The sequence below is a fragment of the Streptomyces sp. F63 genome, from assembly GCF_018070345.1.
In the GTDB taxonomy this organism is placed as follows: Bacteria; Actinomycetota; Actinomycetes; order Streptomycetales; family Streptomycetaceae; genus Streptomyces.
This window is the reverse complement of sequence record NZ_JAGPXX010000013.1, coordinates 57,672-114,746: the sequence shown is the minus strand read 5'-3', so window position 1 is coordinate 114,746 and position 57,075 is coordinate 57,672. Positions and strand designations below refer to the sequence as shown.

Genomic DNA, 57,075 nt, shown 5'->3' with positions numbered 1-57,075 from the left:
TTCCGCGATGACGAGGGTGGCGCCGTCGAACGCGCAGGTGCCGCGCGGGAGTCCCCAGTCGACGAGCTGATGCCCGGCGAGCAGCCGGGCGAGCCGGGCGCCGCGCCGCGTGGACGAGAAGCGGTGCGCGAACGTACGTACGGTGATGGGGACTTCGGTCCGTGGTGCTGTCATGACGGCCAGCGTTTCGGCCCGTCAAGGGAGTTGACCAGGGACAACGCTGACCCGGATGTGTGCTGTATCAGGCGATCCGCCGTCCCGGCTCCGTTGCCCTGCGTGACTGCGGGAAACCAAGCCGTCGGCGGTCCCGGCCAGGCCGTCCAGGCTCAGCGGTGCCGCTGCGCCGGCAACCGGTCATCAGGGCCGCCGTCAGGACGACTGCGCTCGCCGGCCGGTGCTGCCCTCGAGCGGGAACATGACGTCACGCCACACCCGCGGCCGGCGAACCGGACCGTCTCCGATCGCGCGATATTTCCGAGTCAGGTCGAGCAGCCGAGCTTCTTCTTCAGCTTCGGCGCGAAGTCGAGTGTGAAGGCCTCGATGTTCTTGCGGCGTTCACCGACGTCGCCGCCGGCCTTGAGGCTGGTTGAGACATATATGATGAGATGGTCCGTCTTGGGCCCGGAACAGGCGGTACTGACCATGGAGTTGCGGTCGCCCAGCGCACCCAGGCCGCCGAACGGCAGATTCTCCATTCTCGCCCGGTTCTCGAACCGGAAACTCTCCGAGTTGTCCATCGGGTCGTAGACCTTGTCGACCTTGTCGACCTGGAGGCTGATCACAAGCCGGTCGTCGACCGTGATCTCGCATGTCGCATAGCTCCGCCCCTCGAAGTCGATCAGCGAATCGCCCACTGCCTTGAGGCTCTCCCCGTCGACCAGGAACGGCTCGAGTCTCTCCTCGCTCAGAGGAACTTCGCAGGCCTCCTTGGGCACGGTGTACTCGCGCCCTCCACCACACGCCGAGAGGGTCAGCGCGAGGCAGCTCATCAGCGCCGGAGCGACGGCGCGGCGTAGATCCCCTTTGTTCATCGGTCTCCTGCGACTCCTTCCGCCTTCTTGTTCCCGTCGTTGGCGGCGGCGCCGATGGTGGGGTACGTGACGGGTCAGCTCCTCGGTTGTCTCGTGCGGAGGGGACGGGCCCTGTCAGGAAGTCGCCGTGCAGGCGAACCGCTTGCCGACGACCTCGACGAAATTGTCGAGCAGGGCCCGTACGCGCGGGGTGCGGGGGTCTCCGATGGTGGAGGTGTAGCCGCGGTCGAACTCCAGGGAGAAGTACGTCGGGGTGCCCGCGCAGTCGGCGACCACGTGCGAGGAATCGAAGCCCGACACCTCCATACCGGCCACGCGCGGCTGCTCCGTGAAGCGGGGCGAGGAGCGGATGCCCTCCACGATGCGCGGCTCCCGCGTCACGGAATAGGTCGCGTAGCCGGTGACCTCGCATGCCCAGGTGCGGCCGCGGTGATCCTGAACCGTCTCCGTCACTTCGGCCGGCGCGTCCGGCCCGGGGAACCTCAGACCCGGGAGGCCGCATACCGCGCCGTCCCGGACCCGGCGCGGCTCCGGCGCCGCATCAAGGGTGCGGGGAGCGGTGAGGGGCCGCTCGGCCGCGCAATCCGCCCGCTCGGCCGCGCGGTTGGCCACCTCGGTCAGAAGCCGGGCGACTTCCACCGGGTCCGAGCCTTTCGGGGCGCGCCCCTCGACGACGGCGGGACCGTCCGCCGTGGTGCAGGCGCCGGGCAGCAGGACCCAGCCGTGGTGGTCTCCCACCCCGCCGGTGGCGCCGCCGGAGAAGAACGACATCGTGGCGGGGCTCGGCCAGCGGCCCTCTTCGGTGAAGAAGAAGTCGCCGCGCTCCCGGCTTCCCCAGAGGCTGATTCGCTCGATGTCCGATCCGGGGAGGAAGGACGAGCTCTCCACGGTGCAGCGGAAGTGAAGCCGGTCGGGCGGACGGTCGTCCAGCCCGTCCCGGTCGGAGACGCGGCCGGGCCGCGTGAAGACGGCCTCGGCCGAGTCGGTGGACACCAGCCCTCCGCACACGTCCTCGCGGCCGAACAGGTTGGTGTTCAGCCACAGATGGGCCCCCACGGCCAGGATGCCGACCGCCAGGACGGGGATGATGATCTTCTGCCCGAGGCCCGCCCGGCCGCTTCCGTCCGTCATCTCACTTCCTCTTCCTCAGGGCCGGACAGGCGTCTTCGCGCCCGGTGACGAAGCTCTGCTCGGTCACCCGTGGCAGGGGTGAAGAGGCCGCCGACCCCGTGGCGTGTGGAGTGCGTCCGGCCGTTGAGATCGCGGATCTCCCGGTCCTGGTCCCGGTCATCGAGGGTCAGGTCGGACCTGATGGCGGTCGTCGCGCACGTGACTCCCCGAACGCACCTGCGAGTTGACGCCACCCTATCGCCACCGGCCACCCGGTCCTGCCGCGGCCCAGAGATCCCCGGTCACCCCACTGACATCTTCCCTCCCGGTGCGGATGGGGCGGCCCACAAGCCATGCCACAGGAGCCCCTCTTCTCCCGGCGGTGGCGCCAACGACCGCTTCGGTCAAAAAATGGCCGAACGGGCGCGGAGCAAGCCACCGGCGGCGGGGGCGGCGGCTGTGCGAACGGCGAGCCCGAGGTATCCGACAGCCTCAAGACCTTCGGCGCGGTGCTGAAGGCCCTGCGGGAGGAAGCCCGGCTGACGCAGGAGGAGTTCGCGCCCCGGTCTCGGCCCACTGCTTGTTCTGCTCGTCTCTCTTCCAGGAGGCGTCAGTGGGATACCCGTCTTTCTCGTCGTTGGTCGCCTGATAGCAGGCCTCTTCCAGGGCTGACGCCTTGCGTGCTCACGATGTACACGTGCCGTGCACCGGGCGGCCGTACGTCCCCCTACACCGGCATCAACGCAGGTTCAAGGCCCGGCGGGCCGCGTTGATGCCGGTGTGGGCGTCAGCCCCGTACACGGCCGACTCGTTGAGGGTCTTCCAGACCTTCTTGTACAAGGTGATGTTGTCGGCGTCGTCCAGCCATAGTTCGGCGTGCCAGTCCTCGGCGACGACCAGCCGGTCATCGAGCACCCAGAAGCCGTTGGCAGGCACGATCTTGACGGAGGCCGTGAAGGGGATGACACCCAGCTCCACCGTGTCCATACCGATCATTCCGCTGAGGCGGTCGAGTTGGCCCGCCAGCACTGAGGGCGGACAGATCAGCGACCGCAAAGCGGCCTCCCAGATCAGCACGTGCAGCGTGCGGCCGGACCGGTACAGCCATTCCTGACGCTGCGCCCGGGAGCGGACGGCCGCCTCGATGTCGCCGGCTCCGCCCAGCAGGTCCGCGTACCGCTGGACGACGTGTCGGGCGTACTCCGGGGTTTGCAGCAGTCCGGCGATCACCGACTCCTCCCAGACCCACATCTCCGAGGTGCGGTCGATCTCGGCGCTCAGCCCCTCGTGAAGGTGCTGGAAACCGTTCGCCATGGCTCGTCGCCATGATCGGATGTGGGACTCGAACCCGGCCAGCCGGGCAGCAAGTTCGGGGTACGTCCCTGGCTGCCCGGTCGCGTCGGCCCACGCCCTCAGGTCCTCGGGGGTGGCCGTCTGCCGTCCGTTCTCCAGCTTGCTGACCTTGGAGCCCGGCCAGCCGAGCCGCTGGGCGAGCTGCCGGCCGGTGAGTCGGCCACCGGGGCACGTGAAACGGAGTTCGCGCAGCCGCGCCCCCAGCGCCACCCGTGCCTGCTGATAGTCCGTGCTCACCGTTCACGCGCTATTCGGCCGTGGCCACCTGCGCGGCGAACCGGTCGCGCGGGATCGCGTGGTGCATCGCCGCGTCGCGCACGATGGCGTAGCGCACGACCTCGGCCGGTTCGGTGATCAGCTCGACGTCGAGCAGGTTGTCCTCGTCGTCGAAGCGCAGCAGGGCGACCAGCCGTGAATCGAAGATCCAGAAGTCCTCGGCGGGCAGGCCGGCCCGCAGGGCGTCCTCGCGCCACAGGTACCGGATGTCCTCGCCGGCGGCGGCGTTGTGCCGGGCGTAGTCGAGCAGGAACAGCTGCTCCTCGGTGGGCGGGTCATCGGCGATGCGGACACGGCCGACCGCCTTACCGGCGGTCGTCTGAGCTTGATGTTGGCGAACCAGGGTTCGTCGGGGTCACAGGGTGACGAGCCGGTGGCCAGGAACGCCCGGAAGTCGAGGTCCTGCCGGTCCGACGCATAGCCGCGCCGTGACTCCAGCCGCCAGGCGGTGTGCTCGAAGGTCTCGAACAAGCGGCGGAAGGTGGTCCGGTCCACGCGTTGCGGCACCCGCTCCAGCTCCTTCGGTCCCCAGTTGACGAGCAGTTCGCGCGGCACGGCCACCGCTGCCTCGCCGGCTCCGAAGTGCCGAAGCTGTGCGAGGTCTTCGGAGTCGGTGACGGGTGTGCCCTGAACGATGATCTCGCCGGTGCCTTCGTCCGTGTGCAGGGCGGGGCAACCGTCGACCTTGCTGTCCGTGCCGGTGAAGCGCAGGCGTCGGACCATGGGCGCTCTCCTTTCCGCGGGTTGATCTCCCCTCAGCATGACCGGGCGTCCGGGCCCGGTGCAGGGCGCTGTGCGCACCATTGCCTTACGCAGGGGCAAGCGGACGGTCAAGGTACGGCAGGGTGGAGGGACGGGCCCGCGCCGTGCGGACGGGAAGCGGTGCGCGAACGTACGTACGGTGACGAGAACTTCGGTGCGGGGGACTGCCGCGATATGACCGGAGGCCCTACCGGTCGGGACAGTTGAGCAGGGACAGCGCTGATACAGATCGCGCTGTATCAGCCGACTCGCTGGACTGAGCGCGTGACCCTGGGTGAGCATGTGAACACCGAAGGTGGCACGGGTGTACGGCGGAAAGGCGGGCTGCGATGGCGGCGGGCAACGGGGGCGGCGGCAACCGCGGCGGAGTCGGGGACGGGGGTCGCACGGGCGGCGCCGGGAACAGGCGCGGAGGCACCGGCGGCGGGGGCGCGGGCGGCGGCTGCGCGAACGGCGAGCCCGAGGTGTCCGACAGCCTCAAGACCTTCGGCGCGGTTCTGAAGGCCCTGCGGGAGGAAGCACGGCTGACGCAGGAGGAGTTCGCACCCCGGGTGCAGTTCTCCCAGCCGTACATCGCCAAGATCGAGCAGGGCAAGCGGTTCCCGCCCCACAACCTCATCGACCGCTCGGAAGCCGTCCTGGGCCCGGCCGCCGCCCGCGTCCTGGACGCGGCCGCCCGCAGCCTCACCCGCAAGGCAGGGCTGGCCTCCTGGTTCCGGCAGTGGGCCGGGATCGAGGAGGAGGCGGTGTCGCTGTATGCGTATGAGTGCCGGGCGATTCCCGGGTTGCTGCAACCCGAGCCATACATCCGCGCCATCTTCGAGCGCAGACTGCCGCCGCTCTCCGAGGAACAGATCGAACAGCAGGTGGCCGCCCGGCTGGAACGGCAGCGGCTCATGGACGAACGGCCCAACACCGCCTTCAGTTTCGTCATCGAGCAGGCTCTCCTGGAACGATGCGTGGGAGGCCCTGAGGTCACCCGGCAACTCATGGATCACCTACTGCGCCAGGGCGAGCGTCGGAACGTGGAGATCCAGGTCATGCCACTACGGCAGGAGGACCACGCCGGTGTCGACGGCCTCATGTACCTGGCAGAGACGCCCCAGAACAGGTGGGTTGGGTACTCGGAGGGCCAGCAGTCGAGCATCCTGATCACCAGTCCGAAAGACGTCAGCGCAATGCTCCAGCGCTATGGCAAGCTTCGTTCACAGGCCCTCGGCCGCGAAGCCACAGTGCGCCTGTTGGAGCAGATGCGAGGAGCAGCATGAGCACCGATGACTTGGCCTGGTTCAAGAGCAGCTACAGCGGCAGCTCCGGCGACAACTGCGTCGAAGTCGCCATGCACCCTGAGGTCGTCCTAGTACGGGATTCCAAGGACACTCAGCGAAGCCCGCTGGCGACCTCCCCGGCCGCCTGGGCGGCCTTCACCGCGCACGCGGGGAACCTGCAAGCCTGAGCGCCATGGTCCGTTGGCGGGACCGCAGTGGTTGCCGTCCCGCCAACGGGTGGCCCTACTCCGCCGCCCACCCGGCCTGAGCTGCTGCCTTCTTGCGCGGCCCGGCGGCCTTCCGGCCCCGGGTCTTCTTCACGGGGCGCCAAGCCTTCAGCTCCTCCGCACTCACCTGGTGCTTGCGGAGCTGGTTCTCGAACTCGGCCTCCAGCTCGTCCGCCGGAACGTCGCCCCATTCGTCGTCGTACTCCCCGTGCCACTGCCGCACCCACGGCATGACCTCCTGCAGGCCGGCGAGCAGAGGGACGATCCGCTCGGTAGGCCAACCGTCCTGAGTGGTACGCGCTGCCAGCAGTTCGAAGAGCGCTTGGGCCTGGTCCTTGTGATCCCAGCCGGCCCAGCCGAGCATCAGCGCCGAGTCACTGTCGGGCCCGGCCTCGGGGTACGAGATGAACCGCTCCTTGGGCACATCGAGCTTGCCTCGGTTCGCCCAGTAGGAGAAGCGCAGAAAGTCTCCGGACTTGTACTTGGGCGGCACCGCGATGTCGAGCCGCTGCCCGGTACGGTCCTCCTCGCGCTGCTGCTCCCAGACTTGCTCCCACTGCGCGCGGGTCCGCAGACCCGAATCCTTGTAGCGCATCGCGGCGAGGTACGGAACATGCTCGTCGGCGATCACCTCGGACAGCACCTGCGCAAGCGGCAGGTCCGGCTTCCCCAGGTGATCGGCCGCGTAGAGCGCGGCTACGGAGACGAAATCCTCGTCCGAACTCATCCGGTCGGCAAGGTAGTTGACGGTCATCGGACGCGGTCGCCTGAGCCCGTCCCGTACCTCGAACCACAGGTCGCGGCTCTCACACCGATCGAGCAGCCAATTCCGCAGCGCGGCCCGTTCCTTCTTCTCCCACGGCTCAGCGGACCACCGCCGCTTGCACTCGGGCCGCTCAATGAGACCAACGCCCTTGGGCTGGCTGTTGATGATGTCGATGCGTGCCTGCACGATCTCCCGATACCAGTCCGGCCAACGGTCCGGGATCTCCGTGACGGGAGTCGAACGGTGACGCTCGAACCACGCCGTCTCCACCTCCCCCGCAGCCGCCTTGCGAGCCAGCACAATCTCAAATGCACGCTCGCCGAGCCGGACTCCGGGCACCGATGCGCGCTTCTCCGGAGGTACCGTTGTTCGCGCCACCTCCGCACCGGTGAGCAGCCGATAGAGGCCGTATACCTGCCAGTCCAACTCCTCCTGCGCAGCAATCATGGTCTGACGGATACATGTATGACGGGCCTGCGCCTCATCGAGCGTGGTTCGCAGCGGGATACTCGCCTCACATGCGGCGGACGGCTCACAGGCGGCTAGTTCCCCCGCGTAAGTATCGAGTTGCTGCCCACCCTCCAGTGGCAGATTTTCCGGAAGCGGGAAGTCTTGAAGCTTGGTACCGGTGAACTCGTAACGCTCCTCCCAGTCTTCATCCTGCAGTCCGCGACCAAGTCCGCTGCCGCCCTTTGCCTGACTCACCTGCTTCAGCCAGAAGCAGGCAGTCGACGAATTGAGCACCCCCAGCAACTCCAGATGCTCATCCTCATTAGCACCTTCGGGCAGCTTGACCACGGGAGCGTGCCGATTGAACACTTCCTCCCGACGTCCCAAAACGAAATGGTTGTGCGTCGCTACGCAAGCGAAGGCCAGAGTGAGCCCCCCGTATCGATGCGCAAAGAACATGGAATACTCAAACCATTCCAGCCCGCGCTCCAACTGGGTTTTTCCATAAGCAACCCGATCACGCAAGATCAGCCGATTCGGCCAAGTGAGCCGGTGCACGGCCTCATCACTTAGCGATCTGCCGGGATGATTCTGATCATACGGCCACAGGACTTCCGTAGGGTCGACAATTCGCCAATCCCTACTCGCCTCGCCATCAACCATGGGACGACGCAATGAGTCTCTGATGCGTGCCCGACGCAGCGCCCCTTTCCCCAGTGTGTACACATCGTCTGCGCGTGTCACAGCACCGAACCCGATCGATGACGTACGCGAGCCCACTGTTGACACTGATCGGTTTTGAATCTGCTTCTGAAGTTCCCCGGCGCCGCCACCACTGATCGCCCACGGATGGCCTGAGAAGAGCTCAGCCACAGAGTCCTCAACTGACACCCACTCAGACTCGCTGCCCGGCATGGAAACCTGGCGCACAATTGCCCGCCATACAGCCCCCTCTGCCGCATCCCTGGGCTGCGCAGGCTCGCCTCTGACGCCCAGCACAGCCCGCACCGTGCGATTGGGCTTGGGAATCCGATTCCGCCCAATCAAGATCGCAGTCGGCGTACCATGCCCCGGGATATACGCTCCCGACGTGTCGATCACATACGACAGCTCAACCCGATTCCGGAAAACAACCTCGATCAGCTTCTTGCCGAACTCCCGCTTCATGAACGAGTTCGCGGTGATCTGTCCGACGAAGCCGCCCCCGCCTTTCCGGCCGCCCGGGCCTTTCACTGCAAGCTCGAACAGCCTCTGCGCGAAGGGAACCGACAACGCATACGTCCCCGCACAAGCGTCATATGCCGCCCGGTAGTTCTCGTTCTCCTGCTTGTCCTTCACCGTGATGTACGGCGGGTTCCCCACCACCACGTGGTACGACCCGCGCCCCAGCAGGTCGGCCCGTTTCGCGTACTCCCACACGTCCTCCGTCGAGTACGCGAAGGCGCCGTCCTCCCGCCCGACCGACATCTCCGCGAACAGCGTGTCCAGGTCCGTCTGGATGCCCGCCGCGTCCCGGCCGTGCAGCAGGGAGTCCCCCACCGCCACGTTGATCGGGAACCCCGGGGCGTCCGCCAGCCTCTGCGAGCCCGCGGCCTTCATCGCCGCGACCAGCAGGCGGAACCGGGCGATGCTCACCGCGTACGGATTCTTGTCGCAGCCGTGCACGGACTCCAGGGAGCGGCGCACCAGCGTCCACACGTCCGTGCCGGGTTCGGCGACGCGCCACTTGTCCATGAGGCGGTGGAAGATGCCGAGCAGGAAGTGCCCGGAGCCGCAGGCCGGGTCGATGGTGCGCAGGCCGCGCCGTTCTTCGCCGTCCGTGCCGGTCCAGGCCGGGTTGAGGCCGAACTCCTCGTCCGAGACGGCCGGTTCCAGGGTCAGGTCGAGGATGAACTCCTCCACGAACTCCGGGGTCTGGAGGAGCGCGTACGTCTTGCGGGCGTGCTCGCTGAGGTCCTGGTAGAGGTCGCCGAGGAAGCGGGTGTCCCACTCGGGGTCGGTGAAGTCGTAGCGGATCTCGCCCTCCGCGCCCCAGCGGCGCCAGAAGGAGAGCAGTTCGCTGGCTGCCTCGTAGCCGGGGGTGATGTCCCACAGCGGGTTGTGGCGGCGGTCGAAGAGGCCGGCCGCCGTGTCGTTGGTCCGCGCCAGGTGGTCGAAGGCGGCGAACAGCCAGTCGCGGTTGTTGAGGTGCGGGTGCTCGCGGAAGAAGGCTTCGTGGCGGGCCTCGGCCTCGGCGAGCCGTTCCCCGGGGCCGGCGATGAACGGCTCGTCGATCAGCCCGTTGTCCTCACAGAACCGGACGAAGACGCAGGCCAGTACCCAGGCCGCGGCGGACTGGGTGATGCGCTCCTCGCGCCACGCGCCGTACGCGGCGGCCGTGCGCCGGGCGTCCCTGGCCTGCTGGTACTCGGCCTCCAGGCGGGTGCGGAACTCCTCGACGGTCTCGCTGCGCTCGCGGAGGTCGTCCTCCAGTGCCGCCACCTGCCGCTTGAGGTCCTTGAGCAGGGCGGCCCGGTCGACACCGGCCTTCACGTCCGTCACGTTTCGCTTCCCTCTCGCTGCACCGCGTCCTCCACCGCACGGCCTGCGGCTCGGATCGTCAATCCTGCCAGCCACGGGGTGCCGCCGGAGTCCCGTATCGGGGGAACACCCGGCTTTCTCCCGGCCCCGCCGTTGAAGGGCTCCCTGCTCATGCAGTTGACCCAGCACACCCCGTTCCGGGGCTGGGACGTGGCCGGGCGGTACTGCGACGGCACGTCCATCGCCCAGGAGGATCTGGACCGGCATCTGCAGGCCGCCCACGACCTCATCGCCGCGCACGAGCGGGCGCGCTTCCCGGGGACCGGATCTCTCGGATGACGCCCTCCCCGTCGCCGTCCCCGTCCGCGTCCCCTCCCCAGCGAGCTTCGCCGACACGGCCTGGCAGGCCGTGCTCGCGCAGGCCGCCGCGGCCGCCAGAGCCGGACGGGGCGTCGTCCTGGTTTTCCCGTGCGGTTTCGTGATCCATCCAGCAGGTTCGCCGGCGGATCGTCGTCGGTTGTGACTGCGGCGGGCTGTTGCCGGGTGGTGTCTGCGCCAGTGGGATCAGTGCAGCAGTCTGCCCGCGGTCACCCCGCTGACACCGGGGCCGCCCCGCCCGGAGGGTCCGGGCGGGGCGGTTCGGAAGCGGGCCCCCGGGGGCGGGGCCACCCGTCAGTAGACGAGATCGACCGGCGTGATCCCGGCCCGCTCACAGTGCGCGAGGTACTGGTCGAGGAAGAAGAACACGTCGTGCTCGGCGACCACCTGGTCATCGTCGTCCAGGAACCTCAGCGTCCCCTGGATGTCGAAGAGCGTCAGCATGCCGTCGCCGCTGTCGCACACCAGGGTGTGCACGTCTCCGGGGGCCTCGAAGACGAAGGTGCCGGGCGTCGCCCTCCAGGTGCGCTCGGGGTAGTGCCACTCCCCGCGAATCGTGTAGCCCTTGACCTGGCCGGTGTGCTGGTGGCGGTTGACCACTCCGGCAGTGTCGATCTTGAGCAGCAGGATGAACGAGGAGTTGACGACGTCGAAGCGGAAGGGCTTGTAATGCACCCCTTCCACGTACTCGACCCACGGGATGTCCTCCGCGTCGAGGGCGTGGTCGGGCACGGAGTAGCGCAGGATCGTGCGCTCCAGGCTGGAGGTCTCGGCGTCCGTTTCCGGCGAAGTCGTGAGATCGGTCGGGCTCATGTCGGTGCTGTCCCTCTCGGTACGGGGTCCGGGCGGCTGCCCGTGACGGGCGCCCCATGCTGGCCGGGCGACCCGGCGCTCAACACCCGCGATCAGGGGTAATCGGAACCGCCACGCGGTGCCGCTCTCACGTTGCAGCGACGTTGCAGGACATTCACGCGCGACGCCGCGCCGCCTAGACTTCGCGACAGCCGGACACGAAGCGGCAAAAGGCACATACCCTCTTCCTTCCGGGAACGGGGGCGGACAGCTCGGAACTCGCTCCGATCAGGGGAGGCAGCCATGGGACGGCCACGTACCGGCCTCGCGCCGGCCATGCCGGACGCCGCGCCCTCCGGAGCGCAGGCGACCGAGCTCGCCCGGGTGCACGAGGCGTACCTGAGCGGCTCGCGGACCCCCTCGTCACCCCGGTCGGTGATCTCCGCGTCCTGGCAGCGCGCCCGGGCCGCCGGCGTCGACCCCGACCGCCCCCATGTACCGATCGTGCTGGCCGCCGATGACATCGGCGAGGCCGGGAGCGCGCACCCGCTCACCCGCCTGACCGATCTGCTCCGGTCCGCCCTGGTCCCCGGCGCCTCCGACGCCGAACAGATCGTGACGGTGACGGACCGGGAAGGGACCGTGCTCTGGATCGAGGGGAACCGCCGGGTCCGGCTCCGGGCCGAGGAGAGCGGACTGTTCGCGGGCAGCGGATGGAGCGAGCAGACGGCCGGCACCAATGCGATGGGCACCGCTCTGGCGCTCGGCGACCCGGTCCTGGTCCGCTCGGCCGAGCACTTCGCCCGGGTCTTCCACCGCTGGACGTGCGCGGCGGTGCCGGTCCACGACCCCGCCACAGGCGCCGTGTTCGGCACCATCAACGTGTCGGGTCCGTGGAACGCCGTTCACCCCGGGACCGTGCATCTGCTGGCCGCGACGGCGCGCCTGGCGGAGGCCGAACTGCGGCGGCGCCACAAGGACCGGGAGGCCCGCAGACGGGCCGCGGCCCGGCGGAAGCGCACCCGGGCCGGGCACGCGGCGGACGGGCCGGTCCCCGCGGAGGGGACGGCGCGGGGGCCGGCCCGCCCCGGCATCCCGGCGCTCCCCCGGCTGGAGCTGCGCTTCCTCGGTGACCGGCGTCCGGAAGCCGTACTCGCCGGGACCACGGTCACGCCGACGCTCCGCCATGCCGAACTGCTGGCGCTCCTCGCCCTGCATCCCGAGGGACTCACGGGGGACCAGCTGACCGAGCTGCTGTACGGCCCGCGGGCCAACCCGGTGACGATCAGGGCCGAGGTCCACCGGCTGCGCCAGGAGCTCGGGTCGCTGCTGGCCGCGAAGCCCTACCGTCTGGTCGCCGAGGTGGACGCCGACTTCGTCACGGTGCGCCGCGCCCTGGAGGCGGGCGACGTGACCACTGCGGTACGGCTGTACCGGCGCCGGCTCCTCCCCGAGTCGTGCGCGCCCGGGGTGCGGGCCGAGCGGGCCCGGCTCGGCACCCTCTTGCTGAGGAGCGTGGCCGGGACCTCCGATCCGGCCGTGCTGCTGGACTGGCTGGCCACCGAGATGGGGCGGTCCGACCTGGCGGCCCACGAGCGTCTGCTGCGCCTGCTTCCGGCCGGTGATCCGAGGCGCGCCGGCGTTCTCGTCGGCCGGGGCAGGCTGGCCGGGCTCCGGATGTCCGGGCACGGGCATCCGTCCCCGTCCGCCGGCCCACGGCAAGGGCAGGCCGCCCACCCCTGAGCCGCGCCGGCACCCGGCCGGCCCACCCGCAACCGGCCCACCCGCAACCGGCGGACATCGCCGCCGGGAAGAGCCCGCCCGCCGCCCGGCGGAGCGCGGGCAGCCACGCCGAGGCGTGCTGCCCGTCGCCGGAATCATCGCTGGACCCATTGGACTCACCGGACAGGAGAGCGACTGCCATGAACGCGGACCACGCCGTCCTGTCCCCGTCCGCAACCGCACCCGCGCCCGCACCCGCGCGTGTTCTCCCGCCCCGTCCGGCCGCCGGCGCCGGGAGTCCCCCGCGCACCGCGCGCGGCGGGCCCGTCCGGCTGCTCCTCGCCGATGACCACCCGCTGATCGCCGCGGGCGTCCGCGCCGTCGTGGCGGAGGACCCCCGGCTGCTGCTGGTCGGTTCGGCGGCGGACCGGCACGGCTGTGAACGCCTGACCGGCCTCGTGGACCCCGAGGTCGTTGTTCTGGGCCTCGCGCTTCCGGGCGCGCTCGCCGCCGACCTCGTCCGGCGGGTCCGGCAGCGGGCGCCACGCGCCGGGGTCCTGGTGCTCACCGGCCACCTCGGCGGCGCGGCCGCACAGGCCGCTCTCCGTGCCGGCGCGGCGGAAGTCGCCAGCAAGGAGTCGCAGCCCTCCGCCCTGCTCGGCGCCATTCACCGCGTGGCGGCCGGGAGCCCCGCCGGTGTTCCCGGCGCGGTCGGCACCCGCGGCCCGCGGGGACGGGGCGTCCTCGACGAACGGCTGCGGCGCACAGGAGTGACCCGGCGCGAACACGACGTGATCCGTCAGATCGCGGAGGGCCACACGGTGGCGGAGACGGCCTCGGCACTGGTCCTCTCACCGCACACCGTACGCAGCTACCTCAAGAGCGCCATGCACAAACTGCAGGCGCACCACCGCGTGGACCTGCTGCGCAAGGCAGAGCGGTCCGGACTCCTCTGACCGCACCGTGCTCGCACCAGGACAGCCGGTCCACGGGAGGAGGGCACCGGCGTCCCGGCTTTCCGGGCCGCACACCCGCCACCGCCCCACCCGCCCATCTGTCAACACCCGCACACCGGAGGCACCCCATGCCCACCCTCTCCGTCAACGGCACCACGCTCGCCTACGAGGACGTCGGCCCGCGCGACGGCATCGCCCTCGTCTTCAGCCACTCCCTCTTCTTCAACCGGACGATGTTCCGCCACCAGGTGGAACGCTTCTCCAAGGACTACCGCGTCATCACCTACGACCACCGCGGGCAGGGCGAAAGCGCGTCCTCGTCCGCCGACACGCTTGACATGGAGACCCTGTCGGAGGACGCGGCCGCGCTCGTCGAAGCTCTCGGCGCCGGCCCCTGCCACATCCTCGGCAATTCCCTCGGCGGCTTCATCGCCCTGCGTCTGGCGGCCCGCCGCCCGGACCTGGTACGCTCCGCGGTCGCCCTCGGCTCCTCGGCCGACGAGGAGCACAAGGTGGCCGAGTTCGCGCCGCTGGTGGAACACCTGCGCCAGAACGGAGCGGGTGATGTCGTGGACACCTTGATGTACATCATGCTCGGTGACACCACGCTGGCCGATCCCGCCCAGGAGGCCCTGCGCGACGAGTGGCGCGCTTACATGCGGGGGCTCGCTCCGTCCATCGGCGACGCCGCTCACGCGGTGGTGTACCGCAAGAGCGTCCTGGAGGAGCTCGGCCGGACGGAGATACCGGTCCTGGCGATCGCCGGCGCGGAGGACCACGCGTACCCCGCTCCCCTCTCCGAACAGATCGCGCGGACGGCTCCCAGGGGCCGCTGCGTGGTGGTTCCCCGGGCCGGCCACTCAGTGGCACTGGAGCAGCCGGACGCGGTCAATGAGCATCTGGCCGCCCACTTCGCCGCGGTGGACGCCGCCTCGTCCTGACGGCGGAGCCGGGTGCGCCCGGTCCCGGTCCCGGGACCGGGGCCGGGGCCGGGGAGACTCCCGGCGCACCGGGACCACCGCGCCCGGGGGCTGGGCCCGCCCGGCACCTTCACCGGCTACCTCACGCCCGAGTTCTGGCCGGGCTTCTCCCCGTGTCGAATGCCGGCGGGTCCGCCGAACGCGCATTCCTGGCCTGTGCGCGCTCGGCCCCCGCCGCTCAGCCCCCGCACCTGGCTCTACGCCCTGGGCCGGGCCGCGGCCGTCACCGGCGAACGCTACGCGGGCCAGGTGCCGCTGCACTATGAGGCGAACCGCACTATGAGGCGATCCGCGACAGCATCAGCGGCGCCTCGTCGCTCCGGGTCGACGAACTCCGGGAGGACATCGGCTGGGCCGCGACGGCCCATCGGGCAACTCGCCGGCGGCCGGGTGCCGATGGAGCCCTCCGTCGTCCACGCCCACTGGCGCCAGGGCGAACTCGCCGCCCGGCTGCGTGAGGCACTGGCCGAGGAGAGCGAGGGCAGCGGCCCGCGCGAGGTGGACAACCCGGTGGCGCTCATCGAGGAACTGACCGACCTGGGCGTCATGACCACCCGCCCCAACGGCGCCATCGACCTCCCCGACGTCTACCGGCTCGCCTTCGGCATCGGCCGCCGGGGCGGCGTGGCCCGCAAGCAGGCCGGTTAACGGGGGAGCAGTGCGGCCACCGGGTCAACCGGGGACGGAACGCACCAACTACGATGACCGCGGCGCTACATGACCGCCTTCAGCACCAGGTATCGCTGTGCGGGTCGTTCGCACACCCCCGAGCCGCGACAGCGTGCCGCACTCGGGAAGCCGGGCCGCAGCCAGGTCAGCGACTTGGTCACAGGGAAGAGACCATAACCACAGGAGAAGCCCTGAGATGGCCTGGGACGAGTGGGAACATCTGAAGGCCGACGCGGCGGCCCGTCGGCAGCAGGACCGCATGGAGCTGAACGGCACGGGCAGCGGAGGCGGCAGCCGACCCGACCTGAAGACGAACGACTCGGGCAAGAAAGCCGCCGTCAAAGCACTGCGGGAGGACGTTCGGCCCGGCGCGGACAAGGCGGGAAGCCACGCCGAGGAGTCGTCGGGCGCAGCCGTCCGGGAGTTCTCGGGATGGGATACCGGCTCCGGGCTCAAGGAAGCCCACGAGGAGTGGGAGCTGCAAGTCAAAGCCCTGAAGGGACGTCTGGCGGCGGACGAGACGGCGCTGGAGAACACCAAGCGCGACTTCCAGCACCTCGACCTCGGTACCAGGAGCCGGATCGCGCAGATCGACACAGGGCTCGACCCTCGGCGTGAGAGTTAGGGAGCGGGAACCAGCGTGCTCACGTATCAGAACGTGCTCACCGTCAACCCCGGTGTCCTGACCAAAGCGGCCAAGGACTGGGAGAACATGGCCGATGGCTTCGAGGAGTTGGAGGACCTTTACAAGGCGCGCGTGGAGTCGGTGGCGAACGACGGCACCTGGGTCGGCGTCAGTGCCGGGGCAGCCTCGTCCCGGTTCTCCGCGACCCGCAAGCAGCTCGCCGACGCCCAGGTTGAAGCGCGTGCTGTCGCCTCGATCCTGCGGAATGCCACTGAGCGGTTTTCCCGGCTGATCGGCCATGTGAAGGATCTCGTCGCGCAGGCACGGGAAGCCGAGATGTCCGTCAACGGGCGGGGCGAGGCCGTCTACGACTTCAGCAAACTCGCTCTCCTGCGGCACGACGTCGAGTACTCCACGTACGTGTCACAGGCGCAAGCGGCCGAAGCTGCCTGGACAAGAAAGATCAAGGAAGCCGTACAGGCGGTCGACGACGCGGACCAGGATGTCAAAATCGCTCTCCATGGGGCGGCGGGCGTCAAGAATGTCTTCGAACGCCTGCTGTACAAGCCGTTCGGACAAGGCCCCGGCTTCAATGGCGACGCGGTCGGCGATATCAGCACGTACGCAAGAGTCGCCAGAGAGCAAGAAGCGGAGGCCAAGCGCAGGGAGAAAGAGAAGGAGCCCGAGAAGAACGAAACCCTTGAGGTCATCCTCAGAGGGATCGGCAGCGCGGTCCACGGGTTCTCAAGGCCCGGAGATCTGGGTACCAAGTTTCTGAGCGCCGCCCTCGAAGGAGTCGCGGGGGCAACCGGCTTCAACAACACCCAGGGAATTTCCCTGTCCGGCTCCTTGGGATTCGGCGCCGGCGTCAGCGGGGAAATCTCGCTCGTGCACACCCGAACACCCGACGGGCGATCTCAAATCAACTTCATGTACTCCGGTTCGAGCACGACTGCAGGCTGGGATCTCGGAGCTTCCGCAAACATCGGGGTCATCAGGAGCAATGCCGACGATATCAGCCAACTCAAGGGAACGGGCTGGGACAAAGGCGCATCATTTCACGGAGGCATCGGCATCTGGGGTGGCCATCAGACCGCGATCGGGGCGACCAATTCCCAGGGGGATGACGTAGCCACAGTTTCAGGCGGTGTCGGTCTCGGCGTGGGCAACGAAATTTCCACAGGGTTCAGCCAGGCAGATGGGTGGACTCTGTGGGAAGAAAAAAGAAAGTAGGTCGAGTGATGTTCTTCGGAGTGATCGGTGCAATTTTTCTGCTGGCCGGGCTGCTCTTCGTGACAAATATCGGCGGGGCCGCCGAACGCGCGTTTCTCATCTATTCGCGACTGACTCCCACCGTCGGAGCTGCCACTCCTAAAACACTGCGAATCGTGGGTGGATTCTGGGTTCCCCTGGGGGCGTTCTTCGTGACTGTCAGCATCCTCAGGTGAGTTGAGATGCCCCCCTTCGGCCACCGGCAAGCGTGAACGCCCACAAGAACTCACCGTTGGAGTGAACCTGTTCGCCACCGATGAACTCGGTGGTCTGCATCCCGACCCTCACAACTCGACCGGCGGTTCGTTCGCCGCGTCCGTCCCAGGGGTGAGCTGCGAACGGGGACGGGTCAGCAACCGCTCCTCAAGGACGGTCGCATAGATACCGGCGCTCGTGGACGCCGGACGGGCCGGGGGCCAGATGCCACGGCGGAAGGAGGAGCGGCGGCCGCGGAAGATGACGACGGCCATCGCGGAGACGGCTCGGACGTCGGCCTTCTCGGTCTCCCCGTCCCTCAGGTACTCGGCGTCCAGTGAATCCAGCCGCGCGCCCCGGCAGACCGGGAAGTCCTCCAGTGCGGGCCGGGCGGCCCGCAGGAACGCCTCCGCGTACTTCTGCGGGATCCCGTGCTCCCAGTGCCCGCCGGCCGCCTGCTGTCCGTCAGTCACCGCGGGGACGGGGCGTGCCGCCTGCCGCCTCCGGGACCTGGTCCCCGCCGCCGGTCAGCGCCCCCAGGAACTCGCCGTTGAGGTAGACCTGTTCGCCGTCTCCGCCGATCACCTCGACGGTCCGGCCGTCGAGGTGCGGGATCTGGACCCGGGACTCCACCGGGCACAGCAGCCACAGGCCGTGCGGTGCCTCGTCGGGGCGGCGGGCGGCGTGCTGGAGGCCGGTGAGGAAGGCGTGGCCGCCCTCGTCCCAGTACCGGGCGATCAGGCCGGCGTCGTACAGGAAGGCGGCGGGGACGAGCCGCCGTTCCCCGGCAAGCGGGTCATCCGGCGGCTGGTCGAACTCGGCGTCGACGCCGTGGACTTGTGGTCCGCCGTGGTCCTGACCGCCCTGGACCAGCCCGACGTGCGGCGTCTCGGCAACTGGGCGCAGCGCGTCCGCTGGACCCGGGACAACCCGGAGGAGTACGAGGCCGCCCTGCGGAAGGCCGACCGGGAAACCCGGGAGAGCGGCCGGACGCTGGTCCTCCTCTTCGACGCCCTGGAGCACGTGCACCCGAAGCGGGACGTGGCGGACAGGCTGCTGTCCGGCCTGTTCCAGGTGGCGCTGGAACTACGGCTCACCACGAGCACGCTGCGCGCCAAGCTGTTCGTCCGGCCCGACATGTACCGGATACCGCGCCGAAGAACTTCCCGGACGCCTCGAAGCTCAACGCCAATGTGCAGGAACTCCACTGGAGCCGGGAGAACCTGTACGGGCTGCTCTTCCACCAACTGGGCAACCACACCGGCCCCGAGGCCGAGCGGTTCCGAGCGGTGACCGAGGGCTGGCGGCGGAAGGACGAGGACGGCTGCGTCCGGTTCGTCGCGCCGGTCGGCCTCGTCGCCGACCAGGAACGGCAGGAACAGGTCTTCGTGACCCTGGCCGGCCCGTTCATGGGCACGGATCGTCGCAAGGGGCACACCTACACCTGGGTGCCCAACCACCTCCAGGACGGCCGGGGCCAGGTCAGCCCCCGCACCTGGCTCTACGCCCTGGGCCGGGCCGCGGCCATCACCGGCGAACGGTACGCGGGCCACCCCGTGCCGCTGCACTACGAGGCGATCCGCGACAGCATCAGCGGCGCCTCGTCGCTCCGGGTGGACGAGCTCCGGGAGGACATCGGCTGGGCCGCGACGGCCATCGGGCAACTCGCGGGCGGCCAGGTGCCGATGGAGCCCTCCGTCGTCCACGCCCACTGGCGCCAGGGCTCACTCGCCGCCAAGCTGCGGGAGGCGCTGGCCGAGGAGAGCGAGGGCAGCGGCCCGCGCGAGGTGGACAACCCGGTGGCACTCATCGAGGAACTGACCGACCTGGGCGTCATGACCACCCGCCCCAACGGCGCCATCGACCTCCCCGACGTCTACCGGCTCGCCTTCGGCATCGGCCGCCGGGGCGGCGTGGCCCGCAAGCAGGGGGGCTGACGGGAAGGGCGCCCCGGCGGCACGGCATGGAACTCGCTCGATCCGCCAGTCGGGGTGCCCGAGGGCAGTTCGCTCGGGCACCCCGACCGCAGTTGCGTGCGAAAGCGGATCAATCGATGGTGAGATCCTCGGCGTCAGCCGAGTAGTCCATTTCCTCCCCTTCGGGGTTGAGCGGGTCAACGCCCACACCGACGCTGATCAGGACAACCCTGTACGGCCCGTAGTTCCGCGGCCCCCCGTAAGGGAACTTCACCTTTCCGGTCCGAGGCTCTCCGTAAATCTCGATGGGGAATTCTGGAACTTCCAAAGTCCTCAGGACGGGAGCCAATGCACTCGCGACTCTCTCGTCTTCATCCGCTCCAGTCCCCAGCTTCCTGATGATCGTCATCGAAGCCAGAGTCCCGGTTCGAAGACCGTTGACGGTGCCTGCCTTCTCCAGGTCCAAGCGCTCCATGTCCAGCGCATCGGCCACCTCGATGAGGAGCCGGGCGGCAGAGGAAATCGTCTCACGCTCCGGATTGGCCAGAACCTGGAATACGACGTCGCCGTGTGAAATATTCATCAGTGCGTTACGTATCCTTCACACAGAGGAGGCCCATAACGTCGTGACGGATAAGGCCAAGGCTGACGCGAGGGCGGCCAAGAGCTCTCTCAGCAGTCCTTCCAACCCCGTGATCGGCGGCATCGCCTGTATCCGGAATCCCTCGAACAGACACTTAATTCCTTCATCGAACAATTGCCCGGTGGTAGAATGCGAAGGGCCCCGTCTTTCCAATGGGCACCTTCTTCTACCACACAGGCTGGTCACATGCAGGGGATTATCCGGACATTCAAAGGGGCGATAGCGACAGCCGCAGGAATAGGGGCTGCGTCGTCGATTGTCACCAAAGGCCATGCCGCCGTGGAAAACACCTACGATCCGAACGGTGCGCCATCGTTCGACTTCATCACACCATGGGCTTATTTTGGTGTCAGCGTCCTCGTTGCACCGGTCATAGTCGCAGTCATCATGCTGGTCACCATGAGCAAGGACATCGGCATTCTCGTCGCACTGGTTTCCGTCAGCTGGCTACTCGTTGGATTTTCCGTCTTCAATGAATTAGAGAATCCGAGCGCAACGTTCCTCGCCGTTCTGATCTCGGCATACGCCGCCGCCGGAGGTGCACTCTCCTGGTTTACTGCGGATGAACGCTGAGCCGACAGCAGAGCGGTGAGGATGGCGCCCTGCGATACCGCTGATCACCGAGGTCGGCTTCATTCCGGTGTCCTCTCATTCCTTCTCCGGGCGTTGGGCCCGCTGCCCCACCGCGCGGACCAGTTCGGTGCGGCGGCGGCTCCCGGCCGCTTCCGGGTCCTCGCCGCCGGTCAGCGCCCCCAGGAACTCCCCGTTGAGGTAGACCTGTTCGCCGTCTCCGCCGATCACCTCGACGGTCCGGCCGTCCAGGTGCGGGATCTGGACCCGGGACTCCACCGGGCACAGCAGCCACAGGCCGTGCGGTGCCTCGTCGGGGCGGCGGGCGGCGTGCTGGAGGCCGGTGAGGAAGGCGTGGCCGCCCTCGTCCCAGTACCGGGCGATCAGGCCGGCGTCGTACAGGAAGAGGACCGTGCGGGGTGCGGCGGACCGGTCGGTCAGCTGCTCGCCGACGCGCTGCCAGACGGCGCGGACGAAGGTGGCCAGACCGGGCTTGACGCGGCCCGGGGCGGAGGCACCGTCCGCGCGGAGCACCGTCTGCCAGCTCTGTCCCTTCTCCGCCACCAGGCCCTTGAACTCGGCGAGGAACAGGGCGCCCAGGTCGACGGGGAGCACCGGGAAGGCGGCGGCCACCGCCTCGGCCGTGCCGGGCAGCCGGGCGGCCCGGACGGTGAGGGCCAGGAAGCCGCCGAGCCGGACGCCCGCCGTGAGCCGGTCGAGGACGGTGTCCTGCGCTTCCGGCTCCTTGCGAACAGCGGCGCGGGGCGGGGGTACGAGGCTGGTGGCGGCCCCGGTGGAGGTGCCGGAGGCCGGCGGGGGGACGGCGGGCGGGAAGAAGCGCTCGGCGTCCTCGTCGTAGGCGAGGTCGAACCGGGCCGCGCGCAGGGCGTCCTCCAGCTCGACCGGGGTGGGCTCGGCGGCCCCGGAGACCGCGCGGAGGTCGGGGAAGCGGGCCCGGATCCGTGTCACCAGCTCGGCCGCGGTGATGCCCCGGCCGGCCCGCACCCCGGCTCCCGTCTGCGAGACGCGCAGGGCGCGCTCCAGTCCGAGGTCCCGCGGATACAGCTCCAGGCGCGGCGTGACCCCGACCTCGGGTGCGACGGCCGCGGCCAGCTCCACCAGACGGGTGTCGGCGAGGGGCGCCAGCCCGTCGGGGACCGGTACGGCACGCAGTTCTCGGACCACCTCGGCGGGGCCGGGCAGCGGCTCCCGCGCCGCGAGCCTCTCGGCGGCCGTGCCGAGTGCTCCCGCGTAGTCGGCCAGCTCGCGCGGGCTCGGGTCGTCGGTGCCGGGCAGGGACTCGGAGGCGAGGAGCACGGTGTCCCCGCGCCGGTGGACGGCGAGCCGGGGTTCGTGGCCTTCCTCCTCGCGGGTCTCCGCCTCCACGGCGGCACGGACCACGGCCAGGGCGCGGGCGAGGATGCGTTCCGGGGTGTCGTCCCCGGCCCCGTGCCGTGCGCGCAGTTCGGCCGCCGCCTCGGCGGCGGTCATCATCCGGCCCCGGTTCGCCAGCAGTTCGGCCAGTTCGCCGCGGACGGGCGTCAGCCATTCCGCCTCGGCCCACCGCTTGATCTCGTTGCGGTGGTGACGGGAGACCGGTGGCTGCCGGATGGACAGGTGCTCGGCGATCCGGGCCTGCACCGGCCAGGGACCGAGCGGTGAGAGCCCGCCGTCGTCGGGAGGCAGTCCCAGCGTGAGCCGGACGACATCCGCGCGGTGGGAGCCCTTCCGGCCCGGTTCGGGGGTGAGGAGGTCCGCCATCTCGTCGACCGGCAGGATGCGGTCGGCCGCCTCACCGCCGGACGGCCCGGCCGCGTCCGGGGCGGTGGCCGGGAGCGCGCCCGGCGCCTTCCGCTCCGGTGTGCCGCGCAGCGCCGCCACCCACTGCTTGCGGCGGCGGTTGAGCTCCTTGCGGACGAGGGCGCCCGCCCCCCGCGCCTTGGAGATCGTGTAGGGCTGGACGTCCAGCAGTTCGCCGACCGTCGTGGCGCCCAGGCCGTTGGCGACCGAGACCGCGCGCGGCGTGAGCCCGGCGGCCTCCAGCAGCGTCGCGGCGTCGGCGGCGGCGGCCGCGCGCTCCCGGGCCTCCTCCGCGTCCTCCGCCTCCGTGCCGACGGTGGACGGGGTGGTGGTGGGCCGGGTGGCGTCCGCGGCCCGGAACACCTCCTGCCAGGCGTCCCTCATCTGCCGCAGCGTGTCGAAGCGCCGCTCGGTGTCGCGGTGCAGGGCCCGCCGGAAGAAGGCCGTCAGCCCCTCGCGCAGGGCGGGCTCGAACAGCTCGGTGGCGATGTGGAGTTCGGCCGACTCGTTGGTGAGCGGGTCGGTCTGCCCGCTCCCCCACAGCGGCCGCTCCCCGCTCGCCATCTCGTGCAGGGTGACGGCGGCGGCGTAGCGCTCGGCGTGGTCGTCGAAGTGGGTACGGCGCACCGAGCCGAGGAACGGGTCGAGATAGCCGCGGGTGCCGGCCTTGACGTCCCGGTCGGAGGCGTCGGTCAGGGAGAAGTCGAACAGCTTGAGCTGCCAGGTGCGGTCCTTGCGCCGCTGGATGCCGAAGTTGTCGGGCTTGATGTCGCGGTGGCGCAGGCCGTGGGCGGCGAGCTGGTCCAGGGCGTGGAAGAGGTCTTCTCCGAAGCGTTCCAGCTCGTGGTAGGTGAGCTGCCCCTTCTCGCGGAGCCGGGCGCCGAGCGACTGCTCGCCCGCGTACTCCAGCTCCAGGACGGTGCGCCCGCCGACCTCGCGCAGCCCCTCGCCGCGGAGCTGGACGACCGCTCCGCCGCCGGCCAGTTTCAGGGCGCGCTCCTCCGCGCGCAGCCGGTCGCCCTTCTCCTCGTCGAGGGCGACCTTGAAGACGTGCTCGTCGATCCGGACAGTGCCGTCCTCGTCCTCGGCGGCCCGCTCGACGAGCAGGGCCCGTGCCGTGGCGCCGGTGCCGAGGACGCGGCGCACCGACCATTCGGCGTCAAGTGCCTGACCGGGTACGGCTTCCAGGGGGTCGACGGCCGCGGCGGCCGGGGAGTCGGGCAGGACGGCCGCCCGCTCGGCGCGGTCGAGCAGGTCGAGGAAGGCCTCGGCGGAGCTCAGCCGGTCGTCGGCGTCGGGGCGGGTGGCCCGGAACACCAGCTCGTCGAGGTCCTCGGAGATGCCGTCGGCCACCGCGTGGAGGTGGAGGCCGGATTCGGTGCGCAGCCGTTCGTTGAGGACGCTGCGCTGGGGGGCCGGGGGCCGGCCGGTCAGGATGAGGTGGGCGACGGTGCCCAGACCGAAAATGTCGAGGTCCGCCGGGTCGGGGTACGGCTGCTCCGTCTCCGGTGCGAGGTAGACGAGGGCCGCGTCCTCGATCAGCGCCGCGTCCAGGGCGGAGCCGCCGATCGAGCGGAAGAAGGTGGCGTTGGAGTCGAAGTCGCGGGCCGCGGTCTGCCAGTCCGTGATGCGGAGTTCGGGGGCGGCTCCCTCGCCGCGGAAGGAGACGTAAACCGAGCGGGCGGCCAGGGCCCGGTGGTAGAGGGAACGGCTGTGGGCGTGGCGGACGGCCTCGGCGAGCTGCCGGACGAGGTCGAGCCGGATCTCGGGGGTGAGTTTGTCCCCGTAGGTGTCGAGATAGTGGTCGAGTCGCAGATCGGTGTGCCGGTGGCGGAAGAGGATCGCGGGGCCGGCCTCGTGTTCGCGGAACTCGACGGCGTCGACGATGCCGCGGTGGCTGATGCCCTGCAGCACCTGGTACTCACGCCGGGCCGCGCGTTCCGTGGACCTCCGGTCCGCGTCGGTCGCCGCCTGGCTGACCAGGTAGATCCGGACCCGGCCCTCCTCCTGGACGAGGCCGTCGTCGCGCACGGCGAGGCGGTCCTCCCAGGAGGCGCCGGCGTCCAGCGGATGCGGGCGCATCTTCCAGGCGTCGCCGAACCGCAGATGGCCGGTGGACTGCCGGATGCCGATGGTCCGGAGCAGCTCCGGGAGGACGTGCCGGGAGAACTGGGGGGTGATGCGCCGGTCCGGCCGGTCGGGGGGCAGGCCGAGGAGGTCCTGCCAGATGCGGGCCAGGCCGCTCGCGCCGTCGTCGCGCCCGTAGACCCGGATGCGCTGGATCTCGTCGAGGTGGCTCACGAGGCCGGGCGCGGAGAGGAACACGGCGGGCTCGATCCGGGGCACGGTGCCCTCGGGGATGCCGAGCTTGCGCGCCGCCCAGCGGAGCTGACTCCGCAGCTCCTTCGACTTCATGTCGTTGAAGTGGAGCGGATTGTTGATGGTCCTGGTGCGGTCGGTGCCGCGGAAGCTCCAGGTGGAGCCGGTGTTGCGGAGCTCCCCGGGGTGGCTCTTGATCTCGACGAGGAAGAGGCCGGCGGGGACGGCGATCAGCAGATCGCACTCGTTGACCCGGCCCGAGCGGGCCGTGAAGGAGAAGGTGGCCCACGCCCGGTAGGGCTCGGCCGCCGGCATGAGCCGCCGCACGTGGTCGAGCGCGTCCTGCTCCCAGGGGTAGGGGGAGGGCCGCTCCTGGAACCACTGCCGGGCAGGCTTCGGCGGGCCCGGACTGGGCGCCGGCGCCCCTCCCGCTGGTGTCACGTCCCCTGGCCTCCCCGCCGGCTTCCGACCCGTTCACGGGGCACGAGAAGCCCCGGTCGAGGCTATCGCGTTCCGCCGCTCCGGCGTGCCGGTCGAGGAGGCAACGGGTGTCCCGGCCCGGTGTGCCGGGGAACGGGCACGGCCGGGGCGCACAGCAGTGATACGTCCGACGGTGTTCCGGCGCCCGTGCGGCGCCTTCAGCGGCATGGTCCCGGGGGCCGGACCGCGCCATCGTTCGCGAGCAGCTTGCCCCCGCCCGGCGGCTGTTCACGGTGGACGGCCGCGGAAGGACCCGGCCGGCCGCCGGCTCCGTTGACGCCGCACGGCTTGCCCGGCAACGGCTCTTGGCCGAGCGGCCGGACACACGTTCCCGGCGGTACTCCACGGTCTCGGCGAAGTACTGGGCCTTCGAAGCCGGAGTGGTCCCCCTGCTGCAACGGCATGACCTGCATCTCCACGTCACGCAGCCGCTGCTGCCATCGGATACGTCGAAGCGCCCACGACACCGGCGTGCTCATCACTGCACCACCGAGGGCTGTACGAAGTCGCGGCCGGGCGATGGGATGGTGTGACCGCGACGTCCGGCAGACTCCTGGCCTCTATAGTCCCGTGAGTCAACTCGGCCGATCAGCGGGGGTACTGACGAGGTGACCGATACGAGGTTCGACGCCTTCCTCTCGTACAGCAAGCAGGGGAATGAGCCGTTGGCACAGGCACTGCACCGCGGCCTGCACAGACTGGCGAAACCCTGGTACCAGCTGCGCGCCGTGCAGGTGTTCCGGGATGCGCACGACCTCTCGGCGAGCGCCAGCCTCAAAGGCTCGATCAAGGACGCTCTCCTCGCCAGTGAGCACTTCCTCCTGGTGGCCTCTCCGGCCTCCGCCCGTTCGCGCTGGGTCCGGGAGGAGATGGCCTTGTGGCGCCGGCACAAGCCGGCGGCACAGGTGCTCCTGGTGCTGGCCGGCGGGGAGTTGCGCTGGAATCCGGAGGACGGCGACTTCGATTGGGCCGCCACTACCGCGCTGCCCCGCGCCGAGGTGGAGGGGTGGTTCACCGAGGAACCTCTCTGGGTGGACATGCGGGAATTCGCGGCCGACGAACTCCGGATGCGCAACGCCGAATTCCAGGACGCCGTGGCGACGCTGGCGGCGCCCCTTCGCGGGTGCACGAAGTCGGAGCTGGTCAGCGAGGACCTTCGGCTGCACCGGCGGGCCGTGCGGGTACGCAGGTCCTTGCTGGCCGGTCTGGCCGTGCTCAGTGTCCTCGCGGCGAGCGCGGCGGTCGTGGCCCTGAAGCAGCGGGACGAAGCCCAGGCGCAGGCCCGGCGCGCGCTGTCACGAGCGCTGGGCGCGGCCTCCCAGGACCGGATGGACGACGACCCGCGACTGGCCGTGCGGCTGGGGCTCTACGCCTACGCGGCCGATGCCACCCCGGAGGCCAAGAGCCAGCTGATGCGGCTGATCCAGGCGAACAGCCGCATCACTGCTTTCGTCCGGGACGCCTACCAGCAGTTCCCGGGGCGCGGCGAGATCGGTGGAGCCACGGTCAAGAACCTCACCCTGAGCCCCGACGGCCGCAGAGCCGCACTTCTGCATCAGGGCACGAACGATGTGCTCGTGTGGGACACGCAGCGGCGGCGCCGGATCGTGGCCCTGCCGTCCGATGTCGGGCACACGGGCGGCCGGCTGACGGGCTCGGCCGTCTTCGACGCGTCCGGCCGGACCCTCACCGTCAGCGACCCCACGACCCGGCGGACTGCCGAGTACGAGTTGCCGTCCGGCAGGCTGCGCACGTCGGGCCGCGCCCCGGCCGGGGGCGCGGACGAGGAGAGCCCTGCCGCGTCGACGCCGGACCTGCCGAAGAGGTGTGCCCTTCCGGAACAGGACAAGGACGGAACCGCCTGGCGACCCGTCGGCTTCAGCAGCCGCACCGACCGCCTCGCGACCGTCTGCGACGGCGGCGAGCTGCGCCTGTTCGACACCCGCACAGGACGGTCGCTCGGCTCCAGGCGCTTGGACGCGGATGTCGGGTGGACGGCCGTGGCCGTGTCCGGAGACGGGAAGTGGATCGCCGCCGGAAACAGCGACGGGGATGTGATCGGTCTGCCGGCCGACCTGTCGGTCGCCTTCCCGCTGGGCCGGCACTCCAATTCCGTGGCGGACATCGAGATCGACACCGACGGCTCGGTCGTCCTGTCCAGCGGTGACACCGGCGACGTGGTCCAGGCCTCGCTGCTGCGCAGCGCCCGGCTCACGGACCTGGCTGCCGGGATCACGGCCACGGACGCCGTGCCCGCCTCGCGCGACACATCGCTCCTCGCCAGTCCGGACGGCAGCCGGCTGCTCGTGCGGCAGTCCGGGGGTGTCGAGATGTGGGACACCCGGCGGCACACCAGGCTCGCCGCCTACCGGCGAGCCGCGCAGGACATGTCGTTCAGTGGGGACGGCGGGCGTTTCTCCCTACTGGCGGATGGCACCGTGACGGTCAGGGAAACCGACTCGCTGAAACCCGTCACCGAGCGGTCGGCCGGTGACGGCCCGGTGACCGCCGCCCGTGCGCTGACCGCCGCGACCGGAGGGTTCCGCGTCGTCACCGGGCTGGACCTCTTCGGTGACGGGAACGGGGGTGGCGTTTCGGCGTTGGTCGTCTGGGCGGACGGGGAACGCGTGCTGTCCCGGGGCCCGGTCGTACCGGTGACGGCTGTGAACGGGAGCTACTTCGCGGTCGCCGAGAGAGCGCGGGGGCAGACGCGCGGAGGCGCCGTGACCGTCTGGCGGCACGACGGAGACGACGCACCGGAACGCGTGTGGGAGACGCCGACGCAGCGAGCGGTGAGCCAATTGGCGGTCAGCGCGAACGGCGAGTACGTCGTCGTCGGTGATACGGCAGACCAAGGAGAGGTCATCCGGCGGTCTGCGCCCGGCCGGTCTCTGCCGCTGGAGGGCGGCAATACGGTGAGCGGCATGAGCGCCTTCGAGATCCTGCACGAGCAGGGCGTCGTCGTGCAGCACACCGACAGCATCAGGCAGGGGGCGAACGCGGAACAGCGGCACAACCAGCTGCTGCTGTGGGACCTCTCCACGGGAGGCCTCCTCGGTTCCTGGCCGGAGCCGCAGGCCTCCGGCGCACGGACTCAGCCCACGCATCTGGCCCTCACCAGCGGTGGCACCCGTGTGGCCACCCTCCGCCCGAACGGGCACGTGGGCCTGTGGAACGTGTCGCCGGAGAACTGGCGGGCAACCTTGTGCGGTCTCTCCGGCGGTGACCTGTCCGCCGGTCAGGCGGCGCGCTATCTGGACGGTATCGAGGTGCCCGACCCCTGTCCCGGGTGAAGCGGAGCCGCCGCCCGGGCTCCCGGCCTCCGCGGCGGGACGGGACCACGGCAAGGACTCGCCCGCGGGAGGAATCCCGCCCTCACCGGTCGGCCGGCGGCTCCGTGGCATCGTCCGTCCCGCCCGGCGCGAGCGGCGGACGGGGACCGGTCAGCAGTCGCTCTTCCAGGACCGTCGCATAGATGACGGCGCTGGTGGGCGCCGGGTGGGCCGGGGGCCAGATGCCCCGGCGGTAGGAGAAGCGGCGGCCGCGGAAGGTGACAGCGGCCACCGCGCAGACGGCGCGGATGACGCCCTCCTCGTCCCCGTCCTCCGTCAGGTACTCGATGTCCAGTGACTCCAGTCGCGCGCCCCGGCAGACCGGGAAGCTCTCCAGGGCGGGCGCGGCGGCCCGCAGGAACGCTTCCGCGTAGCGCTGCGGGCTGCCGTGCCAAGCCTGCTCTCCACCGGTCATCGGTCCACTGTGTCATCGCGGGCGCGGTCCCGCGGTTCCCCCGCGTGCGGCTCCCCCGGTCCGCCGGCCCCGGCATCACCCCCTGCCGGAGGCGACCGCGTGCGGGGCCCGCTCCTGGCGGCTGTGCCGTTCGGGCAGGTGATCGTGTACCCGGGGCTGTCCGTTCAGGCCTTTCCCGGCCGGTTGCCGCGCGGGTAGAGAAGGGGGAAGCCGAGCGAGAGGTCACGCCATGCACGCGAAGAAGCAGCCGGAGAAGAACCCCCGTGCACGGCGCGTACCGGCCCCGCCGGGACGGACGGCCGGGGAAGGGCTGCCCGCAGCCGGGAGCACGTCCCCGCAGGCGATCGCGGCCCTGCAGCGCAGCGCCGGGAACGCGGGCGTCGTGCAGATGCTCCGTCAGGCCGGGCACCTCACCGAACGGGAACGGCACCAGCACGGCGCCGGCTGCGGCCACGGGGCCGGGCAACCCGGGGTGCAGCGGTCTCCGGTGCACGACGTGCTGCGTTCGGCGGGGCGGCCGCTGGACGAGCCGGTGCGCACCGAGATGGAGGCCCGGCTGGGCGCCGACTTCTCCGACGTCCGGGTGCACACCGACACCGTGGCCCAGCGGTCGGTGGCCGAACTGGGCGCCAGGGCGTGGACTTCGGGCAACGACATCGCCATCGGCCCGGACGGCGCCGATCCGCACACCCTCGCGCACGAACTGACCCATGTGATCCAGCAGCGTTCGGGAGCGGTGGACGGCACGGCCGGGCCCGGCGGGGTGCGGGTGAGCGACCCGGGCGACCGGTTCGAGCGGGCCGCCGAGGCCAACGCGGCGCGGGTGATGTCGGCTCCGCTCCCCGGCGTCCAGCGCGCGCCGGAGGTGGACGCCCGGGAGGCCCCGGCCGCCGCCGGAACCGCCGTACAGCTCGCCCGGCATGCCACCGGGCCGACGGAACGCGACCCGGACAGCGACAACTACGACTCGGACGACGACAACTTCAGCACCCGGTTCGAGTCCCAGCTGCCGCAGCCCACGCCCGAATCCACGGTGGCGAGTCTGGTGGAGCAGCAGTCCGACCAGCAGGTGATCCTCTGGCGCGGCACGTCCCTGGCACGGGCCGAGGCCATGGAGGCGAACGGCAGCGCGGGCGGCGGGTCCGCCAGCGCGAGCACCACCGCTCCGGACCGGGCCGCGAGCCAGTCCCAGATCGGTTACGGCGGTCAGCTGCCGGAGTTCACCACGCGGCCCGGTATCGCCGAGGGCTTCAGCTACAAGCAGGCGCTGGTGGTCGTCTCCATCGCCGCGAAGTACCTGTCCAGGGGCAGCTCGTCCGAGGACGGCTGGACCGCGCTTCCCTCCGCGCCGCTCACGGTGCTCCATCTGGTGGACCGGACCCGCGGACAGCAGTCGGGACGCACGGCGAACGCCTCCTGAGGGCTTGCCGGGGCGGACGGCATGACGCGGCCGGCTCTCCCGCCGTGCCGGGGCACAGGCGACACCTCACCCCGCGGGATCACCGGCGCCGGGAACCGGACCCGGCACTCCCGGCACCCCGTCCCCAGCGGGTGCGCGGTCGCGCACCGGTGACGGCCGGGCCCCGCGCCCCGCGGCCCGCCGCCGGCCCGCCGCCGGTCCGGCTCCCCGGCCGCAGTGATCGAGCGGCCGGGCTCCCGGGGCCCGGGCCACGACCGCATCCGGCGGCCGGCGGCGACGGCCGCCGGGCCGCAAGCCCACTGCGGCTCCGTTCCGGGTGCCCTCGTCCCGCGCCGCAGTCCCCACCCGGGCCGGTACGGCCGGGCCGGTGCGCCGGCCCGCCGCCCGCTCAGCGGACCGGGTGGCCGGCCTCCCGCAGGGCCTGCTTGACCTCGCCGATGCGGAGGTCGCCGAAGTGGAAGACCGAGGCGGCCAGGACCGCGTCCGCGCCGGCGGCGACCGCCGGGGCGAAGTCGGACAGCTTGCCCGCGCCGCCGGAGGCGATCACCGGGATGGTGACCTCGGCGCGCACCGCCTTGATCATCTCGGTGTCGTAGCCGTCCTTGGTGCCGTCGGCGTCCATCGAGTTGAGCAGGATCTCCCCGGCGCCCAGCTCGGCCGCCCGGTGGGCCCATGCGACGGCGTCGATGCCGGTGCCGCGCCGCCCGCCGTGGGTGGTGACCTCGTAGCCGGAGGCGGTGGTGGTGCCCTCCGGGCAGCGGCGGGCGTCGACGGAGAGGACGAGCACCTGGCTGCCGAAGCGCTCGGAGATCTCCCGGATCAGCTCGGGGCGGGCGATGGCCGCGGTGTTGACGCCGACCTTGTCCGCCCCGGCGCGCAGCAGCTTGTCGACGTCCTCCGTGGAGCGGACGCCGCCGCCGACGGTGAGCGGGATGAAGACCTGCTCGGCGGTCCGCCGGACCACGTCGTAGGTGGTCTCGCGGTCGCCGGAGGAGGCGGTGATGTCGAGGAAGGTCAACTCGTCGGCGCCCTCGGCGTCGTACAGCTTGGCCATCTCGACGGGGTCGCCCGCGTCGCGCAGGTTCCGGAAGTTGACGCCCTTCACGACCCGGCCGGCGTCCACGTCCAGGCAGGGGATGACTCGGACCGCCAGGGTCATGTCGCTCGGTCTCCTCTTCGTTGTTCGGTGTCGGTGCGGGATGGTTCTCCGCGGGAACGTGTTACGCGGGGGCGGCGGAGGCGGCGGCGCCGGCGGGCCCGGAGCGGTCGTCGCCGCGGAACGCCTCCAGCTCCACTTCGACGAGCACCCGGGAGTCGACGAAACCCGAGACCACGACGAGGGTCGCGGCCGGGCGCACGGCGCCGAAGATCTCCCGGTGGGCGCGCCCGACGGCCTCCACGTCGCGCGCGTGGGTCAGATACATGCGGGTGCGGATCACGGCGCCGGCGCCGAGGCCGAACCGCGCCAGCGCGTCGAGCGCGTTGCGGAAGGCCGTCCGCGCCTGCTCGTAGGGGTCGCCCTCGCCGACCAGATCGCCCGCGACGAGCGGCATGGTGCCGGAGACCAGCACCCGGTCCCCCGCCGCGACGGCCCGCGCGAAACCAATCGTCTCCTCCCAGGGGCTGTCGGTCTGCACGCGCTGTACGGACGGGGCGGAGTCGGACGGTCCGGATCCGGGGGTCGGCATCGGTTCCTGCTCCTCGCAGCTTCGGTGGGGCGGGGCGGGTGACGGCATCGGACGAACGGGCGGACGAGCGGCGGACGGACGGACGCGGCGGTACGCGCCGCGGCCGGTCACCGCTCACGCCACCGCGGCGAGCGCCTCCTCCAGGGTGAACGCCTTGGCGTAGAGGGCCTTGCCCACGATGGCGCCCTCGACACCCTCCGGCACCAGGGCCGCGATGGCCCGCAGGTCGTCCAGGGAGGAGACGCCGCCGGAGGCGACGACGGGCTTGTCGGTGGCCGCACAGACGTTCCGCAGCAGCTCCAGGTTGGGGCCCTGGAGGGTGCCGTCCTTGGCGATGTCGGTGACGACGTAGCGGGCGCAGCCCTCGGAGTCGAGCCGGGCCAGGGTCTCGTAGAGGTCGCCGCCGTCGCGGGTCCAGCCGCGGCCGCGGAGGGTGGTGCCGCGGACGTCGAGGCCGACGGCGATGCGGTCGCCGTGCTCGGCGATCACTTTGGCGACCCACTCGGGGGTCTCCAGGGCGGCGGTGCCGAGGTTGACGCGGGTGCAGCCGGTGGCGAGGGCGGCGGCCAGGGTGGCGTCGTCGCGGATGCCGCCGGACAGCTCGACCTTGATGTCCATGGAGCGGGCGACCTCGGCGATCTTCTCGCGGTTGTCGCCGGTGCCGAAGGCCGCGTCGAGGTCCACCAGATGCAGCCACTCCGCGCCCGCCTTCTGCCAGGCGAGGGCGGCGGAGAGCGGGTCGCCGTAGGACGTCTCGGAGCCGGACTCGCCGTGGACGAGGCGGACGGCCTGGCCGTCGCGGACGTCGACGGCCGGGAGGAGTTCGAGGCGGTGCGTGGTCATGGCGTGGCGTGCCTTCGGTGTCGGGGCGGACGGGTGGAGGGGGACGGTGGGGTGGACACGGCCGGTTCCGGTGCCCCGGTGCCGCCACACGGCGGAGGGCCGCCGCGCGGTGCCGGCACCGGGATCAAAGGGTGTCGATCCAGTTGCGCAGCAGCCGGGCGCCGGCGTCGCCGGACTTCTCCGGGTGGAACTGGGTGGCCCACAGCGGGCCGTTCTCCACGGCGGCCACGAACGGCTCCCCGTGCGTGGTCCAGCTGACCCTGGGCGGGCGGATGGAGGCGTTGCCGGCCTCGAAGTCCCACTGGCCGACGGCGTAGGAGTGGACGAAGTAGAAGCGGGTGTCCTCGTCCAGGCCGGCGAAGGCCTGCGAGCCCTCGGCCGCCTGCACGGTGTTCCAGCCCATGTGCGGCACGACGGGGGCGCGCAGCGGGCCGACGGTGCCCGGCCACTCGTCCAGGCCCTCGGTCTCGACGCCGTGCTCGATGCCGCGGGCGAAGAGGATCTGCATGCCGACGCAGATGCCCAGGACGGGGCGTCCGCCGGCCAGCCGGCGGCCGACGACCCAGTCGCCGCGCGCCTCCTTGAGCCCCCGCATACAGGCGGCGAAGGCGCCGACGCCGGGGACGAGCAGTCCGTCGGCGTTCATGGCGCGGTCGTAGTCGCGGGTGATCTCGACATCGGCGCCGGCCCGGGCGAGGGCGCGCTCCGCGGAGCGGACGTTGCCGAAGCCGTAGTCGAAGACGACGACCTTCTTGCCGGTGCCCGTGCCCGTACCCGTGGCCGTGGCCGTGCCGGTCGCGGTGCCGGTGCCGGTCATTCCCACACTCCCTCCAGCCGCATGATGCCCGCCGCCAGGGCCATCGCGGAGCCGATGGCCAGCAGCACGATCACGCCCTTGGGCAGTCCCTGCCGGACGAAGGAGATCACTCCGCCGAGCAGGAACAGCCCCACGACGATCAGCAGGGTCGACAGCCAGGTCACAGCGCGCCCTTCGTGGAGGGGAGGATGCCGGCGGCGCGCGGGTCGCGCTCGCTGGCGTAGCGCAGGGCGCGGGCCAGCGCCTTGAACTGGCACTCCACGATGTGGTGCGCGTTGCGCCCGTAGGGCACGTGGACGTGCAGGGCGATCTGTGCCTGGGCCACGAAGGACTCCAGGATGTGCCGGGTCATCGTGGTGTCGTACGCGCCGATCATCGGCGCCATGTTCTCCGGCTCGCTGTGCACGAGGTAGGGGCGGCCGGAGAGGTCGACGGTGACCTGGGCGAGCGACTCGTCCAGCGGGACGGTGCAGTTGCCGAAGCGGTAAATGCCGACCTTGTCGCCGAGGGCCTGCCGGAAGGCGGCGCCGAGCGCCAGCGCGGTGTCCTCGATGGTGTGGTGGCTGTCGATGTGCAGGTCGCCCTCGGTCTTCACCGTGAGGTCGAAGAGGCCGTGCCGGCCGAGCTGGTCGAGCATGTGGTCGTAGAAGCCGACGCCGGTCGACACCTCGGCCCTGCCGGTGCCGTCCAGGTCGATCTCGACGAGGACGCTGGTCTCCTTGGTGGTGCGCTCCACGCGGCCCACGCGGGTCATCGGTTCGTCTCCTTGGTGGGGTTCCCGGTGCTCCGGGGGTCTGGTGCGGTTCCCGGGCGGTGCGGTACGGCGCGGACCGCGTCGAGGAAGGCGTCGTTCTCGGCCGGGGTGCCGGCGGTGACGCGCAGCCATCCGGGCACGCCGTTGTCGCGGACCAGGACGCCCTGCTCCAGCAGGGCCCGCCAGGTTTTGTGGGCGTCGTCGAAGCGGCCGAACTGGACGAAGTTGGCGTCCGAGTCGGTCACTTCGCAGCCGATCGCGCGCAACTCCGTGACCAGGCGGTCCCGTTCCGACTTCAGCTGTTCCACGTAACCCAGCAGCGTGTCGGTGTGTTCCAGCGCGGCGAGCGCGGTGGCCTGGGTGACGGCCGAGAGGTGGTACGGCAGCCGCACGAGCTGGACGGCGCCCACGACGGCCGGGTCGGCGGCGAGGTAGCCGAGCCGGAGCCCGGCCGCGCCGAAGGCCTTCGACATGGTGCGGCTGATCACCAGCAGCGGCCGGCCCTCGATCAGCGGCAGCAGCGAGGGACGGTGGCTGAACTCGCCGTACGCCTCGTCGACGACGACCAGCGAGGGCTTCGCCGCCTGTGCCGCCTCGTACAGGGCGAGGACGGTCTCCGCCTCGACGGCGGTGCCGGTCGGGTTGTTCGGGGAGGTGATGAAGACGACGTCGGGGCGGTGCTCGGCGATGGCCGCGCGGGCGCCCGCCACGTCGATGCGGAAGTCGGCGCGGCGGGGTCCGGAGATCCAGCCGGTGCCGGTGCCGCGCGCGAGCAGGGCGTGCATCGAGTAGGACGGCTCGAAGCCGATGGCGGTGCGGCCGGGACCGCCGAAGGCCTGCAGCAGCTGCTGCAGCACCTCGTTGGAGCCGTTGGCCGCCCACACCTGCTCGCGCGTGACCTCGTGCCCGCAGGTGCGGGTGAGGTACCGCGCCAGCTCGGTGCGCAGCTCGGCCGCGTCCCGGTCCGGGTAGCGGTTGAGGGTGCGGGCCGCCTCGGTGACGCGCTCGGCGATGCGCCGCACCACCGGCTCGGGCAGCGGATACGGGTTCTCGTTGGTGTTGAGCCGGACGGGCACGTCGAGCTGCGGGGCGCCGTAGGCGGACTGGCCGCGCAGCTCGTCCCGGATGGGCAGGGCGTCCCAGGGGGCCGGGGGGTTCGCGCTCACGTGCTCCCGGGCCCTCCGTCCGCCCCCGGCCCGCCGGGGAAGCGGGCCGTGATCGCGGCCCCGTGCGCCGGCAGGTCCTCCGCCCCGGCGAGGGTGACCACGTGGTGGGCGACCTCCGCGAGCGCCTCGCGGGTGTAGTCGACGACGTGGATGCCGCGCAGGAAGGACTGCACCGACAGCCCCGAGGAGTGGCAGGCGCAGCCGCCGGTGGGCAGCACGTGGTTGGAGCCGGCGCTGTAGTCGCCGAGCGAGACCGGGGCGTACGGGCCGACGAAGATCGCACCGGCGTTGCGGACCCGGGCGGCGAGGGCCGCCGCGTCCGCCGTCTGGATCTCCAGGTGTTCGGCGGCGTAGGCGTCGACCACGCGCAGGCCCTCCGCCATGCCGTCGACGAGCACGATGGCGGACTGCCGGCCGGCCAGGGCCGCGGTGACGCGCTCCACGTGCTTCGTCGCGGCGACCTGCGTCTTCAGCTCGGCCTCCACGGCCTCGGCCAGCTCCGGGGAGTCGGTGACGAGGACGGAGGCGGCGAGGGTGTCGTGCTCGGCCTGGCTGATCAGGTCGGCGGCGACGTGCACCGGGTCGGCACCGGCGTCGGCGAGGACGGCGATCTCGGTCGGCCCGGCCTCGGCGTCGATGCCGATCCGGCCCTTGAGCAGCCGCTTCGCCGCGGCGACGTAGATGTTGCCGGGGCCGGTGACGAGCTGCACGGGCAGGCACTCGTCGGTGCCGTAGGCGAACATGGCGATGGCCTGGGCGCCGCCCGCGGCGTGCACCTCCGTCACGCCCAGCAGGGCGCAGGCGGCGAGGATCGTCGGGTGCGGCAGGCCGCCGAAGGCCGCCTGCGGCGGGGAGCTGACGGCGATGCCCTCGACACCGGCCTCCTGCGCGGGCACCACATTCATCACAACGGATGACGGGTAGACGGCGAGGCCGCCCGGCACGTACAGGCCGACGCGCTCGACGGGCACCCAGCGCTCGGTGACGGTGCCGCCCGGCACCACCTGCGTGGTGTGGTCGGTGCGGCGCTGGTCGCGGTGGACGAGCCGGGCGCGGCGGATCGACTCCTCCAGCGCGGCGCGGACGGCCGGGTCCAGCTCCTCCAGGGCCCGGGCGAGGGCCTCGGCGGGGACTCTGGTCCGGTCGGGGGTGACACCGTCGAACCGCCGGTTGAAGTCGATCACCGCGGCCGAGCCCCGATGGCGCACGTCGTCACAGATCGGCCGCACCTTCTCCAGGGCGGCCTCGACGTCGAACTCGGCTCGTGGCAGCAGGTCGCGCAGGGCGGCCCCCTCGGGGAGGGCGTCGCCGCGCAGATCGATTCGGGAGATCACGAGGTCAAGTGTCGCAGACCCGGCACGCGGGCCGGGTACCCGTATCACTCGCTGATACGGGACCCCGGAGTCACTCGTGACCATCGGCTTTCATACGGTTACCCAGCGGGCATGGGACACCTGTACGGGCCGGGACGGCCGTACACGACGGAGGAGGACGGGCGAGTGACCGTGCCAGGGGACGGCGAACCGCCGGCATCTCTCGAACTGACCCCCGCGGAATGGGGGATGTGGCAGGCGTTCCGCAACGGCAGCACGCACGACCTGCGCAGCAGGAACCCGCTGCACGACGATCCGGACGGGCAGCACCGCTGGGGGCCCGAACGCTCGGTGCGCGCCCGCGTGCTGGCGCTGTTACTGCTCGACGGCCCGCCGCCGCAGCCGGGCCGGGTCACCGCGCTCAAGCTGAACGGGGCCTACGTCACCGGCGTCCTGGATCTGGCCGGCGGCACCGTCGACCCGTACGTCGAGATGCACGGCTGCCGTTTCGAGAAGGAGGTCCTGCTGCCGGAGGCCCGTTTCACCACGCTGCGACTGGTGGGCTGCCGGATACCCCGGCTGGAGGCCGCGCGGGTGCAGACCGAGGGCGACCTGCATCTGCCGGGCTGCACCGTGCCCCACGGCATCCGCCTCACCGACGCCCAGATCGGCACCGATCTGCTGCTCAACCAGCTCACCGTGGAGCGCGACCGCCGCGGCCGCTCGATCGTCGCCGACGGGATCAACGTCGGCCAGGACATCCAGGCCGAACTGATCGAGTCGCACGGCGAACTGAGCCTCCGCGGCGCGCAGATCGGGGTCTCGCTCAGCCTGCGCGGCAGCAAGCTGCGCAATCCGCACGGGCGGCGCGCGCTCAACGCCCCCCAGCTCACCGTCGAGCGCACGCTCTACCTCACGGCCGCCGGGCTCAGCAGCTCGCCGTTCGCCACCGGCACCACACCGCCGTACGGAGTCGTCAACACACCCGGAAGCGGCATGCGCGTCCAGCGCTTCGAGTGCGTGGGCGGGGTGCGCCTGGACGACGGGCGCTTCGGTGACGCCGTGGACTTCGAACAGGCCCGCTTCCTCATGGAAGCCGACCAGGAGCTGTCCATGCGCCGCATCCAGACGCCGGAGCTGCGCTTCCTGTGCGAGCGCCCGCACCGCGGGCGGGTGACGCTGTCGGGCGCCAAGGTGGTCAACCTGGTGGACCAGGCGTCGAGCTGGCCGGGCCCGGGCGGCCTGTCGATGGCGGGGTTCAGCTACGAGTGCCTGATCCCGCGCGGCCGGTTCCCGCTGTCGATGCGGCTGGAGTGGGTCGCGGCCGCCACCCCCGAGTACGCCCCCGAACCGTACGAGCAGTTGTCGAACGCCCTGCGGACGAGCGGCGAGGACGCCCACGCCCGCGAGGTGCTGCTCGCCAAGCAGCGGCGGCGGCGGGAAACCCTGCCGGTGGCCGGGAAGCTGTGGGGCTTCCTGCAGGACTGGACCGTGGCCTACGGGTACCGGCCGGGCCGCGCGGCGGTGTGGATGGGCTTCCTCTGGGCGGCCGGTGCGCTGCTGTTCTCCCGGATCAGGCCGCCGGCGATCAGTGACGAGGGCGCTCCGAACTGGGACCCCTGGCTCTACACCCTGGACCTGCTGCTGCCGGTCATCAATCTGGGCCAGGACACGGCCTGGAGGATGACGGGTTTCCACCAGTGGGCGTCGGTGGTGATGATCCTGCTCGGCTGGGTGCTCGCCACGACCGTCGCGGCCGGCGCCTCGCGTCTTCTGCGGCGCAACTGACCGGCCGCCGCGCCACCGGGCAGCGGAGAACCCCGTTTTTTTACTGGTTGTTGACCATCCCGGAAGCAACCGGAATTCCGATACCGAAGCGTCACCGCAAACCACTGGAACCGCTCCTACCTGCGCTTTTCAATGGGAGCATGGTCTATTTCCGCGCGCTGACGACCACTGCGCGCATGATCCGCCATACCTCGCGTCTCGCCGCCGGCCTCGTTCCCGACCACGAGGTGGTGCTCGACGCCCCCGACGGGCGGCTCTCCGGTGTGCTGGCCGCCGCCGGGACGGGCGACCACCGGCCCGCCGCCGCCCTGCTCGCCGCGACCCGGGAGGGCGCCGAGTGGGAGTACCGCGACCGCTGCACCGGCGTTCTGGCCCGCTTCGCGCAATCCCGTCCCGGCTGGTTCGGCCGCTGGCAGGCCGAGGCGGCCCCGGGCGACCCCGACCTCGCCCTGCTCCGCGCCGCCCTCGCCGTACGCCGGGCCTGGCCGCGCGCGGACCGCGAGGAGTGGCTGCACGCCGCGACCCCGCTCATCCGCGCCGCCGCCGCGGCCGCGCCGCACGACCCGGTGCCCTGGCGGATCGCCCTCGACCAGGCGCGCGGACTCGGCCTCCCGCACGCCGCCTTCGAGACCCTCTGGCCGGAGGCCGTCGCGCGCTCCCCGCACCACAGCGGCTGCCATGTGGCGGCGCTGCGCTATCTGACCGCCCGGTGCGACTCCGCCGGCGCGGCGGACGGCGGGCCGCGGCACGGCGCGGAGGACGCGGGAGGCACGGGGAGCGCGGCGGCAGCCGCCGACGCGGACGACCCGGACCGCGAGGAGAGCGGCGTCCTCCTCGGCGCACGCCGCCACGACTCCTGCTTCTACTTCGCCGAGCGGGCCGCCGAGGCGGCCCTCCCCGGCTCGCTGCTCCAGGCGCTCCCGGCCCGGGCCCTCCTCGCCCACGCCGGCCCGGCGGCCGGGCCCCGGGCGAGGGCCGCCGTCCGGACCCGCCTCGCGGGCACGGAGGCCGAGGATCCGGCGGGGCTCGCCTCCCCGGGCCGGATCGACGCGGCGGTCGAGCTCGCCATCGGCATGTCCGCCCGGTACGCGCCCGGCGACCCCTGGCCGGCCGAGGTCCGCAACGTGCTCGCCCTGGTGCTGATCCTCCGCGGCCGCTGGGAGGACGCGCTCCACCAGTTCCGGCTCATCGGCCCGCACGCCACCGCCTTCCCGTGGTCCGCCGTCTCCGACGACCCGCTGGGCCAGTTCCTGGAGATGCGCGACGGCACCCGGCTCCAGGTGGCCGCCGGCATGCCCCTGTGGCGGCGCGGCCCCCGGGCCGTGCCGCCCGGCCAGTAGGCTTGCCCGTTGTGACCATCGCGCGCCTTCCGCTCTTCCCGCTCAACACGGTGCTCTTCCCGGGCCTCGTCCTGCCGCTCGACGTGTTCGAGCAGCGGTACCGGGCCCTCATGCGCGACCTGCTGAAACTCGACGAGGACGCGCGGCGCTTCGTCGTCGTGGCCATCCGCGACGGTCACGAGACGGCGCCCTCCGTTCCCGGGCTGCCGGACGCCACCGCGCTGCCCGAACGCGGCGCCGGCGCGGGCTTCGGCGGCGACCCGCTGACCGCCTTCCACTCCGTGGGCTGTGTCGCCGACGCGGCCACCATCCGCGAGAAGGAGGACGGCGGCTACGAGGTGCTGGCCACCGGAACCACCCGGGTGCGGCTGCACTCCGTCGACGCCTCCGGTCCGTATCTGACCGGCGAGTGCGAGGAACTCCCGGAGTCGCAGGGCGAGGGCGCGGGCGCGCTGGCCTCCGGGGTCGTCCGCGCGTTCCGCACGTACCAGAGACGGCTGGCCGGGGCGAGCGAGCGGTCGCTGGCGGGCGAGCAGGAACTGCCCGGAGAGCCGTCCGTCCTGTCGTACCTGGTCGCCGCGGCGGCCGTGCTGGACACCCCGGCCAAGCAGCGGCTGCTGGAGGCGCCGGACACCGTGTCGCGGCTCGCGGCCGAGCTGAAACTCCTTCGCGCGGAGAGCGCGGTGATCCGTAGCATCCCCTCGCTGCCCGCGGTGGACCTGACCCGGCAGCCGATGAGCCAGAACTAGGAACGCGGAGACAGCGGGGCCGCGGAGGCGGGGAAGACGGTGGCGAAGAAGAAGCAGCGGCGGGGCGGCGGAGCGGCGGCGGGGGCCGGCGGCACACCCGCCACGGTCGCCCTCGCCGAGGCGGGCACGGCGTTCACCGTGCACTCCTACGAGCACGACCCGGCCGCGGCCTCGTACGGCGCGGAGGCGGCCGAGGCGCTGGGCGTGGAGCCGGCCCGGGTGTTCAAGACGCTGCTCGCGGAGGTGGACGGGGCGCTGACGGTCGCCGTCGTCCCGGTATCCGGCTCGCTGGACCTCAAGGCCCTGGCCTCGGCCAGGGGCGGGAAGCGGGCGGCGATGGCCGAGCCGGCCGCGGCGGAGCGGGCCACCGGCTACGTCCGCGGCGGCATCTCCCCGCTGGGCCAGCGGCGCCGGCTGCCCACCGTGCTCGACGCCTCGGCGGCGGAGCACACCACGATCTGCGTGTCGGCGGGCCGCCGCGGCCTGGAGGTGGAGCTGGCCCCGGCCGACCTCACCGCGCTCACCGGCGCCACGGTGGCCCCGATCGCCCGGTCACCGCACTAGGCTCCGTCCGCCCGCGGCATCCGGACGACCGCGGTCCCGCCCTCCAGGTCCACCGTGGTCCGGTTCGGGGGCGCCCCGTCCTCCTCGTCGTCCCGCATCAGCAGGGCCGACTGCCGCTCCCTGAGCTCGTTCTCCTTACCGGGCGAGAGACCCGCGTGGAGCTGTTCGAACCCGGTGGCCGACACGCGGCCGTGCTCGAAGCCGTTCCGCCACGGCAGCAGTCCCGCGCGCCCGGCACGGAGGAGCATCTGATCGGTGAAGGCCACGGCGATCAACAGGATGACCAGGCCGGGCAGGGTCAGGAAGACGGCGATGTCCATGCGCCCAGTGTCGCGGAGCGGGACGCGGTTCCGGCAGGGGGCCGGCGAGACTGCGGGGCACCCGTCCGCCCGGCGCCTTCCGGGCGGGCGGGCCGGGCACCGTCCGGCCGCACCGGCCCCTCCCCCGCTCACAGCGGCGGCAGCGGCGGCTCCGGGTCGCGCGGCCCGAACAGGCCGGTCAGGGCGAGATGGACGAGCATGGCGGCGGTCGGCCACGCCAGCAGCGCCCCCTTCGCCCGCAGTTGCAGCGGCCCCTCGAAGGTGACGCCCTTGCCGACCTCGCGGGCGTGCGCGACGACGTCCGTGGTCGGGCCGAGGGCCACACCGAGCCGCCAGGCGATCACGGAGCCCAGCAGCCCGCCGAGCGCCAGGGAGACCACCAGCGGCACGCCGCCGCGCCGGGAGAACAGGAACGCCAGCAGCGCCCAGACCGCGCCGAGGGCCAGCCCCAGCAGCACGAAGACGCCGTCCGCGCCCACCGCCTGCTCCCCCTCGGTGTTCTCCAGATAGACGGCCTTGCCGTCGGAGACCAGCGGCACGCGCGGCGCCAGCCACACCCAGGCCAGCCCCAGCAGCAGTCCGGTGACGGCGACGGCCAGCCCCACCAGGACGGCCCTGCGCAGCTCCCCGGGCTCGAGCGCCGCGGACGGCGGGGCGCCGAAGGGCGGCTGCGGCACGGGATCTTCGGGGGAACGGCCGTGGGGCGGCGGTGTCAGCGGTGCGGTCACCCCGCCATCGTGCCAGGTGCCCGGCCGGTCTCCCCGCCCAGGAGGGCCGTCGGGGCGGCTCACCGCAGCGCCGCCCTCCGGTAGGCCCGGGTCGCCGCGGCCAGCGCCACCACGCCCACCGCGGCGCAGACGGCGAGATCGAGCCCCAGGGCGGCCCAGTCGGGCCGGGTCTCGAACGCCCGGGCGAGGGCCTCCACGCCATAGGTGGAGGGCAGCAGGTCCCGGGCCCAGACGACCGGCTCCGGCAGCCGCGACGCGGGCAGGACGCCCAGCAGCAGCGCCGCCGACATGCCCAGCTGCCCCAGCAGCGTGGCGATCTCCTGCCGGGGCGCCAGCAGCCCGAGCGCCGCGCCCAGACCGGCCAGGGCGGCACCGGCCAGCGGGATCACCGCGGCGAGGATCCAGAGCTGACCCATCGGGAGCCCGAACATCGCACTGCCCGCCACCGCGACGAAGACCGTCCCGGGCACCGTGAAGGAGGCGTACGCCCCGGCGGCCCCCAGGACCACGGCCGCGGGCGGCACCGGCAGGGTGGCGTAGTGGTCCAGCCCGCCGCCGGCCCGCAGCCGCCCGAAGTACTGGGCGAGCAGGTTCAGTCCGACGAAGGCGACGACCAGGACGCTCGACCCGGCCACCACGGCCCGCGCCTCCTCGCCGCTGTGCACGATGCCGCGCATCAGCACCATGATCCCCAGCGACTGGAAGGTCGCCACGAACAGCAGCGGGATCCGGGCCACCCGGGCCCGGGAGAGCTGCGCCCGGTAGACCGCCGCCAGGGCGGGCAGCAGCCGCGCCCGGGGGGCGAGCGGCGCGGGCTCCGCCCCGGGCGCGGACGCCCCGGCCGCGGTGGGGGCCGCGCCGGGCACGGCCCGCGCGGACACGGCGCTCACGTCCTGCCGCTCCCGTCCCCCGGGGCCCGTCGGATACCGCTACCGCCGGTCACGCCTTCACCAGTCCTTCCGTGCCGTTTCCGCCGAGCGCGAGATACACATCCTCCAGGCTCGGGGTGGCCAGCGTGAAATCGTCGAGCGCCGCGAACGCCGGACCGCCGGTGACGGCGGCGACCAGCGCCCGGGCCCGCTCCTGCGACAGCCGCAGCGTCCAGCGCCGGCCGGTCTCCGTCGCGGCCTCCCGTACGGCGGCGACCTCGGGAACGTTCAGCGGCGGCCGGTCCCGCCACACCAGCTCCAGCCGCACCTCGCCGTCCACCAGCGCCTTGAGCCCGGCCGGGGTGTCGCAGGCGATCACCCGGCCGCGTTCCAGCACCGCGACCCGGTGGAGCACCGTCTCGGCCTCCAGGACGTTGTGCGTCACCAGCAGGACGGTCGCTCCCCGCTCGGCGCGGCGCCGGTCCACGGCGGCCCAGACGGCGCGCCGCGCCACCGGGTCCATGCCCGTGGTGGGCTCGTCCAGGACGAGCAGCGGGCGGTCGCCGACGAGCGCGGCGGCGAAGCAGGCGAGCCGCCGCTGGCCGCCCGAGAGCCGGCTCAGCGGCTTGCCGGCGAGGGCGGCCAGGCCGAGTTCGTCGAGGACGGCGTCCCGCTCGGCGCGGGCCGTGCGCCGGCCGAGTCCGCGCAGCCGCCCCGTGGTCTCGGCGGCCAGGGCGACCGTGAGCTCGTCGAGGGCCGTGGACTCCTGGCCGAGGTAGCCGATGAGCCGGGCGGCGCGTTCGGGGTGCCGTACGAGGTCGTGGCCGAGCACCCGGACCTCGCCCGCGTCGGGGCGCATGAGCCCGGTGAGCTGGCGGACGAGGGTGGACTTGCCGGCGCCGTTGGGCCCCAGCAGGCCGAAGATCTCACCGCGCCGCACCGTCAGGTCGATGCCGTCGCTGGCCCGGACGGCCGGATGGGCCGGGGCGCCGCGGTGGGCGCGGGCGGCCGGATAGGTCTTGACCAGGCCCCGCACGCGGCAGACCGGGGCGGCCGCCGCCGCGCCGCCGGCGCCGTGTTCCGCCTGTGCTGTGCCCGTGCTCACGGTGAACGAGAGTACGCGCCCGGCCCGCCCGCCGGTTTCGCGGGGGCCGCCCGGCCGCTCAGTCCGCGGCCGGGGAGGGCTCGGCGGGGGCCGGGGACGCGGCCGGGGCGCCGGCCTCGCGCCAGAAGCCGGCGCGGATCGCGTAGCGGTCGCGCTCGTCGATCTGGTCGTCCTTGTGCGCCAGCAGCCCGAACCGGGCGGCGTACCGCAGCAGCTCGCCGTCGATGCGGTGCGGGATGCGCGGGTACTCGGCCGTCAGCTGCCGCAGGGGGGCCGGGGAGGGCAGCCGGTCCTTCCAGCGGCGGGCGAAGACCTGGCCGACCTCGAAGGGGTCGCCGCTGACGGCCGTGATGTCCTCCTCCCGGTCGGCCCAGCGCTGCTCGGCACTGGTCAGCTGGGCGAGGGTGGGCAGCGCCGCGCTCTCCGGGGGGTTGGCGGGGCCGCCGCCGCGGTCGATCCAGCCGCGGTCGGACGACCAGCGCAGGGTGGCGGCGGGAACCGGCGGGGGTGGTCCGGCCGGTGCGGCGGGCCCGCGGCCGAGACCGGCCAGGTCCTTGGGTGTCGGCACGCCCCTGGGCGCACCGTCGGCGGAGCCGTCTGCCGGACCGGTGCCATCGGCGGCCCGTCCGTTCCGCCCGCCGGGGCTTCCGTCCTCCGTGCCGTCCGGGGCCGCGCCGGGGATGCCGGGGGCGGAGGCCGGGGCGGAGGCGTCCATGGCGGCCGGAGAGCCGTTGCGCGGGGCCGCCACCCGGCTCTCGCGGGGCCGGTCGCCGTCGGACTCGGGCAGCGGGGCGGAGAGAATCGCCGCGATCTCCGGCTGGGACTCGGGCTGCGGCGGGCACGCGGCGGCGGCCTCCCGGGCGCGGACGGCGCGGGTGATCCAGCTGCGGTCCAGGACCCGCCGTTCGTCGGCCTCCGCGACCAGATCCTCCGACTGGTTGTAGTCGCCGTCGGCGGCCTGCACGGCCCAGAGGTGGACGGCGACGCCGTGCTCCTTGGCGGACATCAGCCCGGGCAGCAGATCGCCGTCGCCCGTGACGAGCACGATGTCGGAGCAGGCCCGGTTGCGGGCGAGTTCGGTGAGTTCGGCGTGCATCGCCGCGTCGACGCCCTTCTGCGCCCAGCGGCCGTCGCTCCGCGTCAGCGCCCCGAGCCGGACGGTGACCCGCGGCATGACGCGCAACCGCCGGTGCTCGGGCTGGGGTACGCGGTCGGGGGCGCCGTCGAACCAGTAGATGCGGAGCAACTGCCGCTCCGTGTCCGCCTCGGCGCGCTCCCGGAGGGCCTGGATGAGGGCGGCGTGGTCCACGCTGATACGGGACCGGGCGGGTTCTCCGGCGAGCAGACTCGCGGCGGCCCCCAGCAGGTAACCGGCGTCCACCAGAACGACGCAGCGCTCCACGGTCCACCCTCTTTCCTGATTCGCCGCCCCCCGGAACGGTTTTCTTTCGGGTTCCCCCCGAGTCTGCCCGACCGCCCGGGGGTTATCTGCCGAACTGGATCACCGGCGTGGCGCGCCTGCGCCGCGATCCCGTGATCTCGCCCGTCACCGGCGGTAATTGCCCGGCATGCGGCCTTTGCCGGGGCGTGTCACAGTGAGGGCGACGGCGCTCCCGTCCCCTGCCGGACCCCCGGTCCGGAGCGCCCGGAGGAGGCACCACGATGGCGAAGAACAAGAGCCGGGACCGCAAGCAGCAGGCCCGTTCCGCCGCCGGGAACGGCGGGGAACAGGCCAAGGGCGCGTCCATGGAAGCGCAGGAGCGGCAACGGACCGAGTCCCCGGAGCCCTCCCGGGGCGTCTCGAAGAAGCACCAGCGGCGCTTCGGGCACAACTGACGGCGCCATACGGCGCACAAAGGGGCGCGCCCGGTCTCCCGGGCGCGCCCCCCGCGGTGCCGTACGGCGGGGATGCCGGCCGGGCGTCTCAGCCGGCCAGGCAGGACGGTCCGAGCAGGACCTTGAGATCCCCGAACAGGGCGGGATCGGCGGTGACCCGGTGCCGGTCGAGCCGGAGCACGGTGGTCTTGCGCGCGCCCTGGAGCCGGATCCGGACCTCGGTGGAGCCGCGGTGGTGGGTGAGCACCTCACCGAGCTTCTCCACCAGCGGCGGGGTGACCCGCACCGTCGGGATGGTGATCGTCACGGGCGCGTTGGCGGAGGCCTCCGAGAGGTCGGGGACCATCAGCTCCATCGCGACCAGCCGGGGCACGTCCTCACGCTTGTCGAGGCGGCCCTTGACGAAGACCACGGCGTCCTCGACGAGCTGGGTGGACACCAGCTGGTAGGTGGCGGGGAAGAACATGCAGTCGAGGGAGCCCGCCAGGTCCTCGACGGTGGCGATGGCCCAGGCGTTGCCCTGCTTGGTCATCTTGCGCTGGAGGCCGGAGATGATGCCGCCGATGGTGACGATCGAGCCGTCGGGGTAGTCGCCGCCGGTCAGCGCGGAGATCGCCGCGTCGGCCTTCTCGCTGAGGACGTGCTCGATACCGAAGAGCGGGTGGTCGGAGACGTAGAGACCGAGCATCTCCCGCTCCTGGGCGAGGAGATACGCCTTGTCCCACTCGATGTCGGAGAACTCCACGTCGAGGCCGAAGCCCGGGGTGTCGTCGCCCTCGTCCTCCCCCATGCCGCCGAAGAGGTCGAACTGCCCCTCGGCCTCCTTCCGCTTGACCTGCACCACGTTGTCGATCATCGACTCGTAGTGCGCCATCAGGCCCTTGCGGGTGTGGCCCAGCTCGTCGAAGGCGCCTGCCTTGATCAGGGACTCGACGGTCCGCTTGTTGCAGACGACCGCCTCCACCTTGTCCAGGAAGTCCGGGAAGGAGCTGTACTTCCCCTTGGACTTGCGGCAGCGCACGATCGAGTCCACGACGTTCTGCCCGACGTTCCGCACGGCGGTCAATCCGAAGACGATCGTGCTGTCGCCCCGCGGGGTGAAGTTCGCGTCCGACTCATTGACGTCCGGCGGCAGCACCTTGATGCCCATGCGGCGGCACTCGTTGAGGTAGATCGCCGACTTGTCCTTGTCGTCGCGCACCGAGGTGAGCAGCGCCGCCATGTACTCGGCCGGGTAGTTGGCCTTGAGGTAGGCGGTCCAGTACGACACCAGGCCGTACGCGGAGGAGTGCGCCTTGTTGAAGGCGTAGCCGGCGAACGGCACCAGCACGTCCCAGACGGCCTGGATGGCCTCGTCGGAGTAGCCCTTCTCCCGGGCGCCCTTCTGGAAGTTGACGAACTCCGCGTCGAGGACTTCCTTCTTCTTCTTGCCCATCGCGCGGCGCAGCAGGTCGGCCTGGCCGAGCGAGTACCCGGCGAGCACCTGGGCGGCCTTCTGCACCTGCTCCTGGTACACGATGAGGCCGTAGGTGATGTCGAGGACCTCCTTGAGAGGTTCCTCCAGCTCCGGGTGGATCGGGGTGATCTCCTGCTGGCCGTTCTTCCGCAGCGCGTAGTTGATGTGGCTGTTCATGCCCATCGGGCCGGGCCGGTAGAGGGCCGAGACGGCGGAGATGTCCTCGAAGTTGTCCGGCTTCATCATGCGCAGCAGGGAGCGCATGGGCCCGCCGTCGAACTGGAAGACGCCGAGGGTGTCGCCGCGCTGGAGCAGTTCGAAGGTCTTGGGGTCGTCCAGCGAGAGGTCGAGCAGGGTGATGTCGATGCCCTTGTTGGCCTTCACGAGCTTGACGGCGTCGTCCATGATCGTGAGGTTGCGCAGGCCCAGGAAGTCCATCTTGAGCAGGCCGAGCGACTCGCAGGTGGGGTAGTCCCACTGCGTGATGGTGACCTGGTCGGTGTGCCGGACCCAGACCGGGACATGGTCGGTGATCTTCTCACTGGACATGATCACGCCGGCCGCGTGCACGCCCATCTGCCGGACCAGGCCCTCCACACCGCGGGCGGTGTCGATGACCTTCTTGACGTCCGGCTCGTTCTCGTACATCGCGCGGATCTCGCCGGCCTCGCTGTACCGGGGGTGCGAGGGGTCGGTGATGCCGGAGAGCGGGATGCCCTTGCCGAGGACGTCGGCGGGCATGGCCTTGGTGAGCCGGTCGCCCATGGCGTACGGGTAGCCGAGCACGCGGGCGGAGTCCTTGATGGCGTTCTTGGCCTTGATGGTGCCGTAGGTGCCGATCATGCAGACCTTGTCGGCGCCGTACTTCTCCGTGACGTACCGGATGACCTCACCGCGCCGGCGCTCGTCGAAGTCGATGTCGACATCGGGCATGGAGACGCGCTCGGGGTTGAGGAACCGCTCGAAGATCAGACCGTGTTCGATCGGGTCGAGGTCGGTGATGCCCATGGCGTAGGCGACGATCGAGCCGGCCGCCGAACCGCGGCCGGGGCCGACGGCGATGCCGTTGTTCTTGGCCCACATGATGAAGTCGGCGACGACGAGGAAGTAGCCGGGGAACCCCATCTGGATGATGACGTCCATCTCGTACTCGGCCTGCCGCTGCCGGTCCTCCGGGACGCCGCCCGGGTAGCGGCGCTCCATGCCCCGCTTGACCTCCTCGCGGAACCAGGTCACCTCGGTGTACCCCTCGGGGACCTCGAAGCGGGGCATCAGGTCGCGCTTGTCGAACCAGCCGGTGGTGTCGATCTGCTCGGCGACCAGCAGGGTGTTGGCGCACCCCTCCTGCCAGGCGTCCGAGGAGTCGATGGCGTACATCTCCTCGGTCGACTTGAGGTAGTAGCCGGAGCCGCCGAACCGGAAACGGTCCGGGTCGGAGAGGTTCTTGCCGGTCTGGATGCACAGCAGCGCGTCGTGGGCGTCGGCCTCGCCGGCGTGCGTGTAGTGCGAGTCGTTGGTGACGAGCGGCGGGATGCCCAGCTTCTTCCCGATCCGCAGGAGGTCGTCCCGGACCCGCTTCTCCAGCTCCAGACCGTGGTCCATCAGCTCCAGGAAGTAGCGGTCCTTGCCGAAGATCTGCTGGTAGTCGGCGGCGGCCTGGAGCGCCTCGTCGAAGTGGCCGAGCCGGATCCGGGTCTGCACTTCGCCGGAGGGGCAGCCGGTGGAGGCGATCAGCCCCTCGGAGTGCTCGGCGATGACCTCCTTGTCCATCCGGGGCCACTTGGTGAGCCAGCCCTCGGCGTAGGCGTCGGAGGAGAGCCGGAAGAGGTTGTGCAGTCCCGTCTTGTTGCTCGCCCAGATCGTCTTGTGGGTGTAACCGCCGGAACCGGAGACGTCGTCCCGCTTCTGGTGCGGCTGGCCCCAGGTGATGCGCCGCTTGTTCCGCCGCGACTCGGGGGCCACATAGGCCTCGATGCCGATGATCGGCGTGATCCCGGCCTTGGTGGCCTGCTGGTAGAAGTCATAGGCCCCGTGCAGGTTGCCGTGGTCCGTCATCGCGATGTGCGACATGCCCATGTCCTGGCAGGCCGCGAACATGTCCTTGAGCCGCGCGGCACCGTCCAGCAGCGAGTACTGGGTGTGGACGTGCAGGTGCGTGAAGGGCGGCTTGGTCACGGTGGAAGACCTCCGGGCACGGGTCGGTGACGGCTGGGACGCGCGGGAAACGCGTGCGGCGACAGCACCGAAGTCTATGCCCGGGGAAGGACGCCGGAGGGCACCCGGGAGCCCTCTTCCGGCTTCCCCCGGACGGGTTTCCCGCTGCCCGCCGGGACCGCCCGGGCGGGCGCCGGGAGCCGCGGGAACGGTACGGGAAAGCGCCACGCGGGCGTGTCCCCCGGCGGACGGCACCGGACGGGGACGGCCCGCTCCGGACCGCCGGGGACCGCCGGCTTCCGGGGCGGACGGCCGGGTTCCGGAACAGCGGCCGGGCGGGTTCCGGAACGGCGGACGGGCCGGTTCCGGAACGGCGGGCGGAAGCCGTCGTTTAGGTCCCGCTTAGCCCGGGCCGTGGCACACTTTCCGGCGATGGACGTATCGGGAGCACAGCTGAGGACGCTGCGGGCGGCGCTGTTCACGGCGCTCTGCCTCACGCTGTCCACGGCCGCGCACGTGGCCCTGGCCGGGGCGCCGCTGCCCGCCGGCCCGGTGGCGGCGGTCGCCGCCGGCGTCTTTCTGATCGCGTACGCGCTGGCCGGCCGCGAGCGCGGCTTCTGGTCGATCGCGGCGCTGCTCGTCCCCCTGGAGCTGGCCGCGGACACGGTCTTCACCACCGGCCGGCACGCCTGTTACGGCGAGAGCGGCGGCCCGGTCGCCGGCCCGCTCCGCTCACTGGGGGTCGATCTGCTCTGCGGCGGCGGCCCCCTCGGGACGCCGCTGGCGCGGATGGCCGCCCCGGACGGCGCCGCCGCGCTGCCGGTGCCCGGCGGCCCGGCCACCCCCTGGCTGCTGCTCGCCGCGCACACCGCGGTGGGCCTGGCCGCCGCGGTCTGGCTGTGGCGCGGTGAGGCCGCCCTCGGCCGGCTGCTGCGGGCGCTGGCCGCCTTCGCCTTCCGGCCGCTGCTCCTCGCCGTCGCCGCGCTCGTCCCGGCGGGTCCCGTGCCGCGCCGCGCGCCGCACGGTCCGCGGCACCCCGTGGCGGCGGACCGGCTCCCCATGCTGGTGTACTCCGTCGTACGGCGCGGACCGCCCGCCGTCGCGGCTGTCCGCTGACAGCCCCGACAGCCGCCGGGCCCCGTCCCGGCACAGCGATCCGCGACCCCTTACACCACGGAGCAGGGAATCACCATGAGCAAGCGCAACAGCCAGGAAGCCAAGAGAAACGCCCGCGAGCGGCTGCGCGAGGAGCGCGAGCGGCAGGCGAAGAAGGACAAGCTCCGCCGCCAGCTCGTCGTCGGCGGCTCGATCGTGGGCGTCCTGGCGATCGCGGCCGGCATCGGCTTCGCCGTCACCCAGCTGGGTGACGGGGGCGGCAACGGCACGGTGAGCTCGAAAGAGTGGAAGGACGCCGCCGCCGACAAGAAGCTCGTCAAGCCCGCCAACACCTCCGGCGCCAAGGGCACCGACGTGATCATCGGCGAGAAGGACGCGAAGAAGACCCTCCAGGTCTACGAGGACATGCGCTGCCCCGCCTGCGCCGCCTTCGAGCAGGGCGCCGGCGAGATCCTGATCCAGGACGTCGAGGAGGGCAAGTACAAGGCCGAGTTCGTCATGGCCACCTTCATCGACAACATGGCCCAGGGCTCCGGTTCGAAGAACGCCCTGAGCGCCCTGGGCGCCGCCCTGGACGTCAGCCCGCAGGCGTTCATGGACTACAAGCACGCGCTGTACTCCCAGAAGAACCACCCGGAGGAGTCCGAGGACAAGTTCGCCGACGACACCTACCTCCTGGAGGTCGCCGACGAGGTCAAGGAGCTCAAGGGCAACGCGGAGTTCGAGAAGGACGTCAAGGACGGCACCTTCGACAAGTGGGCCCTGGAGATGTCCAAGAAGTTCGACAAGAGCAACATCCAGGGCACCCCGACCCTCAAGATGAACGGCGAGAAGCTCGTCGTGGAGGGCACCGAGAACACCCCGATGGCCCCGGATCAGTTCAAGGCCGCCATCGACAAGGCCCTCACAGCGGAATAATCACCGCCGGAACGGCAACGGGCAGGCGAACTTACGTCGTACGTCTGCCCGTTCGCCGTACCCGGCAGTAATCTGTCCGCCCGTGACGGACCTTATAGAGACCGAGACCGCCCCCCGCCCCGCACGCCACTCCCGCCGCACGGTCGTCAAGGCCGCGGCCGCCGGTGCCGGCGTCGCGATGATCCCGCTCAGCGGCGCCCAGCGCGCCGCGGCGGCCGAGAACGCCCCCGCGTTCCTGCACGGCGTCGCCTCCGGCGACCCGCTCCCCGACGGTGTCCTGCTGTGGACCCGGGTCACCCCCACCGCCGACGCCGTACCCGGCTCCGGCAAGGGGCCCGACACCCGGGTCGCCTGGGAGGTCGCCGAGGACCGCTCGTTCGCCTCGGTGGTCGCCCGCGGCACCGCGACGGCCACCGCCGCCACCGATCACACCGTCAAGGCGGACGTCCGCGGACTGCGCCCGGCCACGCAGTACTTCTACCGCTTCACCGCCGGCGGCACGGTCTCCCCCACCGGCCGCACCCGCACCACCGCCGCGCACGACGCCACCACCCCCGCCGTCCGCTTCGGCGTCGTCTCCTGCGCCGACTGGGAGGCCGGCTGGTTCTCCGCCTACCGCCACCTCGCCGCCCGCACCGACCTCGACGCGGTGCTCCACCTCGGCGACTACATCTACGAGTACGGCAGCGGCGGCTTCCCCGGCGCGGACGGCGTGATCCGCTCCCACGTCCCCACCCACGAGATCCTCACCCTCGCCGACTACCGCGCCCGCCACGGCAACTACAAGACCGACGAGGACCTGCGGAACCTGCACGCCACCCACCCGGTCATCGCCATCTGGGACGACCACGAGGTGGCCAACGACGCCTGGTCCGGCGGCGCCGAGAACCACGACCCCGCCACCGAGGGCGACTGGGCGCGGCGCGTGGCCGCCGCCAAGCAGGCGTACTTCGAGTGGATGCCGGTGCGCCCCTCGATCGCCGGCACCACCTACCGCCGCCTGCGGTTCGGCCGGCTCGCCGACCTCCACCTGCTGGACCTGCGCTCCTTCCGCTCCCAGCAGAGCTCGATCGGCAACGGCGACGTGGACGACCCGGACCGCACCATCACCGGCCGCAAGCAGCTCGACTGGCTGAAGAGCGGACTGGCCTCCTCGGACGCCTCCTGGAAGCTGGTCGGCACCTCCGTGATGATCTCCCCGGTGGCCTTCGGCTCCGTCCCCGCGCATCTGCTGGGCCCCCTCGCGGAGCTGCTCGGTCTGCCCCGCGAGGGCCTGGCCGTCAACGTCGACCAGTGGGACGGCTACACCGACGACCGCCGCGAACTCCTCACCCACCTGCGGGAGTCGGGCATCGAGAACACCGTCTTCCTCACCGGCGACATCCACACCGCCTGGGCCAACGACGTCCCCGTCAAGGCCGCCACCTACCCCCTCTCCGCCACCGCCGCCACCGAGTTCGTGGTGACCTCGGTGACCTCGGACAACATCGACGACATCCTGAACGTGCCGCCGCAGACCGCCTCCCTGCTGGCGACGGCGGCCGTCCGCGCCGCCAACCGCCATGTGAAGTGGGTCGACATGGACTCGCACGGCTACGGCGTCCTGGACGTCACCGCCGAGCGGGCGCAGATGGACTACTACGCCATCACCGAGAAGACCGACCGCGCCGCCGGCACGGAATGGCTGCGCTCCTACCGGACCCGCTCCGGCGCGCAGAAGCTGGAGCGGGTGGACCAGCCGGTCCGCTGACCCGCCACCCGCCACCCGCCACCCGCCGCCGGAGCGTCTGCCGCCGGTCGCCGCCGCCCGCGTCACCCGCCCCGCCCGCCGCGGTCCCGGCCGCGGCGGGCCGGTGGCGGCGGGCCGGTGGCGGCGGGCCGGTGGCGGCGGGCCGGTGGCGGCGGGCCGGTGGCGGCGGGCCGGTGGCGGGGGGCGGGGGGCGGCGGGCGGGTGGCGCGGGGCCGGGGGCGGCGGGCCGGTGGCGGCGGGCCGGTGGCGGCCGGGGCCCGGCACGGGGCGGTGCCGTACGGGCCCCGGATGCCCCGCACACCGGCGGCCGGCCGCGACCCCCCGCCCCTCCCGGGCCCGCTCTCCCTCCGGGCGGCGCGGCCCCGGGAACGCGACGGGCTGGATACCCTGCTGCTGCACCTGGCATGGACGGCAGCGGTACGGCGGCTGGGGGACGGCGAGTTGAGCGAGTCCGGAGACATCATCGGCGGCCGGTTCGAGCTGCTGGAACGGCTCGGCAGCGGCGGTATGGGCGCGGTGTGGCGGGCGCGCGACCGGGCTCTGCGGCGGGAGGTCGCCCTCAAGGAGGTGCGGCCCCCGGATCCGGCGGCGGCCGGCGCGGGGCCCGAGGCCGAACTCGTGCTCCGGGAACGGGTGTGGCGGGAGGCACGGGCGCTGGCCCGGCTCAGCCATCCCCATGTGGTGACGATCCACCATGTCGTGGACGACGAGGGCCCGTATCCGTGGCTCGTCATGGAACTCCTGCCCGGCGGCACGCTCCAGGACCGGCTCGACGCCGCCGGCCCGCTGCCGCCCGCGGAGGCCGCCCGGATCGGCCGCGAACTGCTCTCCGCCCTGTCCGCCGCGCACGCCGCGGGCATCCACCACCGCGACGTCAAACCGGCCAACGTCCTGCTGCGGCCGGGCGGCGGCGCGGTGCTCACCGACTTCGGCATCGCCGCCCTGCAGGGCTCCGTGACCCTCACCGCCGCCGGGGACGTGATCGGCTCCCCCGAGTACATCGCCCCCGAGCGGCTCCGCGGCCGCGACGACCTCCCGGCCTCCGACCTCTGGTCGCTCGGCATGCTCCTGTACGTCGCCGTGGAGGGCGTCAACCCCGTACGGCGCGCCACGGCCGTCGCCACCCTCGCCGCCGTGCTCGACGAGCCGGTACCGCCCCCGCGCCGCGCGGGCCCGCTGGCGCCCGTCCTCGCCGAGCTGCTCGTACGCGACCCCGACGCCCGGCCGGACGCGGCACGGCTCGACCGGCTGCTGGCCGCCGCCTGCGACGGCGGCACGCCCCCGCCCCCGCCGCCTCCGGCCCCGCCCGGCTCCCCGTCCCCGACGCTGCCCGGCACCCGGCCCCCCGCCGGACCGGCCGACGCCCTGCCCACGGTGGCCGCGGCCGGATCCGCGCAGCCCGCCCCGGGCCGCCGCGGCCGCCGTACGGTGGCGGGGCTGGCCGCCGCCGCGGTGGCCGGCGCCGGACTCGCGGCCACCGGCGTCTATCTGGCGCTCACCGCCGGCGGCGGCAAGCCCCCTCCGCCCGCGCGCACCCCGAGCGCGTCCACGGCCACCACCTCCGGCACACCCTCGGACACGGCCGTGCCCTCCCCTCCGGCGTCCGCCACCCCGCCGAACGGGAGCGGCGGGACGTCCGCGTCGCCGCCGGGGACATCGGCGTCGTCACCGCCCCGGACACCGCCGTCCGCGACGGACCCGCGTCCCGGCACCTGGATCGCCCAGCTGTTCTCCGAGGCGGTGGTCCCCGGAGAGCCCGCCCCGCGACGGCAGCTGGCGGAGTTGCGCGAGGAGATCCCGGAGGCGCTGCTGCTGCACAGCAGCGACTTCGCCTCACTGCGGCCCGGCTACTGGGTGATCTACGTTCCGGGCCCGTTCACCGGCGGCGAGGCGGCCCTCGCCTTCTGCGCGGAACACGGCCGGACGACCGAGAACGAGTGTGTGGGCCGCTACCTCAGCCACGAGGAGAAGGACCGGGAACTGCTCTGTCTCCCCACCCCGGACGGCGGCTCCCGCGGCCGCTGCACCAGGCCCTGAACGGCGGCTACCGCCCGCTCACCACCGCCGTGGGCTGCCCGCCGCCCTCAGCCCGCCGGCCGTGCGGCCCCGGCTTCCGGGAACGGGAACCGGTGAGGGGGAAGCCCGGGTGGACCTCACCGCGGTCGGACAGCGGCGCGGCGGCCGCGACCGCGCGTTTCACCAGCTCGTCGCCCCCGATCCCGTCCTTCAGGGCCATGCCCTCCTCCACCGTGCCGGCGGTGCGGCCGTCGTACGGTTCCGGTACGCGGACCTCGTACCCGGCGGCCCGCAGTCGGCCGGCCGCGGCGTGCACGGCCGGTCGCAGACCGTAGGCACGGTGAAAAAGAACAACCGCCGGAGAACGCGGCACCCGTGTCACTTCCCTGAGAGCGGTTGGCAGTCTTCTCATCGCGCCGGTTACGGTCGGTCGGAGGCCCGCGGCCCCGGGGCCGCCGGAAGCCCGCCCCGAGGAGGAGAGAACGTGCCGATGGAGGCTGTGCTGCGCCCGCTGATCGTGTTCGGCGGAGCGCTGGTCATCTCGCTCGCCGTCGGCTGGGTGGTGCGCCTGGCGCTCCGCAGGAGCGACGCCCGGCACCCGGAGACGCCGCTGTGGGACATGCTGAGCCAGGCCCTGGTGCCGTTGCAGCTGGTGCTGGGCGCCGCGTTGCTGCGCGGTTCGTACGACCAGGCGCATCTCGCCCGGGACCACACGGCGGCCATCGGCCGGGGGCTGACGCTCGTGCTGATCGGCGCCACCGCCTGGCTGGTGCTGCGGGTGGTCACGGCCGTCGTCGAGGCCTCGTTCGCCCGCTACTCGGCCACGACCAACGAACGGGCCCGGGTCCGCCGGGTCCGCACACAGATCACCCTCATCCAGCGGGTGGTGACCGCGGTCGTCGCGGTGGTGGCCGGTGCCGCGATGCTGCTGACGTTCCCCGCGATGCGCGCCGTCGGCACCTCGCTGCTGGCCTCGGCCGGCCTGGTGGGCATCGTGGCCGGCATCGCGGCCCAGTCCACGCTGGGCAACCTCTTCGCCGGTCTGCAGATCGCCTTCGGCGACATGGTGCGGATCGGCGACACGGTCGTGGTCAACGGCGAGTGGGGCACCGTCGAGGAGATCACCCTCACCTTCCTGACCGTGAAGACCTGGGACGAGCGCCGGTTCACCATGCCCGTCTCGTACTTCACCAGCCAGCCGTTCGAGAACTGGTCGCGCAACAGCCCTCAGATGACCGGCACCGTCTTCTTCCATGTCGACCATTCCGCGCCCGTCCAGCTGATGCGGGAGAAGCTGGGCGAGATCGTGCAGACGATCGACGCCTGGGACGGGCGGAACTGGAACCTCACCGTCACCGACTCCACCCCGAGCACCATGGAGGTACGGGCGCTGGTGACGGCGAAGGACGGCGACACGCTCTGGACGGCCCGGGTCGAGGTCCGGGAGAAGCTGCTGACGTGGCTGCGCGAGGAGCATCCGTACGCCCTGCCGCGCATCAACACGGCCCCGGCGGTCTTCCCGCCGCAGCGCGGCCGGG

General features: G+C 72.1%; 50 protein-coding genes and 2 pseudogenes (2 of these 52 running past the window's edge). 25 read left to right on the top strand and 27 right to left on the bottom strand.

Annotation, left to right across the window (positions count from 1 at the left end):
- The 3 genes from KBZ10_RS16015 to KBZ10_RS16005 all read right to left on the bottom strand — a co-directional run.
- On the bottom strand, positions 1–174 hold the 5' portion of the coding sequence (locus KBZ10_RS16015; protein ID WP_210988316.1) for an ATP-binding protein. The gene continues 309 nt to the left of window position 1, outside the view; the window shows 174 of its 483 coding nt (coding positions 1–174); its start codon is at positions 172–174; its stop codon lies off the left edge, out of view.
- A gap of 305 nt (positions 175–479) precedes the next feature.
- Complete coding sequence (locus KBZ10_RS16010) at positions 480–1,031, bottom strand: hypothetical protein (protein WP_210988315.1); 552 nt, start codon at positions 1,029–1,031, stop codon at positions 480–482.
- 114 nt (positions 1,032–1,145) lie between these two features.
- Positions 1,146–2,162, bottom strand: a complete 1,017-nt coding sequence (locus KBZ10_RS16005; protein ID WP_210988314.1) for a hypothetical protein — start codon at positions 2,160–2,162, stop codon at positions 1,146–1,148.
- A 425-nt stretch (positions 2,163–2,587) separates the two neighbouring features.
- On the opposite strand from KBZ10_RS16005, the pseudogene KBZ10_RS29485 reads away from it, so the two are divergent.
- Positions 2,588–2,722 (top strand): annotated as a pseudogene (locus tag KBZ10_RS29485) (transcriptional regulator); the annotation flags it as partial.
- Positions 2,723–2,879: 157 nt separating this feature from the next.
- Here the strand turns inward: KBZ10_RS29485 and KBZ10_RS16000 are convergent.
- Both KBZ10_RS16000 and KBZ10_RS15995 read right to left on the bottom strand, forming a co-directional pair.
- Positions 2,880–3,731 carry a helix-turn-helix transcriptional regulator gene (locus KBZ10_RS16000; RefSeq protein WP_210988313.1) on the bottom strand — a complete coding sequence of 284 codons (852 nt, stop codon included), beginning with the start codon at positions 3,729–3,731 and terminating at the stop codon, positions 2,880–2,882.
- Positions 3,732–3,741: 10 nt separating this feature from the next.
- Positions 3,742–4,493 (bottom strand): annotated as a pseudogene (locus KBZ10_RS15995) (DUF6879 family protein).
- Between the two features lie 368 nt (positions 4,494–4,861).
- Here KBZ10_RS15995 and KBZ10_RS15990 point away from each other — a divergent pair.
- Both KBZ10_RS15990 and KBZ10_RS15985 read left to right on the top strand, forming a co-directional pair.
- Positions 4,862–5,800 carry a helix-turn-helix transcriptional regulator gene (locus KBZ10_RS15990; protein ID WP_210988312.1) on the top strand — a complete coding sequence of 313 codons (939 nt, stop codon included), beginning with the start codon at positions 4,862–4,864 and terminating at the stop codon, positions 5,798–5,800.
- Positions 5,797–5,988 carry a DUF397 domain-containing protein gene (locus tag KBZ10_RS15985; RefSeq protein WP_210988311.1) on the top strand — a complete coding sequence of 64 codons (192 nt, stop codon included), beginning with the start codon at positions 5,797–5,799 and terminating at the stop codon, positions 5,986–5,988. The genes KBZ10_RS15990 and KBZ10_RS15985 overlap by 4 nt, the downstream gene beginning before the upstream one ends.
- 55 nt (positions 5,989–6,043) lie before the next feature.
- On the opposite strand, the gene pglX is transcribed toward KBZ10_RS15985, so the two are convergent.
- Positions 6,044–9,784, bottom strand: coding sequence for a BREX-2 system adenine-specific DNA-methyltransferase PglX (gene pglX / locus KBZ10_RS15980; RefSeq protein WP_307847474.1), 3,741 nt, complete (start codon positions 9,782–9,784; stop codon positions 6,044–6,046).
- Positions 9,785–9,934: 150 nt separating this feature from the next.
- On the opposite strand from pglX, the gene KBZ10_RS29480 reads away from it, so the two are divergent.
- Positions 9,935–10,102 carry a hypothetical protein gene (locus KBZ10_RS29480; RefSeq protein WP_247702448.1) on the top strand — a complete coding sequence of 56 codons (168 nt, stop codon included), beginning with the start codon at positions 9,935–9,937 and terminating at the stop codon, positions 10,100–10,102.
- A gap of 333 nt (positions 10,103–10,435) precedes the next feature.
- On the opposite strand, the gene KBZ10_RS15975 is transcribed toward KBZ10_RS29480, so the two are convergent.
- Entirely contained in the window at positions 10,436–10,954 is a 519-nt protein-coding gene (locus tag KBZ10_RS15975) for a 2,4'-dihydroxyacetophenone dioxygenase family protein (RefSeq protein WP_210988310.1), read from the bottom strand.
- A gap of 282 nt (positions 10,955–11,236) precedes the next feature.
- On the opposite strand from KBZ10_RS15975, the gene KBZ10_RS15970 reads away from it, so the two are divergent.
- From KBZ10_RS15970 to KBZ10_RS15940, 7 genes are all read left to right on the top strand, one after another.
- The gene (locus KBZ10_RS15970; protein WP_210988309.1) at positions 11,237–12,676 is read left to right on the top strand and encodes a GAF domain-containing protein; all 1,440 of its coding nucleotides are present in this window, start codon (positions 11,237–11,239) and stop codon (positions 12,674–12,676) included.
- A 179-nt stretch (positions 12,677–12,855) separates the two neighbouring features.
- Positions 12,856–13,611, top strand: coding sequence for a response regulator transcription factor (locus tag KBZ10_RS15965; RefSeq protein WP_210988308.1), 756 nt, complete (start codon positions 12,856–12,858; stop codon positions 13,609–13,611).
- A gap of 128 nt (positions 13,612–13,739) precedes the next feature.
- Positions 13,740–14,552: an alpha/beta fold hydrolase gene (locus KBZ10_RS15960; RefSeq protein ID WP_210988307.1), complete on the top strand. Its 813-nt coding sequence runs from the start codon at positions 13,740–13,742 to the stop codon at positions 14,550–14,552.
- 195 nt (positions 14,553–14,747) lie between these two features.
- Positions 14,748–15,239 (top strand): hypothetical protein, encoded by a 492-nt coding sequence (locus tag KBZ10_RS15955; protein WP_210988306.1) that lies wholly within the window; start codon positions 14,748–14,750, stop codon positions 15,237–15,239.
- A 217-nt stretch (positions 15,240–15,456) separates the two neighbouring features.
- On the top strand, positions 15,457–15,885 hold the full coding sequence (locus KBZ10_RS15950) for a hypothetical protein (protein WP_210988305.1): 429 nt from the start codon (positions 15,457–15,459) through the stop codon (positions 15,883–15,885).
- Between the two features lie 15 nt (positions 15,886–15,900).
- The gene (locus tag KBZ10_RS15945; protein WP_210988304.1) at positions 15,901–17,118 is read left to right on the top strand and encodes a hypothetical protein; all 1,218 of its coding nucleotides are present in this window, start codon (positions 15,901–15,903) and stop codon (positions 17,116–17,118) included.
- Between the two features lie 8 nt (positions 17,119–17,126).
- On the top strand, positions 17,127–17,333 hold the full coding sequence (locus KBZ10_RS15940) for a hypothetical protein (protein ID WP_210988303.1): 207 nt from the start codon (positions 17,127–17,129) through the stop codon (positions 17,331–17,333).
- Between the two features lie 108 nt (positions 17,334–17,441).
- On the opposite strand, the gene KBZ10_RS15935 is transcribed toward KBZ10_RS15940, so the two are convergent.
- The gene (locus tag KBZ10_RS15935) at positions 17,442–17,825 is read right to left on the bottom strand and encodes a hypothetical protein (protein ID WP_307847473.1); all 384 of its coding nucleotides are present in this window, start codon (positions 17,823–17,825) and stop codon (positions 17,442–17,444) included.
- Positions 17,818–18,381, bottom strand: coding sequence for a hypothetical protein (locus tag KBZ10_RS15930; protein ID WP_210988302.1), 564 nt, complete (start codon positions 18,379–18,381; stop codon positions 17,818–17,820). Before KBZ10_RS15930 ends, KBZ10_RS15935 begins: the two co-directional genes overlap by 8 nt.
- Positions 18,382–18,545: 164 nt before the next feature.
- Here KBZ10_RS15930 and KBZ10_RS15925 point away from each other — a divergent pair, with 164 nt between their 5' ends.
- Positions 18,546–19,289, top strand: a complete 744-nt coding sequence (locus tag KBZ10_RS15925; protein ID WP_210988301.1) for a hypothetical protein — start codon at positions 18,546–18,548, stop codon at positions 19,287–19,289.
- Between the two features lie 109 nt (positions 19,290–19,398).
- On the opposite strand, the gene KBZ10_RS15920 is transcribed toward KBZ10_RS15925, so the two are convergent.
- Entirely contained in the window at positions 19,399–19,851 is a 453-nt protein-coding gene (locus KBZ10_RS15920; RefSeq protein ID WP_210988300.1) for a hypothetical protein, read from the bottom strand.
- Between the two features lie 246 nt (positions 19,852–20,097).
- Here KBZ10_RS15920 and KBZ10_RS15915 point away from each other — a divergent pair, with 246 nt between their 5' ends.
- A complete protein-coding gene (locus KBZ10_RS15915; RefSeq protein WP_210988299.1) occupies positions 20,098–20,484 on the top strand; it encodes a hypothetical protein in 387 nt (128 codons plus the stop codon).
- 75 nt (positions 20,485–20,559) lie between these two features.
- On the opposite strand, the gene pglW is transcribed toward KBZ10_RS15915, so the two are convergent.
- Positions 20,560–25,041, bottom strand: a complete 4,482-nt coding sequence (pglW, locus tag KBZ10_RS15910) for a BREX system serine/threonine kinase PglW (RefSeq protein WP_210988298.1) — start codon at positions 25,039–25,041, stop codon at positions 20,560–20,562.
- Between the two features lie 647 nt (positions 25,042–25,688).
- Between pglW and KBZ10_RS15905 the strand changes: the two genes are divergently transcribed.
- Positions 25,689–28,373 (top strand): toll/interleukin-1 receptor domain-containing protein, encoded by a 2,685-nt coding sequence (locus tag KBZ10_RS15905; RefSeq protein ID WP_210988297.1) that lies wholly within the window; start codon positions 25,689–25,691, stop codon positions 28,371–28,373.
- A gap of 82 nt (positions 28,374–28,455) precedes the next feature.
- Here the strand turns inward: KBZ10_RS15905 and KBZ10_RS15900 are convergent, their stop codons facing one another.
- Positions 28,456–28,827, bottom strand: coding sequence for a hypothetical protein (locus tag KBZ10_RS15900; RefSeq protein WP_210988296.1), 372 nt, complete (start codon positions 28,825–28,827; stop codon positions 28,456–28,458).
- Between the two features lie 229 nt (positions 28,828–29,056).
- On the opposite strand from KBZ10_RS15900, the gene KBZ10_RS15895 reads away from it, so the two are divergent.
- Positions 29,057–30,247 (top strand): DUF4157 domain-containing protein, encoded by a 1,191-nt coding sequence (locus tag KBZ10_RS15895; protein ID WP_210988295.1) that lies wholly within the window; start codon positions 29,057–29,059, stop codon positions 30,245–30,247.
- 388 nt (positions 30,248–30,635) lie between these two features.
- On the opposite strand, the gene hisF is transcribed toward KBZ10_RS15895, so the two are convergent.
- The 8 genes from hisF to hisD all read right to left on the bottom strand — a co-directional run bounded on the left by hisF (position 30,636) and on the right by hisD (position 36,849).
- Entirely contained in the window at positions 30,636–31,406 is a 771-nt protein-coding gene (gene hisF / locus KBZ10_RS15890) for an imidazole glycerol phosphate synthase subunit HisF (RefSeq protein WP_210988294.1), read from the bottom strand.
- A gap of 61 nt (positions 31,407–31,467) precedes the next feature.
- Positions 31,468–31,935 (bottom strand): RidA family protein, encoded by a 468-nt coding sequence (locus KBZ10_RS15885; RefSeq protein WP_210988293.1) that lies wholly within the window; start codon positions 31,933–31,935, stop codon positions 31,468–31,470.
- A 114-nt stretch (positions 31,936–32,049) separates the two neighbouring features.
- On the bottom strand, positions 32,050–32,778 hold the full coding sequence (gene priA, locus KBZ10_RS15880) for a bifunctional 1-(5-phosphoribosyl)-5-((5-phosphoribosylamino)methylideneamino)imidazole-4-carboxamide isomerase/phosphoribosylanthranilate isomerase PriA (RefSeq protein WP_210988292.1): 729 nt from the start codon (positions 32,776–32,778) through the stop codon (positions 32,050–32,052).
- A 124-nt stretch (positions 32,779–32,902) separates the two neighbouring features.
- Positions 32,903–33,595, bottom strand: a complete 693-nt coding sequence (gene hisH, locus KBZ10_RS15875) for an imidazole glycerol phosphate synthase subunit HisH (RefSeq protein WP_210988291.1) — start codon at positions 33,593–33,595, stop codon at positions 32,903–32,905.
- Positions 33,592–33,759 (bottom strand): hypothetical protein, encoded by a 168-nt coding sequence (locus tag KBZ10_RS15870; RefSeq protein ID WP_210988290.1) that lies wholly within the window; start codon positions 33,757–33,759, stop codon positions 33,592–33,594. The genes hisH and KBZ10_RS15870 overlap by 4 nt, the downstream gene beginning before the upstream one ends.
- Positions 33,756–34,349 (bottom strand): imidazoleglycerol-phosphate dehydratase HisB, encoded by a 594-nt coding sequence (hisB, locus tag KBZ10_RS15865; RefSeq protein ID WP_210988289.1) that lies wholly within the window; start codon positions 34,347–34,349, stop codon positions 33,756–33,758. Before hisB ends, KBZ10_RS15870 begins: the two co-directional genes overlap by 4 nt.
- Positions 34,346–35,515, bottom strand: a complete 1,170-nt coding sequence (locus KBZ10_RS15860) for a histidinol-phosphate transaminase (RefSeq protein ID WP_210988288.1) — start codon at positions 35,513–35,515, stop codon at positions 34,346–34,348. Before KBZ10_RS15860 ends, hisB begins: the two co-directional genes overlap by 4 nt.
- Positions 35,512–36,849, bottom strand: coding sequence for a histidinol dehydrogenase (hisD, locus tag KBZ10_RS15855; RefSeq protein ID WP_210988287.1), 1,338 nt, complete (start codon positions 36,847–36,849; stop codon positions 35,512–35,514). The genes KBZ10_RS15860 and hisD overlap by 4 nt, the downstream gene beginning before the upstream one ends.
- Positions 36,850–37,014: 165 nt before the next feature.
- On the opposite strand from hisD, the gene KBZ10_RS15850 reads away from it, so the two are divergent.
- From KBZ10_RS15850 to ybaK, 4 genes are all read left to right on the top strand, one after another.
- Positions 37,015–38,616, top strand: coding sequence for an oxidoreductase (locus KBZ10_RS15850; RefSeq protein ID WP_210988286.1), 1,602 nt, complete (start codon positions 37,015–37,017; stop codon positions 38,614–38,616).
- Positions 38,617–38,756: 140 nt separating this feature from the next.
- Positions 38,757–39,956 (top strand): hypothetical protein, encoded by a 1,200-nt coding sequence (locus KBZ10_RS15845; protein ID WP_210988285.1) that lies wholly within the window; start codon positions 38,757–38,759, stop codon positions 39,954–39,956.
- An 11-nt stretch (positions 39,957–39,967) separates the two neighbouring features.
- Complete coding sequence (locus KBZ10_RS15840; protein ID WP_210988284.1) at positions 39,968–40,705, top strand: LON peptidase substrate-binding domain-containing protein; 738 nt, start codon at positions 39,968–39,970, stop codon at positions 40,703–40,705.
- 39 nt (positions 40,706–40,744) lie between these two features.
- Complete coding sequence (gene ybaK, locus KBZ10_RS15835; RefSeq protein WP_210988283.1) at positions 40,745–41,269, top strand: Cys-tRNA(Pro) deacylase; 525 nt, start codon at positions 40,745–40,747, stop codon at positions 41,267–41,269.
- On the opposite strand, the gene KBZ10_RS15830 is transcribed toward ybaK, so the two are convergent.
- The 5 genes from KBZ10_RS15830 to KBZ10_RS15810 all read right to left on the bottom strand — a co-directional run bounded on the left by KBZ10_RS15830 (position 41,266) and on the right by KBZ10_RS15810 (position 45,693).
- Positions 41,266–41,589 carry a DUF6191 domain-containing protein gene (locus KBZ10_RS15830; protein WP_210988282.1) on the bottom strand — a complete coding sequence of 108 codons (324 nt, stop codon included), beginning with the start codon at positions 41,587–41,589 and terminating at the stop codon, positions 41,266–41,268. The genes ybaK and KBZ10_RS15830 overlap by 4 nt on opposite strands.
- 128 nt (positions 41,590–41,717) lie before the next feature.
- The gene (locus KBZ10_RS15825) at positions 41,718–42,317 is read right to left on the bottom strand and encodes a hypothetical protein (protein ID WP_210988281.1); all 600 of its coding nucleotides are present in this window, start codon (positions 42,315–42,317) and stop codon (positions 41,718–41,720) included.
- Between the two features lie 59 nt (positions 42,318–42,376).
- Entirely contained in the window at positions 42,377–43,207 is an 831-nt protein-coding gene (locus KBZ10_RS15820; protein ID WP_210988280.1) for an ABC transporter permease, read from the bottom strand.
- 49 nt (positions 43,208–43,256) lie between these two features.
- Entirely contained in the window at positions 43,257–44,291 is a 1,035-nt protein-coding gene (locus tag KBZ10_RS15815; protein ID WP_210988279.1) for an ABC transporter ATP-binding protein, read from the bottom strand.
- A 58-nt stretch (positions 44,292–44,349) separates the two neighbouring features.
- Positions 44,350–45,693 carry an NYN domain-containing protein gene (locus tag KBZ10_RS15810; RefSeq protein WP_210988278.1) on the bottom strand — a complete coding sequence of 448 codons (1,344 nt, stop codon included), beginning with the start codon at positions 45,691–45,693 and terminating at the stop codon, positions 44,350–44,352.
- Between the two features lie 260 nt (positions 45,694–45,953).
- Here KBZ10_RS15810 and KBZ10_RS15805 point away from each other — a divergent pair, with 260 nt between their 5' ends.
- Positions 45,954–46,127: a hypothetical protein gene (locus KBZ10_RS15805; protein WP_210988277.1), complete on the top strand. Its 174-nt coding sequence runs from the start codon at positions 45,954–45,956 to the stop codon at positions 46,125–46,127.
- 88 nt (positions 46,128–46,215) lie between these two features.
- Here the strand turns inward: KBZ10_RS15805 and dnaE are convergent, their stop codons facing one another.
- The gene (dnaE, locus tag KBZ10_RS15800) at positions 46,216–49,758 is read right to left on the bottom strand and encodes a DNA polymerase III subunit alpha (protein WP_210988276.1); all 3,543 of its coding nucleotides are present in this window, start codon (positions 49,756–49,758) and stop codon (positions 46,216–46,218) included.
- Positions 49,759–50,169: 411 nt separating this feature from the next.
- Between dnaE and KBZ10_RS15795 the strand changes: the two genes are divergently transcribed.
- From KBZ10_RS15795 to KBZ10_RS15780, 4 genes are all read left to right on the top strand, one after another.
- The gene (locus KBZ10_RS15795; RefSeq protein ID WP_210988275.1) at positions 50,170–50,853 is read left to right on the top strand and encodes a hypothetical protein; all 684 of its coding nucleotides are present in this window, start codon (positions 50,170–50,172) and stop codon (positions 50,851–50,853) included.
- Between the two features lie 75 nt (positions 50,854–50,928).
- On the top strand, positions 50,929–51,771 hold the full coding sequence (locus KBZ10_RS15790; RefSeq protein WP_210988274.1) for a DsbA family protein: 843 nt from the start codon (positions 50,929–50,931) through the stop codon (positions 51,769–51,771).
- Between the two features lie 82 nt (positions 51,772–51,853).
- Complete coding sequence (locus KBZ10_RS15785) at positions 51,854–53,521, top strand: alkaline phosphatase D family protein (protein WP_307847471.1); 1,668 nt, start codon at positions 51,854–51,856, stop codon at positions 53,519–53,521.
- Positions 53,522–53,809: 288 nt separating this feature from the next.
- Positions 53,810–55,558 carry a serine/threonine-protein kinase gene (locus tag KBZ10_RS15780; RefSeq protein WP_210988273.1) on the top strand — a complete coding sequence of 583 codons (1,749 nt, stop codon included), beginning with the start codon at positions 53,810–53,812 and terminating at the stop codon, positions 55,556–55,558.
- A gap of 7 nt (positions 55,559–55,565) precedes the next feature.
- Here the strand turns inward: KBZ10_RS15780 and KBZ10_RS15775 are convergent, their stop codons facing one another.
- On the bottom strand, positions 55,566–55,853 hold the full coding sequence (locus KBZ10_RS15775) for a hypothetical protein (RefSeq protein WP_210988272.1): 288 nt from the start codon (positions 55,851–55,853) through the stop codon (positions 55,566–55,568).
- Between the two features lie 174 nt (positions 55,854–56,027).
- Between KBZ10_RS15775 and KBZ10_RS15770 the strand changes: the two genes are divergently transcribed.
- A protein-coding gene (locus KBZ10_RS15770; protein ID WP_210988351.1) for a mechanosensitive ion channel domain-containing protein crosses the window boundary here: on the top strand, positions 56,028–57,075 show its 5' portion. The gene runs 212 nt beyond the window's last position; 1,048 of the gene's 1,260 nt are visible here — the first part of the coding sequence; the start codon lies at positions 56,028–56,030; its stop codon lies beyond the right edge, outside the window.

Excerpts from the sequence above, each read along its gene's own strand:
- KBZ10_RS16010 (WP_210988315.1), bottom strand. The coding sequence starts at position 1,031 with ATGAACAAAGGGGATCTACGCCGCGCCGTCGCTCCGGCGCTGATGAGC.
- KBZ10_RS16005 (WP_210988314.1), bottom strand. The coding sequence starts at position 2,162 with ATGACGGACGGAAGCGGCCGGGCGGGCCTCGGGCAGAAGATCATCATC.
- KBZ10_RS15990 (WP_210988312.1), top strand. The coding sequence starts at position 4,862 with ATGGCGGCGGGCAACGGGGGCGGCGGCAACCGCGGCGGAGTCGGGGAC.
- KBZ10_RS15985 (WP_210988311.1), top strand. The coding sequence starts at position 5,797 with ATGAGCACCGATGACTTGGCCTGGTTCAAGAGCAGCTACAGCGGCAGC.
- KBZ10_RS29480 (WP_247702448.1), top strand. The coding sequence starts at position 9,935 with ATGCAGTTGACCCAGCACACCCCGTTCCGGGGCTGGGACGTGGCCGGG.
- KBZ10_RS15975 (WP_210988310.1), bottom strand. The coding sequence starts at position 10,954 with ATGAGCCCGACCGATCTCACGACTTCGCCGGAAACGGACGCCGAGACC.
- KBZ10_RS15970 (WP_210988309.1), top strand. The coding sequence starts at position 11,237 with ATGGGACGGCCACGTACCGGCCTCGCGCCGGCCATGCCGGACGCCGCG.
- KBZ10_RS15965 (WP_210988308.1), top strand. The coding sequence starts at position 12,856 with ATGAACGCGGACCACGCCGTCCTGTCCCCGTCCGCAACCGCACCCGCG.
- KBZ10_RS15960 (WP_210988307.1), top strand. The coding sequence starts at position 13,740 with ATGCCCACCCTCTCCGTCAACGGCACCACGCTCGCCTACGAGGACGTC.
- KBZ10_RS15950 (WP_210988305.1), top strand. The coding sequence starts at position 15,457 with ATGGCCTGGGACGAGTGGGAACATCTGAAGGCCGACGCGGCGGCCCGT.
- KBZ10_RS15940 (WP_210988303.1), top strand. The coding sequence starts at position 17,127 with ATGTTCTTCGGAGTGATCGGTGCAATTTTTCTGCTGGCCGGGCTGCTC.
- KBZ10_RS15920 (WP_210988300.1), bottom strand. The coding sequence starts at position 19,851 with ATGAATATTTCACACGGCGACGTCGTATTCCAGGTTCTGGCCAATCCG.
- KBZ10_RS15915 (WP_210988299.1), top strand. The coding sequence starts at position 20,098 with ATGCAGGGGATTATCCGGACATTCAAAGGGGCGATAGCGACAGCCGCA.
- KBZ10_RS15900 (WP_210988296.1), bottom strand. The coding sequence starts at position 28,827 with ATGACCGGTGGAGAGCAGGCTTGGCACGGCAGCCCGCAGCGCTACGCG.
- KBZ10_RS15895 (WP_210988295.1), top strand. The coding sequence starts at position 29,057 with ATGCACGCGAAGAAGCAGCCGGAGAAGAACCCCCGTGCACGGCGCGTA.
- hisF (WP_210988294.1), bottom strand. The coding sequence starts at position 31,406 with ATGACCCTGGCGGTCCGAGTCATCCCCTGCCTGGACGTGGACGCCGGC.
- KBZ10_RS15885 (WP_210988293.1), bottom strand. The coding sequence starts at position 31,935 with ATGCCGACCCCCGGATCCGGACCGTCCGACTCCGCCCCGTCCGTACAG.
- priA (WP_210988292.1), bottom strand. The coding sequence starts at position 32,778 with ATGACCACGCACCGCCTCGAACTCCTCCCGGCCGTCGACGTCCGCGAC.
- hisH (WP_210988291.1), bottom strand. The coding sequence starts at position 33,595 with ATGACCGGCACCGGCACCGCGACCGGCACGGCCACGGCCACGGGTACG.
- hisB (WP_210988289.1), bottom strand. The coding sequence starts at position 34,349 with ATGACCCGCGTGGGCCGCGTGGAGCGCACCACCAAGGAGACCAGCGTC.
- KBZ10_RS15845 (WP_210988285.1), top strand. The coding sequence starts at position 38,757 with ATGGTCTATTTCCGCGCGCTGACGACCACTGCGCGCATGATCCGCCAT.
- KBZ10_RS15830 (WP_210988282.1), bottom strand. The coding sequence starts at position 41,589 with ATGGACATCGCCGTCTTCCTGACCCTGCCCGGCCTGGTCATCCTGTTG.
- KBZ10_RS15805 (WP_210988277.1), top strand. The coding sequence starts at position 45,954 with ATGGCGAAGAACAAGAGCCGGGACCGCAAGCAGCAGGCCCGTTCCGCC.
- KBZ10_RS15795 (WP_210988275.1), top strand. The coding sequence starts at position 50,170 with ATGGACGTATCGGGAGCACAGCTGAGGACGCTGCGGGCGGCGCTGTTC.
- KBZ10_RS15790 (WP_210988274.1), top strand. The coding sequence starts at position 50,929 with ATGAGCAAGCGCAACAGCCAGGAAGCCAAGAGAAACGCCCGCGAGCGG.
- KBZ10_RS15780 (WP_210988273.1), top strand. The coding sequence starts at position 53,810 with ATGCCCCGCACACCGGCGGCCGGCCGCGACCCCCCGCCCCTCCCGGGC.